48 protein-coding genes and 2 pseudogenes are annotated in these 57,671 nt (G+C 53.2%); 25 read left to right on the top strand and 25 right to left on the bottom strand.

All coding sequences use genetic code 11. From position 1 onward, the window contains the following. Positions 1 to 744: 744 nt before the first annotated feature. From ACR0L3_RS16795 to ACR0L3_RS16780, 4 genes and pseudogenes are all read left to right on the top strand, one after another. Positions 745 to 1,002 (top strand): annotated as a pseudogene (locus ACR0L3_RS16795) (helix-turn-helix domain-containing protein); the annotation flags it as partial. A 35-nt stretch (positions 1,003 to 1,037) separates the two neighbouring features. Further along, the gene (locus tag ACR0L3_RS16790) at positions 1,038 to 2,114 is read left to right on the top strand and encodes a tyrosine-type recombinase/integrase (protein ID WP_480746919.1); all 1,077 of its coding nucleotides are present in this window, start codon (positions 1,038 to 1,040) and stop codon (positions 2,112 to 2,114) included. A 575-nt stretch (positions 2,115 to 2,689) separates the two neighbouring features. After that, positions 2,690 to 3,553, top strand: coding sequence for a FecR family protein (locus tag ACR0L3_RS16785; protein ID WP_480746918.1), 864 nt, complete (start codon positions 2,690 to 2,692; stop codon positions 3,551 to 3,553). A 111-nt stretch (positions 3,554 to 3,664) separates the two neighbouring features. After that, positions 3,665 to 5,899: a CHASE2 domain-containing protein gene (locus ACR0L3_RS16780; protein ID WP_480746917.1), complete on the top strand. Its 2,235-nt coding sequence runs from the start codon at positions 3,665 to 3,667 to the stop codon at positions 5,897 to 5,899. Positions 5,900 to 6,084: 185 nt separating this feature from the next. Here ACR0L3_RS16780 and ACR0L3_RS16775 read toward each other — a convergent pair whose 3' ends face one another. Beyond that, the gene (locus tag ACR0L3_RS16775) at positions 6,085 to 6,843 is read right to left on the bottom strand and encodes a pyridoxine 5'-phosphate synthase (protein WP_480746916.1); all 759 of its coding nucleotides are present in this window, start codon (positions 6,841 to 6,843) and stop codon (positions 6,085 to 6,087) included. A gap of 9 nt (positions 6,844 to 6,852) precedes the next feature. Further along, positions 6,853 to 7,503: a pyridoxamine 5'-phosphate oxidase family protein gene (locus ACR0L3_RS16770; RefSeq protein ID WP_480746915.1), complete on the bottom strand. Its 651-nt coding sequence runs from the start codon at positions 7,501 to 7,503 to the stop codon at positions 6,853 to 6,855. Between the two features lie 61 nt (positions 7,504 to 7,564). Here ACR0L3_RS16770 and pdxR point away from each other — a divergent pair, with 61 nt between their 5' ends. The 4 genes from pdxR to ACR0L3_RS16750 all read left to right on the top strand — a co-directional run bounded on the left by pdxR (position 7,565) and on the right by ACR0L3_RS16750 (position 13,021). After that, positions 7,565 to 8,998, top strand: coding sequence for a MocR-like pyridoxine biosynthesis transcription factor PdxR (gene pdxR / locus ACR0L3_RS16765; RefSeq protein WP_480746914.1), 1,434 nt, complete (start codon positions 7,565 to 7,567; stop codon positions 8,996 to 8,998). A 135-nt stretch (positions 8,999 to 9,133) separates the two neighbouring features. Continuing rightward, positions 9,134 to 11,059, top strand: coding sequence for a DUF3604 domain-containing protein (locus tag ACR0L3_RS16760; protein WP_480746913.1), 1,926 nt, complete (start codon positions 9,134 to 9,136; stop codon positions 11,057 to 11,059). Between the two features lie 142 nt (positions 11,060 to 11,201). Continuing rightward, complete coding sequence (locus ACR0L3_RS16755) at positions 11,202 to 12,023, top strand: hypothetical protein (RefSeq protein ID WP_480746912.1); 822 nt, start codon at positions 11,202 to 11,204, stop codon at positions 12,021 to 12,023. Beyond that, positions 12,020 to 13,021, top strand: a complete 1,002-nt coding sequence (locus ACR0L3_RS16750; protein WP_480746910.1) for a HupE/UreJ family protein — start codon at positions 12,020 to 12,022, stop codon at positions 13,019 to 13,021. The genes ACR0L3_RS16755 and ACR0L3_RS16750 overlap by 4 nt, the downstream gene beginning before the upstream one ends. A 57-nt stretch (positions 13,022 to 13,078) precedes the next feature. On the opposite strand, the gene ACR0L3_RS16745 is transcribed toward ACR0L3_RS16750, so the two are convergent. After that, a complete protein-coding gene (locus ACR0L3_RS16745; RefSeq protein WP_480746909.1) occupies positions 13,079 to 14,089 on the bottom strand; it encodes a pyridoxal-phosphate dependent enzyme in 1,011 nt (336 codons plus the stop codon). A gap of 89 nt (positions 14,090 to 14,178) precedes the next feature. Here ACR0L3_RS16745 and ACR0L3_RS16740 point away from each other — a divergent pair, with 89 nt between their 5' ends. Together ACR0L3_RS16740 and ACR0L3_RS16735 are read left to right on the top strand one after the other, a co-directional pair. Next, the gene (locus ACR0L3_RS16740) at positions 14,179 to 14,637 is read left to right on the top strand and encodes an Lrp/AsnC family transcriptional regulator (protein ID WP_480746908.1); all 459 of its coding nucleotides are present in this window, start codon (positions 14,179 to 14,181) and stop codon (positions 14,635 to 14,637) included. A 288-nt stretch (positions 14,638 to 14,925) separates the two neighbouring features. Continuing rightward, on the top strand, positions 14,926 to 16,752 hold the full coding sequence (locus ACR0L3_RS16735) for a BCCT family transporter (protein WP_480746907.1): 1,827 nt from the start codon (positions 14,926 to 14,928) through the stop codon (positions 16,750 to 16,752). Positions 16,753 to 16,790: 38 nt separating this feature from the next. On the opposite strand, the gene ACR0L3_RS16730 is transcribed toward ACR0L3_RS16735, so the two are convergent. From ACR0L3_RS16730 to ACR0L3_RS16700, 7 genes are all read right to left on the bottom strand, one after another. Beyond that, on the bottom strand, positions 16,791 to 18,359 hold the full coding sequence (locus ACR0L3_RS16730; protein WP_480746906.1) for a trimethylamine methyltransferase family protein: 1,569 nt from the start codon (positions 18,357 to 18,359) through the stop codon (positions 16,791 to 16,793). Positions 18,360 to 18,384: 25 nt separating this feature from the next. Next, complete coding sequence (locus tag ACR0L3_RS16725) at positions 18,385 to 19,584, bottom strand: aromatic ring-hydroxylating oxygenase subunit alpha (protein WP_480746905.1); 1,200 nt, start codon at positions 19,582 to 19,584, stop codon at positions 18,385 to 18,387. An 8-nt stretch (positions 19,585 to 19,592) separates the two neighbouring features. Continuing rightward, positions 19,593 to 21,659, bottom strand: a complete 2,067-nt coding sequence (locus ACR0L3_RS16720; protein WP_480746904.1) for an oxidoreductase — start codon at positions 21,657 to 21,659, stop codon at positions 19,593 to 19,595. A gap of 90 nt (positions 21,660 to 21,749) precedes the next feature. Then, entirely contained in the window at positions 21,750 to 22,805 is a 1,056-nt protein-coding gene (locus ACR0L3_RS16715) for an extracellular solute-binding protein (RefSeq protein WP_480746903.1), read from the bottom strand. Beyond that, on the bottom strand, positions 22,802 to 23,917 hold the full coding sequence (locus tag ACR0L3_RS16710) for an ABC transporter ATP-binding protein (RefSeq protein ID WP_480746902.1): 1,116 nt from the start codon (positions 23,915 to 23,917) through the stop codon (positions 22,802 to 22,804). The genes ACR0L3_RS16715 and ACR0L3_RS16710 overlap by 4 nt, the downstream gene beginning before the upstream one ends. A gap of 20 nt (positions 23,918 to 23,937) precedes the next feature. After that, positions 23,938 to 24,732: an ABC transporter permease gene (locus ACR0L3_RS16705; protein ID WP_480746901.1), complete on the bottom strand. Its 795-nt coding sequence runs from the start codon at positions 24,730 to 24,732 to the stop codon at positions 23,938 to 23,940. Further along, positions 24,729 to 25,592 carry an ABC transporter permease gene (locus tag ACR0L3_RS16700; RefSeq protein WP_480746899.1) on the bottom strand — a complete coding sequence of 288 codons (864 nt, stop codon included), beginning with the start codon at positions 25,590 to 25,592 and terminating at the stop codon, positions 24,729 to 24,731. The genes ACR0L3_RS16705 and ACR0L3_RS16700 overlap by 4 nt, the downstream gene beginning before the upstream one ends. Positions 25,593 to 25,782: 190 nt before the next feature. Between ACR0L3_RS16700 and ACR0L3_RS16695 the strand changes: the two genes are divergently transcribed. Next, positions 25,783 to 26,424 (top strand): TetR family transcriptional regulator C-terminal domain-containing protein, encoded by a 642-nt coding sequence (locus tag ACR0L3_RS16695; RefSeq protein WP_480746898.1) that lies wholly within the window; start codon positions 25,783 to 25,785, stop codon positions 26,422 to 26,424. 50 nt (positions 26,425 to 26,474) lie between these two features. On the opposite strand, the gene ACR0L3_RS16690 is transcribed toward ACR0L3_RS16695, so the two are convergent. Then, entirely contained in the window at positions 26,475 to 27,344 is an 870-nt protein-coding gene (locus ACR0L3_RS16690; protein WP_480746897.1) for a LysR family transcriptional regulator, read from the bottom strand. Between the two features lie 92 nt (positions 27,345 to 27,436). Here ACR0L3_RS16690 and ACR0L3_RS16685 point away from each other — a divergent pair, with 92 nt between their 5' ends. Beyond that, positions 27,437 to 28,357 carry a DMT family transporter gene (locus ACR0L3_RS16685; protein WP_480746896.1) on the top strand — a complete coding sequence of 307 codons (921 nt, stop codon included), beginning with the start codon at positions 27,437 to 27,439 and terminating at the stop codon, positions 28,355 to 28,357. 188 nt (positions 28,358 to 28,545) lie between these two features. On the opposite strand, the gene ACR0L3_RS16680 is transcribed toward ACR0L3_RS16685, so the two are convergent. Next, on the bottom strand, positions 28,546 to 29,496 hold the full coding sequence (locus ACR0L3_RS16680) for an SDR family oxidoreductase (RefSeq protein WP_480746895.1): 951 nt from the start codon (positions 29,494 to 29,496) through the stop codon (positions 28,546 to 28,548). A gap of 162 nt (positions 29,497 to 29,658) precedes the next feature. Here ACR0L3_RS16680 and ACR0L3_RS16675 point away from each other — a divergent pair, with 162 nt between their 5' ends. The 3 genes from ACR0L3_RS16675 (at position 29,659) to ACR0L3_RS16665 (ending at position 34,335) form a co-directional block, all read left to right on the top strand. Further along, positions 29,659 to 30,561: an AraC family transcriptional regulator gene (locus tag ACR0L3_RS16675; protein ID WP_480746894.1), complete on the top strand. Its 903-nt coding sequence runs from the start codon at positions 29,659 to 29,661 to the stop codon at positions 30,559 to 30,561. A gap of 368 nt (positions 30,562 to 30,929) precedes the next feature. Then, the gene (locus tag ACR0L3_RS16670) at positions 30,930 to 33,470 is read left to right on the top strand and encodes a plasma-membrane proton-efflux P-type ATPase (RefSeq protein WP_480746893.1); all 2,541 of its coding nucleotides are present in this window, start codon (positions 30,930 to 30,932) and stop codon (positions 33,468 to 33,470) included. A gap of 34 nt (positions 33,471 to 33,504) precedes the next feature. Next, positions 33,505 to 34,335, top strand: a complete 831-nt coding sequence (locus ACR0L3_RS16665; protein WP_480746892.1) for a polyphosphate kinase 2 family protein — start codon at positions 33,505 to 33,507, stop codon at positions 34,333 to 34,335. 61 nt (positions 34,336 to 34,396) lie between these two features. Here the strand turns inward: ACR0L3_RS16665 and ACR0L3_RS16660 are convergent, their stop codons facing one another. The 7 genes from ACR0L3_RS16660 to ACR0L3_RS16630 form a co-directional block, all read right to left on the bottom strand. After that, positions 34,397 to 35,269 carry an NAD(P)-dependent oxidoreductase gene (locus ACR0L3_RS16660; RefSeq protein ID WP_480746891.1) on the bottom strand — a complete coding sequence of 291 codons (873 nt, stop codon included), beginning with the start codon at positions 35,267 to 35,269 and terminating at the stop codon, positions 34,397 to 34,399. A 14-nt stretch (positions 35,270 to 35,283) separates the two neighbouring features. Next, positions 35,284 to 36,246: a 2-hydroxyacid dehydrogenase gene (locus tag ACR0L3_RS16655; protein WP_480746890.1), complete on the bottom strand. Its 963-nt coding sequence runs from the start codon at positions 36,244 to 36,246 to the stop codon at positions 35,284 to 35,286. Between the two features lie 4 nt (positions 36,247 to 36,250). Further along, the gene (locus ACR0L3_RS16650; protein ID WP_480746889.1) at positions 36,251 to 36,445 is read right to left on the bottom strand and encodes a hypothetical protein; all 195 of its coding nucleotides are present in this window, start codon (positions 36,443 to 36,445) and stop codon (positions 36,251 to 36,253) included. Between the two features lie 12 nt (positions 36,446 to 36,457). Next, positions 36,458 to 37,804, bottom strand: a complete 1,347-nt coding sequence (locus ACR0L3_RS16645) for an amidase (RefSeq protein ID WP_480746888.1) — start codon at positions 37,802 to 37,804, stop codon at positions 36,458 to 36,460. Beyond that, positions 37,801 to 39,165 (bottom strand): TRAP transporter large permease, encoded by a 1,365-nt coding sequence (locus tag ACR0L3_RS16640; protein ID WP_480746887.1) that lies wholly within the window; start codon positions 39,163 to 39,165, stop codon positions 37,801 to 37,803. The genes ACR0L3_RS16645 and ACR0L3_RS16640 overlap by 4 nt, the downstream gene beginning before the upstream one ends. After that, a complete protein-coding gene (locus tag ACR0L3_RS16635) occupies positions 39,158 to 39,766 on the bottom strand; it encodes a TRAP transporter small permease subunit (RefSeq protein ID WP_480746886.1) in 609 nt (202 codons plus the stop codon). Before ACR0L3_RS16635 ends, ACR0L3_RS16640 begins: the two co-directional genes overlap by 8 nt. Positions 39,767 to 39,846: 80 nt before the next feature. Beyond that, a complete protein-coding gene (locus ACR0L3_RS16630) occupies positions 39,847 to 40,941 on the bottom strand; it encodes a TRAP transporter substrate-binding protein (RefSeq protein ID WP_480746885.1) in 1,095 nt (364 codons plus the stop codon). 245 nt (positions 40,942 to 41,186) lie between these two features. Here ACR0L3_RS16630 and ACR0L3_RS16625 point away from each other — a divergent pair, with 245 nt between their 5' ends. The 4 genes from ACR0L3_RS16625 (at position 41,187) to ACR0L3_RS16610 (ending at position 46,077) form a co-directional block, all read left to right on the top strand. Next, entirely contained in the window at positions 41,187 to 42,020 is an 834-nt protein-coding gene (locus ACR0L3_RS16625; RefSeq protein ID WP_480746884.1) for an IclR family transcriptional regulator, read from the top strand. 148 nt (positions 42,021 to 42,168) lie between these two features. Continuing rightward, complete coding sequence (gene yghX / locus ACR0L3_RS16620; RefSeq protein ID WP_480746883.1) at positions 42,169 to 43,083, top strand: YghX family hydrolase; 915 nt, start codon at positions 42,169 to 42,171, stop codon at positions 43,081 to 43,083. A 735-nt stretch (positions 43,084 to 43,818) separates the two neighbouring features. Continuing rightward, on the top strand, positions 43,819 to 44,742 hold the full coding sequence (locus tag ACR0L3_RS16615; RefSeq protein WP_480746882.1) for an alpha/beta hydrolase: 924 nt from the start codon (positions 43,819 to 43,821) through the stop codon (positions 44,740 to 44,742). Between the two features lie 543 nt (positions 44,743 to 45,285). Then, positions 45,286 to 46,077 (top strand): inositol monophosphatase family protein, encoded by a 792-nt coding sequence (locus ACR0L3_RS16610; protein WP_480746881.1) that lies wholly within the window; start codon positions 45,286 to 45,288, stop codon positions 46,075 to 46,077. Positions 46,078 to 46,080: 3 nt separating this feature from the next. Here the strand turns inward: ACR0L3_RS16610 and ACR0L3_RS16605 are convergent, their stop codons facing one another. Genes ACR0L3_RS16605 through ACR0L3_RS16585 form a run of 5 tightly spaced genes read right to left on the bottom strand, consistent with a single transcriptional unit; the run spans position 46,081 to position 51,480 of the window. Beyond that, positions 46,081 to 46,647, bottom strand: a complete 567-nt coding sequence (locus ACR0L3_RS16605) for a histidine phosphatase family protein (RefSeq protein ID WP_480746880.1) — start codon at positions 46,645 to 46,647, stop codon at positions 46,081 to 46,083. Beyond that, positions 46,648 to 47,718 carry an ABC transporter ATP-binding protein gene (locus ACR0L3_RS16600; RefSeq protein WP_480746879.1) on the bottom strand — a complete coding sequence of 357 codons (1,071 nt, stop codon included), beginning with the start codon at positions 47,716 to 47,718 and terminating at the stop codon, positions 46,648 to 46,650. Next, the gene (locus ACR0L3_RS16595) at positions 47,715 to 49,931 is read right to left on the bottom strand and encodes an ABC transporter permease (protein ID WP_480746878.1); all 2,217 of its coding nucleotides are present in this window, start codon (positions 49,929 to 49,931) and stop codon (positions 47,715 to 47,717) included. The genes ACR0L3_RS16600 and ACR0L3_RS16595 overlap by 4 nt, the downstream gene beginning before the upstream one ends. Then, entirely contained in the window at positions 49,932 to 50,957 is a 1,026-nt protein-coding gene (locus ACR0L3_RS16590) for an ABC transporter substrate-binding protein (RefSeq protein ID WP_480746877.1), read from the bottom strand. It lies immediately after the preceding gene. Positions 50,958 to 51,015: 58 nt separating this feature from the next. Beyond that, entirely contained in the window at positions 51,016 to 51,480 is a 465-nt protein-coding gene (locus ACR0L3_RS16585) for an NUDIX hydrolase (protein ID WP_480746876.1), read from the bottom strand. A 245-nt stretch (positions 51,481 to 51,725) separates the two neighbouring features. Between ACR0L3_RS16585 and ACR0L3_RS16580 the strand changes: the two genes are divergently transcribed. The 6 genes from ACR0L3_RS16580 to ACR0L3_RS16555 are packed head-to-tail and all read left to right on the top strand — an operon-like array spanning position 51,726 to position 56,952. Continuing rightward, the gene (locus ACR0L3_RS16580) at positions 51,726 to 52,535 is read left to right on the top strand and encodes a DeoR/GlpR family DNA-binding transcription regulator (RefSeq protein ID WP_480746875.1); all 810 of its coding nucleotides are present in this window, start codon (positions 51,726 to 51,728) and stop codon (positions 52,533 to 52,535) included. 58 nt (positions 52,536 to 52,593) lie between these two features. Next, positions 52,594 to 53,568, top strand: a complete 975-nt coding sequence (phnD, locus tag ACR0L3_RS16575; RefSeq protein ID WP_480746874.1) for a phosphate/phosphite/phosphonate ABC transporter substrate-binding protein — start codon at positions 52,594 to 52,596, stop codon at positions 53,566 to 53,568. Positions 53,569 to 53,628: 60 nt separating this feature from the next. Continuing rightward, positions 53,629 to 54,423, top strand: coding sequence for a phosphonate ABC transporter ATP-binding protein (gene phnC / locus ACR0L3_RS16570; protein WP_480746873.1), 795 nt, complete (start codon positions 53,629 to 53,631; stop codon positions 54,421 to 54,423). Continuing rightward, positions 54,420 to 55,235, top strand: coding sequence for a phosphonate ABC transporter, permease protein PhnE (gene phnE, locus ACR0L3_RS16565; protein ID WP_170375209.1), 816 nt, complete (start codon positions 54,420 to 54,422; stop codon positions 55,233 to 55,235). The genes phnC and phnE (ACR0L3_RS16565) overlap by 4 nt, the downstream gene beginning before the upstream one ends. Next, entirely contained in the window at positions 55,235 to 56,050 is an 816-nt protein-coding gene (phnE, locus tag ACR0L3_RS16560) for a phosphonate ABC transporter, permease protein PhnE (RefSeq protein WP_170327399.1), read from the top strand. The genes phnE (ACR0L3_RS16565) and phnE (ACR0L3_RS16560) overlap by 1 nt, the downstream gene beginning before the upstream one ends. Next, positions 56,047 to 56,952 (top strand): HAD-IIA family hydrolase, encoded by a 906-nt coding sequence (locus ACR0L3_RS16555; protein ID WP_480746872.1) that lies wholly within the window; start codon positions 56,047 to 56,049, stop codon positions 56,950 to 56,952. The genes phnE (ACR0L3_RS16560) and ACR0L3_RS16555 overlap by 4 nt, the downstream gene beginning before the upstream one ends. Before the next feature lie 423 nt (positions 56,953 to 57,375). On the opposite strand, the pseudogene ACR0L3_RS16550 reads toward ACR0L3_RS16555, so the two are convergent. Continuing rightward, a pseudogene (locus ACR0L3_RS16550) lies at positions 57,376 to 57,671 on the bottom strand (thioredoxin peroxidase); the annotation flags it as partial.

Below are 57,671 nucleotides of genomic sequence, written 5' to 3'. Positions count from 1 at the left end.
GAAATCACTTTTCATAATGAAATCCCAATTCCCTAAGCCTGCGGCTTCCAAGTTTACCGAAGTGATGCAACGAACGGTGAGAGGGTCCAACAAGCGATTGGGAATCCTACACAATCTATCACGCGTGAGCCGGTTGCAATGCGGTTCAGAAACCAAAACGATACAGTATTTTTGAAACCATGTGCGCGTCGCAACAAGGCACCAAGACTGGTTAAAATAACCAAATCTATTGAAGCGCGCGCGATATCAGGCTTGTCACGCAATCTCTTTTGAAGGCCGATTAAGCTCCAATCAATTTTCAAAGTTCAGAACATCGCGTCAAGGAAAAATCTTCTTGGCATCGAGGTTAGGTTCGCACTCAACGGACACAGATTTTCTGTGAACGTGACGGCGACCACTTTGACGATTGTTAGGAAAAAAGCGTTCACCGCCATCCGAAATTCTCCGTTACCCAACCTCAAAAATTTCGCAGGCATTTTTTCTGCAGTCGGGATTTGTCTTGGAAAAATCTCCTAAGAAAAAACGAACAAAGAAGTTCGCGAAAAAAATAACAAAATATGATGGCAGTTTTTTCTTATACTTTTCAGCCACTTGACTCGATGGGCCGGGTGTGCGCTGATATCTACCGCCCCAATTGACCGAACTGAAACACCAATGCGTTTTGGGAGCAGTGGTCCACGATTATCGAGGTTTCGCACCAGATCGTGATCTTCGGTAGCACGATACCTGCGGGAGGCTGAAAGCATGATACCCCGACTTGAAAGAGATGCTCATATGCAAAGCACAAACCTTGGCACTCCCAGTTTACAAAGAGGAGCTACAAGTAAATCTACGTTGCGAGTTTCAGACCACCAACGCTGTTATCCAATGGATACGTCTGAGGCGGCCAGACGCCTCGGGATTTCCAGAAGCACTTTATATGAATGGCTACGTGAGTTTGAGCTCAAAGAGGAGCTTCGTGGTAAAACTCACAGCCGTCGCGGGCGAAAGATTGTCATCTACGAAGACCAACTTGCCTATATTGGGAGGATAATGGGATGCGCAGACCGACATGGGAGCCGAGGTGGTGTGAAAAAACGGGAGATTGGAAAGCCGATTTTTATGTCGCCGGAAGACGCATACGAAAAGGTCTTGGCGTTCGTGACCCCAACAAGAAACGGATCGCGCTAAAATTTGCAGAGGAATTGTTTCATTGCGCTTACCAAGAGCAAGAAGAACTAAAGCGCCACGCAGGTTCGCCAACCTTTTGTCAGGCAGCCCTACAATATGTGGAATACGGCGGAGAGAAACGTTTCCTCGAAAAGGTCGTCAAGACGATAGGCCCGAACTTGCACCTCAGCGAATTGGACATGCCGACTATCAAGGCGCTCGCCTTGAAATGTTACCCCGACTGCATGCCGGAAACTCGGCGAAGGCAATTCGAAACCCCTGCAAAGGCTGTCATCAACCATGCCTTGGGGAAGCGCCCCCAGAAACGCGGAGTGCAAATAGTGCGGCGTTTCCTAACCCCTGAAGAAGCCAACGAGCTGTTGGCTGCTGCGACCAGCGAAGCCGTTGTTGGACGCTGGGACCCTGCAAGGCATACTCTCAAAAAGATCGCCTTTTTGCTTGGCACCGGCGCAGCGCCTGGGGAAATGTTTGCAGTCGATGTCGAGGACATTTTCAAGCAAACTGGACGAGTTTGGATTGCCTGCAAGGAAGCCGGAGCTTCAAAGACCAAATTTCGAGAGCGATGGGTTGTACCCCCTGACCATGCCTGGCTTCTTATGGGTGAATTTCCCAAAGACGGAAGGGCGTTTCGGACACCAAGCGGCTCACCTTACGTCCTACGCAAAAATGGGGGTGGGCAAATGTCAGCGGCCTTTCAGACTGTCCGCGAAGCTGCCGGCCTTGGCTCGGACGTTACCCCGTATGTTTTGCGCCACACTTGGGCAACCTGGTTTTACGCACAAACAAAGGACGACCTACTTTTGAGGAAACTGGGGGGATGGTCCAAGAAGGACATGGCTTACCACTACGCAAAAATTGCGCCACCGGATCTCAGCGAAAGACTGTTAAGTTTTGGCTGGGACTTTAGGCAAAATTTGGACAAGCTGCCTTATGGAAACTGTTAATATGATGAAAAGTATACGAAAAAATATAAAAAGCGCTCCCTTAGCAGGGGAGCGCCTTCGACCACTCGGCCACGTCTCCGCTGGCCGGTATATCCTTGCCTGCAACCCAGATACAAGGCGAATTTCTAAGTCCAACTCATTTTTCTAAAAAGTATCTAACCCACAACGTTGTTGGGGCTAAATCGCGGCCGTAAACAAAGGGTTTTGCCTTTCTTTCCTGTGCGCTTTCATCCATCCTTCCCTGATAGCACATGTCGCTATTTGCCTTGTTACTAGGACCCTCCACTCTGGCAACTTGCCAAGCAGTCGAGCTTTAAGGCATATTTGTGTGAGTTTATTCTATTTAAATTCAATATATCGAATTCATTGGGGCACAAACCGAGCAGTGGGCGCAAAGCGCTCAGCACTTACCTTTGGGAAGGAAGTTTGGTTTGGCCTGGTTGAAATCGTTTTTTGTTGTTTGTTGCCTATTGCAGCTGCCATCGCAGGTGTTGGCCAACATAGGGGAAGTCATCAGCGTAAAACAGGGCGCTGAGGTAACGCGCTCGGGAAAATCCCAACCATTGAAGACCGGAATGCGGGTGGAATCCGGCGATCTAATAGCCACCAACAGGACCGGTTTGGTTCAATTGATTTTTGCAGACGAAACAAAAATTGCAATTGGCCCCAACGCCCGAATGACCCTGGACGTGACAATGCTGCGAAGCAATCGAAAAGCCAAAAGTTTTGCAGTGCAGGCACTGGGCGGCAGCTTTCGATTCATTTCCGGTAAGAGCAAAAAACGAGCCTATTCCATCAAAACGCCTACAGCGACGATGGCTGTGCGCGGCACGACCTTTGATTTTTGGGTCGTTCCCGGCACTCAAAGCGCAATGTTGGTTTTGCGTGGGCGAGTTGAGATGTGCGGCCTCAATGGCAGTTGCCGGGAAACCGGACGCCGGTGCAGCCTTTATGCGACCACAAAAAACAACAGCATTGGGCAACCAGTCGATCAAGACAGCTATGAATCTGCGCTGAAGGACGGCTTTCCCTTCGTTCAGTCGCAAGAACAGCTACTGACGCCTTTACGCGTGGAGTTCTCAGGATGCGGTAAGGACGTCGTTCCGCCACCGCAAAGATCGGAGACCCGTGCTTCCGAACCTAATCGCGCTGATCGGCCTGATCGCCCCGAGCGAAGCGCAGCGGCGGAGTCGCGGAGTGAGTCTCCTGCAAGCGGCAGAGGAAATGGCGGCAATATTGGCGGAAGCGGCGGGAGCGGGAACGGCAATGGAGGCAATATCGGTGCCAGCAGCGGCAGCGGAGACGGTCGAGGTGGTTCGATCGGAGGCGGCACGGGCAAAGGTGGCCCAGGCAGCGGTGGCACCATCGGCAGCGGCTCAGATGGTTTCGGGAGCGGGCCGAGCAGTGGCGGCAAGGGGGGCAACGGCGGCAATAGCTGAGGCTGAAGAAAAAAGCCGCGCAACATGATTTAAGTTCAAGCGATGTCTTGGTGGCATCCGAATAACCTGCGCCGTGTCCGGCAAGGGTGACCACGGCGATCGGAGGCAAACGTGTTCGGAAAGCCCAAAGAGCGAACAGGGCGACGACGGGCCTTTCAGCTTGTGGGGCTGGGGCTGATTTTGTTCGGGTGCTTTATCAGGGCACTCGATCCGTATCCGGTGCGCATGACACGGCTGATCTACTTCGACATTCTGCAACGTCTGTCGCCGAGGGAATACAACCCGGACCTACCGGTGCGTGTTGTAGATATCGACGAACAGTCACTGGCCAACTGGGGACAATGGCCATGGCCCCGAACCCTGCTGGCACAGATGCTAAACAGCTTGGGTGAATACGGGGCCGCGGCCATCGCCTTTGATATGTTGTTCATCGAACCGGATAGGTTATCCCCCTCTCGATTGTTAAATGATCCAGCGTTCGCAGATATCCTGACGGTCGAGCGCCACGCCGAGAAACTGGACAACGACGTTTTATTCGCGTTGGAGATTGCCAATTGGCCTGTCGTTATGGGCGCTGCCGCGCGACCGTCGCTTGAAGGCAGGCCCGTCACGCCAATGGCGGGCATAATTGAGATCGGAGAGTCCCCGACCGCCGGATTGATCAGCGTTCCCAACTGGACACCGCCTGCCCCTCCGCTGGACCGATCCGCAGCCGGCATCGGCGGCGTCAATGTCTCACCTTTGGGCGGCATGGGCATCATCCGGCGCGTCCCCATTCTGTGGGGGGGACCTGATGGGACGCTTCCGGGGCTGGGACTCGAAGCACTGAGGGTCGCATTGGGCGAACCCGTCATCGTGGCCGAAGGGTCACAAGACGAAACCGGCATCATGCTCGCGGTTGAGGTCGGTGATTTTCGGCTGCCAACAACCGAAAACGGAGAAATCTGGGTCAGGTACAGGCGCGATAATCCAAACCTGTTTTTGTCTGCAAATGACGTGATGCAGACGCCAAACGACCCTGCCCTGCGCGCGGAAATTGAAGGGCGGATCATCTTGGTCGGCACATCAGCCGCGGGTTTGTTCGACATGCATCAAACAGCTTTGGGAGAATCCGTTCCAGGCGTGTCCATCCACGCACAGCTATTGGAGCAAATCTTGACCGGCGAAATGCTGAGCCGCTCAGACGTGACCGCTGCGCTGGAATTGCTGTCGTTCGTAAGCTTGGGTTTAGTGGTCACGGTCGTCATGTCCCGACTTGGTGCAGTCGCGTCGTTCGTCGCAGGCGGTGTTTCGGCAGCGATGGTTCTCGGCATCAGCTGGATGGCTTTCCAGAACCAACTGGTGTTGTTCGATGTCACATTTCCACTGTTGGGAGGTATGGCTAATTTTGGACTGTTGGCGGGATATTTGTTCATTTCGACCGAACGCGAAAAACGCGCAATTCGACAAGTTTTTTCGCATTATGTTGCGCCAGAAATTTTGGATGAATTGGAGATGTCGGGGCAACAGCTGCAACTGGGTGGTGAAACACAGGAAATCACTGTGATGTTTTCGGATATCCGAGGTTTCACCCCGCTGTCCGAGTCTGTTTCTGCGACCGATTTGGTAACCTTGCTGAACCAACTATTCTCAAAAATGGGGGATCAGATACTTCAAGAAAGGGGAACAATCGACAAATTCATTGGCGACGCTGTCATGGCCTTTTGGAACGCTCCGGTTCCGGTCGAAGACCACCCCTGCCGCGCTGCGCAGGCGGCGCTGTTGATGCGAAAAGCACTGGTGGATTTCAACGCTTCGGACGTGATGCAGGGCAGACCGCCGATTGCTCTGGCAACGGGATGTGCTACCGGGCAGGCCTGCGTTGGCAATATCGGCTCCAAAAGCCGGTTCAACTACACCGTTATCGGTGACGTGGTTAATGTCGCCGCTCGGATTGAGCAAAGCTGCCGCCATGTCGACTATGATATCCTTGTGTCTTCGGCAGTTTATGAGAAAACTCGACAGGACATGGCCATGCTCGAGGCCGGCTATGTCGATCTCAAGGGCAGAGCCGATCTGGAACCTGTCTATGTGCTTGTCGGCAACAATGAGACGTTAGACGCACCTGCATTCCAAAAACTTGAGCAAACGCATCAAAAACTGATTGCCGCCATTCGGAACCGCCAATCCTACAACCAGATCGAACGAATATGTGACGACTGTATCGCCCAATCGCAGCACATAGAATCAGGGTTACAGAGGTTCTACAGCACCCTAGCAGGCCGGGTGGCGGACTTCCGATCCGACACCCAATCGAACCAGCTGATATTCAGCCATCATGATCAAGAAAGCAAAACGTTAGCTTGAGCGTATGGTAGGCTTGCGAATGGGTATGTGCCAACTCACCTAGGGCTGTAGCTAAGCGCGTAAGCGTCGGCGCCCGGCCCCTGCTCTATCTGCTCTCGGCAAACTCAGCAAACTCAGCAAACCTAGCATTGCGGCCATTCCGAGAAATCTAGTGGTGTGGTTCCACCGATCTTTGCGCGCCTCAGTCAGCCAGATTTGCGCGCGCGACCAGTGCCACAAGAAACCAGATAGCGGCGAACTGTTTCGGCCATTCCGAAGGTCAACGCATCACAAAACAGCGCGTGACCGATGGACACTTCGGCTATCGAAGGGATACAGGAGATCAGCTTACCTGTGCCACGAACCGTAAGATCATGTCCCGCGTTAACTTTCAGGCCATGCAATTCGGCTGCTGCCGCAGCGGCAAGTAGACGGTCCAGTTCGCTCTTTTCAGTGTTTGAGTCGTTGTATGCCCCGCCGAACGGGCCTGTATATAGCTCAACTCGGTCTGTTCCGGTTTGAGCCGCATCGGCCATCTGGTCCGCGTCGGGATCGGCGAACAAGGACACCCGGTGACCGTTCGCCCTGAGCGTGCCAACAACATGAGCAAGTATCTCGCTTTGCGCTTCAAAATCCCAGCCGTGGTCGCTGGTCGCTTGCGCCGGATCATCCGGCACCAACGTGACTTGATCCGCGCGCACCTCTTGGACAAGCGACATAAACCGCGCGTCTGGATAACCTTCGACGTTCAGTTCCCGATCTTGAAATTCTGCATCAAGCAGGACCCGCAAAGCCCGCACATCGTCCGGCCGAGTGTGTCGTTCATCTGGTCGGGGATGCACCGTCACACCCGCCGCCCCAGCATTCAAAGCGATCCGTGCAAGGTCTAGGATATTAGGCCAAGGGTGATCTCGTCGATTGCGCAGTAGCGCGGCAACGTTCAGGTTCACTGAAAGGTCCGTCATGTTCCCACCCTACAGCCGAAAAGTTTGCACGTGCTCGGGAATGGGTACACCATCGATGTTCCGAGGATCGGGGATCGGATCACCCACCGAAGTGTGTATAGGTATAACTCCAGCCCAGATTGGCAGGTCATAGTCCTCTTCGTCGTCGACTGGGCCGCCAGTGCGGATCTTGGCGCTTCCCTCTGAGATTTGCATGCCTAATACCATCGTCGCCTTCAGGTCTTGTGCGTGGTCGGGTCGCAATTCCTCATAGCGACCAGGAAACAGGCCGTTTACAAAACGACCGAGCTTTTCAAGCTTTTCCGTCGGGTCTTCGATCTTGATTGCGGAGCCAAACAGCGTGACCGATCTGGAATTGACCGAATGATGCATTCCAGAACGTGCCAAGACGAACCCATCCAATATCGCGACCGACAAGCAAACTTGCGCATCGCGCGAATTGCGCAGAGCACGACTGGCCGAGGAACCGTGCCAATAGATATAGTTCCCTTCGCGCCATTGCAGAGTCGGCGTGACAAACGGCCTGCCATCAATGATATACCCCACGCTGCACATTGGCTGCGCGTCTAAAACAGTGTTGATCGTATCACGATCAAAATGGCCGCGTTCGTGCAATCGGCGCAGGCGGCTTCTGTCGGTAACAGTCAGTGTATCGGTCATTTCAATAGCTCAGGTTTTGTTCTTGCTGCAGTCCTGATGCATCGATATTGGTTGTATTGAAATGTCCAATTTTGAAAAGTTTTCTAAATCCAATTTACACCGAGGTTTGTTTGGAATCTCGCTGGACGCGGCGCTTAAGCCATCGCTACAGGCACAACTGCTTGAGGCGCTGCGCAACCTTATAACCAACACTCCTGGTTCGGTTGGCGCGAGGCTGCCTGCCAGCCGCACCCTCGCCTCCGAGCTGTCGATATCGAGAACCACAGTTCAAGCCGTCTATGATCAGATGATCAGCGAAGGGTATCTGGTGACCCGGCAAGGCAGCGGCACCTATGTAGCCAATGAGATTACTCATCTGTCGCAGCCTCAGCCCACGCCCCGTCCGGCAGGTCCGGTGACCGAAGACTGGCAGCCCTTTCAAACCGGCCTACCGGACCAATCTTTGATGCCAAACAAGCAATGGTCCCGCCATCTAGAGCGCGCTTGGCGCGTTCCGTCAGCTGAGCTTTTGGCGCGCCCAGACCCGCTCGGTTGGTACCCCCTGCGCGAAGCGATATCGGATCACCTAGCCGCATGGCGCCACCTGAACTGTGATCCAGGGCAAATTGTCATCACCTCGGGTGCACGAGAAGCCTTCGAGATAATTTTCAATGGCCTGCTTGGCTCCGGCAAACGGGTCGCTATCGAAGACCCCTGCTGGCCTAAGCTGCGACAGATCCTTGCCGATACTGGAAATACCGGCAATCCAATCCGCATTGATGGGGACGGGCTGGATGCAACGCGGATACCAAAGGGTATTGATGCCACGATCGTCACCCCCTCTCGGCATTATCCGACCGGCGTCAGCCTTCCGTTGTCTCGCCGGGTGTCGCTGATGGATTGGGCCAAACAAACCGGAGCAATGATTATCGAAGACGACTACGACAGCGAATTCCGCTATCGCGGTCAACCGTTACCTTCCCTTTCCGGGTTGGACGGTCTGAACAACACAATCTACTTAGGCAGTTTTTCCAAACTCGTCAGCCCCGCGCTTCGGATCGGCTATATGGTTGTCCCCAAGCGGCAATTGCCTGAAGTGCGAGCGTATCTGGATCGAGTTGGGCCTCGGGCTTCGCTGATCCCGCAGCCAGCCTTGGCCACGTTCATGGACAGCGGCGAATTCGCCATGCACTTGCGCCGAATGCGGCGCATCTATGCGCGACGCCAGAGCCACCTGCTTGAGGCACTGGCCCCCGTTTCCGACCTGCTTAACCTTCAGCCAGACTCATCGGGCATGCATCTATGCGCGTCGCTGCAAGCGATCCTGGCAAGTCGGCTTTCCGACATCGAAATAAGCAATCGCGCAAAGGGTGTTGGTCTTTGGATCAGTGCTTTGTCGACCCACTGTGCTTTATCGGAAAAGATGCAAGGCCTGTTGTTGGGGTATGCAGCGTTTGAAGAAGCCACGCTGTCAGATGCGGCTCAGAAATTGATAGCAATCCTTCGCTCGGGCTGATGACAGCATCGCCATTGGTAATCTGAGAAAGTTTTTCCCCGGCGAGCGACACAAAGTGATATCATAACAACCGAATATTTAATTATGTTTGTTTCAAAAAGTAAGTGCACGGTGTCTGTGAAAGGGGAGATTCACATGCCTAGATTGTCTGCCTATTTGTTTACTTTGGCTTCCTTACCGCTCAGCGCCTTTGCCGACGCGGTGCCCAGCCAAGAAGCCGCCGAAGGCACTTTTGCCGAGCGTCCGTTTTCACCTTATGCCAATCGATCATTTCCCGAGCGCCCCTTATGGGGGGATACGCATCTGCATACGGGTTTGTCTCTGGATGCGGGGGCGTTTGGCAACACTTTGCTGCCGGATGAAGCCTGGCGGTTCGCAAAGGGAGAGCAAGTCATTTCGTCCACCGGCCAACCGGTCAGACTGGCCCGACCGTTGGATTGGATGGTGCTGACTGATCATACTGACCTCATGGGTTTTGCGCCCGATCTGCAAGCCGGCAAACCCGGTGTGATCTCAGACCCTAAAGGGCTGGAATGGTACGAAGGATATAAGGCGGGGGGCGAAGAGGCTGGGAAAACGGCCTTCGACATTATCACCAATTTCTCTCAGATGACGCTGCCCGAGATTTTGTTGGAGTCCTACAGCCCCGGTGCTGATGCGTTTGCCTTCACTTGGGAACATATCGTTTTGGCCGCAGAACGGCACAATGATCCCGGCAATTTCAGCGCGTTTATCGGGTTCGAATGGACTTCGGTCCCCAAGGGATTCAACTTGCACCGCAATGTGATGCTGCGCGATGGCCCTATCCGCGCCTTACAGGTCGTCCCGCCTGTAACGCAACCACCCTACGGCGACACCGACCCCAAGGCGCTGTATGCTTGGCTGGAAGAGTATGAGGCCAAAACCGGTGGCCGGGCTGTGGCCTTTGCCCATAACGGCAACCTGTCGAACGGGTGGATGTTCCCGACCGAAGACACCTATCATGGCGGTAAGGTCGACGAGGAATACGTCCAAAACCGCGCCAAATGGGAACCACACTATGAGGTTACGCAAATCAAGGGCGACGGCGAGGCTCACCCGTATCTAAGCCCGGATGACCCGTTTGCGGATTATGAGAACTGGGATGTCGGCAACCTCGATATCACTGAATTGAAAACCGAAGACATGCTGGCTGGCGAATATGCACGCGAGGCGCTGAAACGCGGTTTGATGCTGGAAGAGAAATTCGGCGTGAACCCCTATAAATTCGGGATGGGCGGGGCGACCGACAGTCATACTTCGCTCGCAACAGCCGAAGAAGACAACTTCTTTGGCAAATCCGTCAGCGTTGAGCCGTCAGCCACACGCATCCAGCATCCCTTTATCGCCAACGATCTGGGTGAGATCCCCGGTGATCTGCTTGTCGCCTCTGGTTATACTGCCGTCTGGGCCACCGAGAACACGCGTTCGGCCATATTCGACGCGTTTAAGCGCCGTGAAACCTATGCCACTACTGGCCCTCGGATCGGTCTGCGTTTCTTTGGCGGTTGGGAATTTGACGATACGGACCTTGAAACCCGCTTTCTCGCTGATGTGGGATATACCAAGGGCGTTCCCATGGGCAGCGACCTACGCCCACGCGAAGGGGACAATGCGCCAAAATTCCTGATCGGTGCCCTGCGTGATCCGGTCGGTGCGAACTTGGATCGAGTTCAGGTGGTCAAAGGTTGGCTGGATGCCGACGGTGAACTTCAAGAGCAAGTCTTTAATGTTGCTTGGTCAGATGACCGTGCTTTGGATGCGGATGGTAACCTGCCCGAGGTTGGAAATACCGTCGACATTGAAAGCGCAAGCTGGAGCAACACCATTGGTACATCCGAGCTGATAACCGTTTGGACCGATTCTGATTTCGACCCGAATGAACGGGCCTTCTATTATGCTCGAGTGCTTGAGATTCCCACGCCGCGCTGGGTTCTGTACGACAAGCTGCGCTATGGCATCGACCTGCCGGAAACCACGCAACTGACCCATCAGGAACGCGCCTATTCGTCTCCGATCTGGTACACTCCAGAAAGTGATTGAACATTGGCCGGGGGCGCTACTCTGCCCCTGGAATTCCTCATCAAAATTGGATTGTACGGCGATTATGTTGGCTGACCATTTGACCTGCTCAAAGGCTCAGTTCTAGGATGAAACCCGGTTTGCTGTGTCTTCAGGAATTTTCATGCGCATTTTGAAAGAACCCCTTTTCCACTTCATACTGATCGGAGCCGCGATTTTTGGTTGGTTTGCGCTTGTTTCATCGGATCAAGAAAGCGACGTTCCGACCGAGGTAATCAGCTTCGATAATAATGACGTCGACCTGTTGATCACACGCTTTGAAACAGCCTGGAAACGTCCACCCAACGACGAAGAGCTGCTTGCCTTGGTCGACGCTGCCGTGCGCGAAGAGGTGCTTGTACGCGAGGCGCGCAAACTTGGATTGGACCGCGGGGATCAGATTATTCGAACCCGGTTGGCCCAAAAGATGAACTTCTTGTCTGATGCAATCGCTACAGCCGTAAACCCAGAGGATTCCGTTCTCGAAGCTTACATTGCCGAGAACCAAGCGAGCTTTACAAAACCACCACAGATGGCCTTCGAACAGGTTTATCTCGGGATTGCGCCAGCGCCGGAAGAGATCGAAACCGCTATGTCCCAACTTAGGGCTGGAGAAGACTGGTCGACTGTTGGAACGCAGTCCCTGGTGCCTAAGGAAATGCCACTTTCGGCCCCTTTAGCCATAGATGCGGCGTTTGGTTCGGGATTTTATGCGGGGCTTGAACCCTTTGAGGTCGGCGTTTGGGCCGGACCTGTGCAGTCAGGGTACGGGCAACATCTGATCAGGGTTACCGAAGCCCACGCTGGTTCGATGCCGCCGCTTTCGGATATCCGAGAGGCGGCCGTCATAGCCTGGCGCCGCGACATGGCTGAGGATTTGTCGCAAGCCCAATATGAACACCTTGCCGCGCAGTATTATATCGAAAAGCCGGAGCTCGCTGAATGAAGGCACTCATTCGCTTGGCAATGCTCGTTTTGCTGCTTTGCTTCCCGCGAATGGGCGCGGCGCACGCACTTGATCCGGGGTATCTGGACCTGCGACAGCTGGCACCAAACACATGGCAAGTCATCTGGCGCATACCTGACGTAAACGGCCAACCAATGCGTATCGACGCAATCCTTCCCGAGGCTTGCGATCCAGCACGAGGGACACAGCCAAGCTTTGACAATGTTGCCTGGGTTTCGACCTGGATAGCAGTATGCGACGCCGAAATTGCTGGCCTTGATGTATCAATCAAAGGATTGGAACGGCAAAATAACGACGTACTTCTGCGTATCCAACCCTTGGATGCTGCTGTGACGACTCTGCGGTTCACGCCGGAAACACCGACGCTCACCCTGCCACAAAATCCGACGACATGGACCGTTTTCACCAGTTATTTTTTACTTGGTTTCGAACATATCCTAGAAGGCTGGGATCACCTTCTGTTTGTCTTTGCGCTTTTCATACTGGTGCGCGACCCGTGGCGATTGGTCGGGGCGATCACGGCCTTCACCGTCGCGCATTCGATCACGTTGGCGTTGGCCACGTTTGGGGTTCTGAGAGTCCCCGCCGCGCCAGTCGAAGCCGTGATCGCCCTTTCGATCGTATTTTTGGCGCTGGAGATCATAAAACGCGAAGAAGGCCAGATCAGGTTGTCCGAGCAGTTCCCTTGGATCGTCTGCTTTAGTTTTGGTTTGCTTCATGGCCTCGGATTCGCCGGCGCCTTGTCTGAGATCGGCCTACCGTCTCAGGACATTCCAGTTGCACTTCTTGCCTTTAACCTTGGCGTAGAAGCTGGCCAGCTTGCATTCGTCTTAGCCCTATCACTTGTTATCTTCTTGTGGCGTAAAGTTGTGCGAATTGGACAATCCGGATCAGACACATTCCTGCGGCTCGCTACTGGTTATGCCGTTGGCTGCATTTCGGTTTACTGGCTCGTTGAACGCGTCAGTGGCTTTTAACTTGCACCCCCGTCGGTTGTGCTACGTTTAGCCCCGCACGCTCTGCCGCTGCCATATTCAAGTATCGGGAACGCTTCCTTCGGATAGGATTATCAACGGCAACTTGGCCTCGTCCATCAAACAAGCTGCCAAGCCGGCTGCGCCAGAAGGCGTGGTAGAAAAGCCCAGATCATGGGCATTCTCGACAGCTTCCAAAGCCTGTTGATCACTGATCGTAACCCATTCGTCGGCACACTTTTTCAATATATCCAAAGCCAGCATGGACGGAGTTTTGCAGTCCAATCGCCCCATGTTTGACACCGGGCCTTCTACGGTAACAAGTTCGCCTGCGCGGGCGCTTTCGCCCAGACACGGCGCGGCGTCCGGTTCGACAACGATGATCTTTGGTTGAACCGGCCAACTAGACCGGATCATGTAAGCAATCCCAGCTGCCAGTCCGCCAACACCAGCCTGCAGATATACATGGCTTGGCCACTTCCCCGAGCCCTCCAACTCTCGACGTATTTCTTCAGCAATGACGGTATAGCCTTCCATCACCAACCGAGGAGGCTCGGTATATCCGGGCCAAGATCCATCGGCGAGGTGGATTGCGCCAGTTGCCTCAGCGTCGGCAATGGCAGCTGCAACACTCGCCTCGTAATCGTTGCCCGATCGGACGACATCAGCGCCCTTGTTTCGAAGACGAACAGCAAAATCCTCGGGCACCGTCTCGGCAAGTTGAATGCGGGCCTTTGCGCCAAAGAGCCGCGCGCCAGCGGCAACAGCCATGCCATGGTTGCCCGCACTGGCACAGACAAATGTCATTGAACGGGCCGTGTCTTTGACCAGATCATCCAGAAAACTGCTGGCCTTTACCGGGCGCCCAATGCGTGCTTCGATCAATTTGGCTACAGCGTAAACGCCGCCAAGAGCTTTGAATGCACCCAAGCCCATTCTGTTGGTTTCGTCCTTGACCAAAATCTGTCGCCCTCGGAAGCTGCAAGTCTCCAATGGGCTTGGCTTATAGGCAGGGCAGGCAGAAAGCAGATTCAGCGGCTTTGCGACGTCGAGATATGTAATATTTTCCATATGCAGAGTTGTACGGGGACAAGGTGATATGTTGTGATCAAAACCGCTACGATTATGATAAAATTTCTCATCTTTAAGGGCTATAGCGCATGAAAATAGACCAGTTCGACCGAAACCTGCTTCAACTGATACAAGTGGATGCTAAGATGGGCCTCGAAGCTCTTGCGTCAGAGACAGGCTTGTCTGTCGCCTCGGTTCAACGGCGATTGAAGGCTCTCAGAGCATCAGGTGCCATTCTTTCGGAAGTGGCAATTGTTGACCCCAAAAAGCTGGGCGTCGCGATGACATTCATAGTCATGGTTGAACTGGAACGCGAACGTCAGGATCAAATCGATGCATTCTCACGCCAAGTGAAATCCGAACCCATGGTGCAGCAGTGCTACTACATCACAGGAGATGCCGACTTTTGTTTGGTGTGCACAGCGCGGGACATGGATGACTTTCAAGAGCTTACGAAGCGTTTGTTTTTCGACAATTCAAACGTCCGTCGGTTTCGAACATCTGTTGTGATGGGAAGAAAGAAAGTCGGGTTAGGAGTTCCCACTTAAGACAGCAGATCGGATTGGCGAAGTCATTCCTGCAGCGGGTCACTCACGCCCATCTGTCATTGAGTGTCGAACCGATTTAAGCGCAAATAAGGCTTTAGCCGTCTGCGAAAGCAAGTTAGCGCCAACTTTTTCAATTTGCCCGACTGGCTCAATAATTCGCAACTGTGAAAATAAGTTGCAGTTAAGGTCTATTCTTTGGATGTTAAATGTGTCGCACGCGCTTTCGCTCAGGACACAGTTCGGCAACACTGCGCGCAAATCAGTTAACCTATGTGAGACCGGGAGAATATGGCGCTTGAGGACCCTTTCACAGACCTCAAAATAGAAACGCAGCGGACTGGGTTTTACAAAGGATATTGCCTGCCGATCGCACTGGTGAGCAAGATTTCGGTTTCGCTGCTGGTCCTTTGGGCATTGGTATGGCCGTTAACTGCAAACGACACATTGCGATCATGGAAGTCGGGATTGTTGGCCGAATTCAACACATTTTATAACCTTTCGGTCGCTCTGTTTGTTTTCTTTCTTTTTCTGATTGCGCTTATTCCTGCGACCGGGCGAATGCGACTGGGTGCAGAAAGCGACATGCCCGAATTCTCGAACTTTTCATGGTTTTCAATGATGTTCGGCGCAGGACTAGGCGTTGGGCTTATGGTCTATGCGACCGCTGAACCACTTGGCCTGTGGGAAACAAACCCACTAACTGTGTCTGGGGAAGTCACACCAAAAAGCGAGAACGCGATTGAAGGCGCGTATCGCTATACGTTTTTGCACACTGGTTTTCACGCTTGGGCAATATATGTGGTCACTGGCCTGAGTCTTGCCTACTACGCCTATACCCGCGGTATGCCGCTTACAATCCGGACCGCGCTGACCCCGCTGCTCGGGGAATACTCCAATGGTGTTGCAGGTCATGTGATAGATATACTTGGCGTCGTAGCAACAATACTCGGCGTGGCTGTAACGATCGGTTATGGCGTTTCTCAACTCGTCGATGGCGCGTTTCTTATTACCCATGCAGGTTGGCTTGTAGAAAGTGCGGCGACAGCTATAAAGCCATCGACCGCCGGCCTTATTACAGCGCTAGCAGTTGTTATGTTTATGTCGACACTTTCTGCTGTCTCCGGTGTAGGGCGCGGTGTCAAATACCTGTCGAACATCAATCTTGTGTTTTCTATGGTCTTGCTAGCGGTGTTCATTGTTTATGGCTCGTTTGCATTTGCAACGACCACCTATGCTTCAGCCTTGGTCGACTATTTCAAGAACTTCATCTCGCTGAGTTTTCAGGCCCATCGTTCGATTTCGGAGGCCGAGTTCGCATCCTTATTACCAACTGAGGCTGCCCCCTTCGCCGGAGAGTTATTCGCTGGTGCGACAGATGCCTGGGGAACGAAGGCTAGCTTTCTTGAAGGGTTGAGCAGCGATGCCGCCAATCTCTCAGATGCAACTAAATCCGCTGCTTATGATGCTGGAACACGAGGCAGGTTATTCGGGTGGCAAGCCGGATGGACAACTTTCTATTGGGCTTGGTGGATATCGTTTTCACCTTTCGTCGGCCTTTTCCTGGCGCGTATCTCCAAGGGGCGGACCGTGCGCGAGTTTATACTCGGCGCGGTCATAGCCCCATCTTTGGTCTGTTTCGCCTGGATGGCCATTCTGGGTGGCGCCGCCATCGACATGGAGCTGAATGGGGACGCCAATGGGTCAATCCTTGCGGCATCCACAACGGCGACGCTGTTTGTCACCTTGGGGGAAATGATTTCAGGCGACTTTCTAGCAGTGGTTAGTGTTATGTGTGTTTTGTTGACCATGACATTTCTTGTTACGTCCGCCGACTCTGGCATCCTTGTTATGAACACGATCATGTCCGGCGGGTCCGAAGAGACCGGTCTAGTTCACCGCATCCTCTGGGGCGTTCTGCTAACGCTTGTCATCGGAACCTTGCTGATTGCGGGCGGCGGCGGACTAGAGGCTTTGACAAACGCGATGATTATCGGAGCACTCCCATTCAGCGTTGTGTTGCTGCTGATGTGCTTATCTTTGACCAAAGCCATGATAAACGACTTACGCCGATCAAAACACGAGACGCATTCTGAGGGTTCAGCGGGATCGCGATGAACTTTGGTTGTTCCTAGTCTCTATTCTGCCTACCGCTCTCAACCTCCCCGCATCGCTTCAGGCGGCAGCTTGATCGGAAACTTGGACCTGACCTCTTCATCCACCTTGCTGCCAAAGTAGTTCGGGTAATGGTTGGACAAAATGTCGTCCACTACCGACCTGCTCCGCTCAAACATGTCCTGACGCCCAGCTTTCTCCCAGGTATCCGTCAATTCTCGGTCCATCAGAGTCGGGTATACATACTCCGTCTCCATGTATTGCAAGGTTTGCGGGTTGCCTAGAAAATGGCCGGGATCAATCGCACATTCGTGGATGACGTCGACTGAAAGTGTATCGTCGCTTACTTCGATTCCACGGAGTGTTCTTGAGATCATACCCGCAGCCTCGTTATCGATGACCATAGACTCAAAGCTACAACCCATCAGACTGCCAAGCATACCGCCAAATTCGCAGAGCCTGTTGGCACCGGCATGAGCGGCCAACGCAAAGGTCAGCGCCTTTTCCAAGCCATATTGCGCATCAGGGATTTTGGAATCCGTCATGCCACATCCGACACTGGTCGGCAGGTTGTAGAAATTGCCCATCTGGATCGCTGCGGCTGATATCAACGCTTGTTCACCGCTACCGCCAGTAAAGGACCCGGTGCGTAGATCGGTGATGAAGGGCCAAGCTGCGAAGACGACCGGAGTGCCCGGATTGATGAGGTTAGCAATAGCGACGCAAGACAAGGTCTCGGCGACAGCTTGCGCCAAAGTTCCTGCCAATGGCGCAGGCGACGTAGCTCCGGCTTGCGGAGGAACGGCAAGATCGCACACCAGCCCCATCTTCGCAGTATCAATCAGGATTTCCAGATTTTCGCGCCCGAACCTGAGCGGGGATACGATGGGACAGCCTCCAAATATGACCGAGGGCTTTTCAAGGAACTTGCCCTCTCCACCCGATGCCAGATCGAACAGATGGATCGCATCCTGAATGTGATCGCGGGTTCTGAAGGTCAGGCAGGAAGGTTTTTCACTGCCTGCCAGGATGGCGTAGAGCATGCTCATGTCATGCTCATAATCCTGCGGCACATCCGTCGCCAGAACCGTGTCGCCAGTCATGTGGATGTTGTCGAGCCGGTCAACCAAACGGGTGAAGTCGTAAATGTCTTTGAGCGTTGACGGTCGGTAGCTGCGCGTCTCGGCGTCAAAAGTCGTCACCGCCGTGCCGGAGTTTGCGTAATACACCTTGTCCTTGGTGCAGTGCATATCGTCCTTTCCAGCCCGCGACCCGCGTGCATGGACATAGAATTCGCTGGCTGCTTTGGCCAATAGGTCTTCCATCAAAGCGCGAGGAAAGCACAGCCTACCATGTTCGTTCACCGTCGCCCCTTTGGGCAGAACGAGATCGAGAACTTCTTGGGTGGGGTCCCCTACCCCAGTACGTTCGAGAATACCAAGAGCGGCCTCGTGAATACGCGCCATATCTGCGTCTGACAACGGCTTGTACCGGCCACCCGAGATGCCGGGCCAGATCGCCTGCGAAGCGGCGTTGCTGGTGCGTACTGCCGCGCGTGCTTCACGCCCGCCCCCACGCCGTCTTGATCTGCGCTGCGTTAATTCTGTCATGTTTCTTCTCCGAATTTTGAGCGTGTCAGATCATGCTGAAGTAATTGCGATAGAAGCCTGGAATGCTCCATTCCATCTCGGACAGTGGCCCTGGGACGAAATGGTGCGAATTCACGCCTTCCTGATTGTGTCGGATGATCCGTTCGTCATCCAGCGACGTGACATGCCAGAGCCATGTCAAAGCATCCTTGTCATAGTCGCGCCCCTCTTCCGCGTCACCGCGCACGTACCAGACGATCTGAATATCTGTTTCTTGCAGGCCCCGCGGGACAAACCGATACCCAACCACGTGATCCGCATAGACGAGGAAATAATTCAGCGTACCGATCCCCAGGTCAGTCGCTCCACCATCGTGAGCTTTTAACTTGCCCAAAGGCGGTGCTAACGGAGCGCCATCCTTGCTGCCGGTCAGATAGCCGGGAAACAGCGGATAACGTCGCCAATAGACATCTGCACCCGGCGCGACTGCGTTCGCTCCGGTCAAGTCCAGCTCCTCAGCAGGCACTCCGGCTTCGGCCATTCGTTCTTGTAATGCCCCTCTGAATTCCAGAACCTGAGTAGGGTCTTTCAAGGAGTGGCTGCGAGAATAGTCCAGATGGGATGGTGCGCAGTGGTAACATTCCAGGTAATTCTCAAGGGCTAGTTTCCAGTTTGCCGGAACCGGGTACGAGGCCTCATGCGCGACCTTCAGGTTTTCAAATTCAAACGGCTCTGAAAGTGGGGCGAGCTTGTCTAAAGCTGCCTCCAGTGGCGGCGCGTTTTCAGCGGAGCAGACAAATATCAGACCCTGAAAGATCTTTACCTGCACCGGGAACAGCCCGTACTGGCTTGGATCAAAATCCGCCCCCATTGACCGGCCGTTTCGCAGTTTTCCGCTCAAGTCAAAGGTCCACGCATGATAGGGGCAGATGAAATTGCGTGCCTTGCCTTTCTTTTCAATGCAAACACGCGATCCCCGGTGGCGACACACGTTTAGATGCGCGCGCACCTCGCCCTCGCGATCCCGAACGATGATGATGGACTCGGGCCCATAATCGAAAAGAAAATAGTCCCCTGGTTCAGCGACCTGACTGACATGGCCGACCCAGATCCAGTTGTTGTTCCAGAACGTACTGATGTCGTTCTCGTATACTGCCTGAGACGTATAAAAATGACGCGGCAAGGCGAACCCTTCCGGCTGCGCATCCATCAAGTCGCGCATTACTTGCAAATCATCTTTTGGCATAGCGCACCTCACACAGGTTCAAGGGAAACGATTTCCCGACGGAAAAATTCGCGGTCGATATCGCCCGCATCGCGTTCGAAGTTTCGGGCTGCCATGTGACCCGAGTATACAGCATCAGCTATCAAACCGGGGTTTGCCGCATCACCGATCAGTTTCAACGTTGTCAGCGGACCTTTGTCCAAACTGCGAAGCTCATCGTAAAGGGCGGTTTCGCGCATTCGCTGCGTAACCGACACGACCGAGCGGCAATCTAAGTATTGTTCTTTTCCCGTGTAGGCGCATTGCAAATTCGCCTGACCCGGTGCGATGCTGGTAACGGTGTTTGACAGGACCAGCTTAACGCCTTTTTCCAACAAACTGCGTTGCACTTTCACTTGCTCCAACGTCAACTCGGTGAAAGGCGAAACCATCGAGGCCGGCGTTACAAAGACAACCTCATGCCCGGCCTGAACCAAATGTTCCGCCAGCACTCCACCTAGATAGGCCTGATCATCATCATAAAGCAAAATCGGACCATCCTCAGGCATTACCCCGGACATGATGTCATCCGGAGTGAAAACCTGAGCGTCTGAATCGATGGATATGCCCTGAAATGCCGACTTACCGCGACCATCTCGTCGCCATGACGCGCCAGTTGCCACAAAGACGTTCGGAATTCCCAGTTCAACGACCTCACTTGCTGACAGTCGACTGTCGGTGAACAGGTTTACGTTTCCGCGTTGTTGCAGGTCGTAGATTCTGTGATCTATGACGCGCTTCCAAGCGGATAACCCAGTTAGGCCGGATTCCAGAAATACACGGCCGCCAAGCTCTTGCTTTGCTTCGGCCAACGTGACTTCATAACCCCTGCGCGCCAGTTGCATCGCACACTCAAGTCCTGCCGGGCCGCTGCCAACAACAAGCGCTGCCTCCTCTTCCCCTCTGCCCTCAATGATTTCAGGATGCCATTTTCGGCGCCATTCCTCACCCATCGTCGGGTTTTGAGTGCAACGGATAGGAACGCCCAGCGCATCAGATGACACACAGATGTTGCAACCGATACATTCGCGAATTTCTTCGATGCGGCCTTCCTTGATTTTGTTCGGCAGAAACGGATCGGCAATAGAGGGTCGCGCCGCGCCAATAAAATCAAGGACACCCTTCTTGACCAGCGACGCCATCAGATCAGGCGATGTCAAACGACCAACGCCCACAACAGGTTTCGAAGTGACCTGTTTGACGAATTCTATATATGAGGTTTGAAAGCCATCGCGGGGTTCAAAGCGTGTTGTCGCAGAGTCATTGCTCCAATTCGCGACGTTTACGTCCCAAAGATCGGGCAGCTCGGACAGCAATTCGACAACGGCACGACCTTCTTCCTGCGCCTGCATCCCATCAGATCCCAGCATTTCATCAACTGCGAACCGAAGGGCGATGGCGCAGTCATCCCCAACCTCTTCTTTGGTTTCTTCCAAAAGCTCTCGCATCAGGCGCACCCGGTTTTCTAGCGAACCACCGTATTCGTCGGACCGGTCATTGAATTGCGGCAGCAGAAAGTGGTGCGGCAGGGTCATGTGATGCCCGGCATAGACATACACGATGTCAAAGCCTGCCTCGCGCGAGCGCCGTGCCGCCGCGCGGTGCCACCTACGGAACTCACGAATGTCAGTCTTGTCCATTGCGCGGGCCTGCTTGGGATAGGCCGTTTGCAGGGCAATTTCAGACGGAGCCAATAGCGGCGCCCGACTGAGATGGTTCTGCGCATGATGACCGTTATGAGCCAGTTCAATCGCGGCCAGAGACCCCTTCTCGTGCACCGCGTCGGTCATTAGCCGTAAGGCCGGAATATCCCGCTCATCCCAAAGACGGTTTTCAGCGAAGGGGGACAGGTCAGACGTGGGGTGAATTTCAGTCTCTTGATTGGACACGACGGCCCAACCACCCTCGGCCTTCATCGCCCGCATGGCAGCTTCAGCCTGCGGTCGCAGATGCCCCATGCCATTGCAGTGTGGCACTTGGTAGAACCGGTTTCGGGCCGTGACTGGCCCGATCTGAACCGGCTCGAAGAGAACAGAGTATCCGTCAGCGCCTGACATTGCCGCGCTTCCTCCAGAAATTTGGAAATCGTTTCTAGGGAATGGAATGACTACGGTCCTGCCATTCCCAGTTGTACCGTTTTGGTGCCCTTAGAAGCCCGCTTTGATGCGCTCGAATTCTTTCAACATCTTCGCTTCAAGCTCTGGGTTGACCGCGTCAAAAAACAGGCTGCCGTCAAAGAAGCTGTCCACGTCCGAAAACCCATAGGTTTCAACCAATGCCGGGTCGGCCTGCGCAAATGCGTCAGCGTTGGCATGGGCGTACCCCCAGCTTTCGATGATGTACTTGCCGCTTGCGGCAGAGCTGAGCGCGTTGAGCATGTCATAGACCTGTTCATCTGATTGCTTTGCAGATTTCAGGTGCACGTAGCCGCAGACCCAGGTGGCAATGCCCTTGTCCACATCGCGCATCATGACCGCCGGAGTTTCGTTCCAAATCAGGTTCAGTTCCGATTGATTCCAACCCCAACCCAGCGTCACCTCTCCGCTGGCAATGGCCTGATCCAGTTGACCCGCATCAGACCAGTAAAAGCGTACATTCGGATGAATTGCGCGCAGGTAATCCGCCGCTTTCTGGAATTCTTCGTCGCTCATATCGGTATAACTGGAGGCACCGGTCGCCAATGCCGCCATGGCAAAGGCACTGGAGGCTGCGTCAGGGATAGCAACCTTGCCCTGATAAGCCGGATCCATCAGCAACTGCAGCGAAACATCGTCCGCTGAAATCATATCGGTGCGATAGATCAGGCCGGTATTGCCCCATTCGAAAGGCACCATGTAGGTCTGCCCGTCGATCGTGATGCCGTCGACCTCTTTGATCTTGGGCATCAACTTGTCCCAGTTCTCCAGCTTGCTGGTGTCGATCGGCTTGATCATGTCTGCCGCAACCCATTTTCTCAGGGCGTCTGTGCAGGGATGGGCCAAATCGGCCTCAAAGCCAGATTGAAGCTTGGTAAACGCCTCTTCCACGCTGCCAAAATAGGTGTAGCTGGGTGCGCCGCCATACTTTTCGACATAGTCGCCATAAAACCCCTGATCCTCATAACCGGACCAGTCGAAAACGGTTAGATCAGCCGCGTTGGCCAGAGCTTGTCCGGCGGCAAAGGTGACAACCACTGCTGCCATAAATGATGCTGTTTTATTCATTTCTCTCCTCCCAAAGATTCACGTTTGCCCAAATCGATCACCGAGGCGCTTTGAACGCCAAGCCAAACGGTATCGCCGCGGCTGTGATCAACAGTGTGAAAGTAGTTTGGCACTGCGACGGCGATGCTGTCGGGCAGCCCGTCGACGCGCACATAATAGTGGACGCTTTCGCCATAGAAGGCGACGTCCGACACCTCGCCCTGAACAATAGCGTCGTACCCATCCGGTTTTTCCGCGCTGATTTCCAACTGCTCAGGTCGAACGCCGACCAGCAGATCTTTGTCATGCACCTGAACATTCGGGTTCACCCCAATTGTCATCGAGCCAAACCCTTGAACATTCACGTCCAGCGTGTCGGCGTTCTCAGCAGCAACTTCGGCATTCAGAAAGTTCATCCCGCCGATGAAAGAGGCCACTTCCCGATTACACGGTTGAGAATACAGGACCTCGGGCTTATCGACCTGCTTAAGCCGCCCAGCGAACATGACGCCGATACGGTCGGACATAGTCATAGCCTCATATTGATCATGCGTGACCATCACGAAAGTAATGCCAAGCTTTTGTTGCAGGCGGCGCATTTCCAATTGCATCGCTTCGCGCAGGTTTTTGTCCAGCGCGGACAAGGGTTCATCCAACAACAGCACTTTGGGACGCATAACCAATGCCCGGGCAAGTGCCACACGCTGCCGCTGGCCGCCCGACAACTCATTGGCCTTGCGATCCTGCAAGCCGCCAAGTTCCACCATCTCAAGCGCCTCGGCAACGCGCTCTTTGATTTCATTCCGCGAAAGCTTTGTCTTGCGCAAACCGAACCCGACGTTGTCGCCCACATTCAGGTGCGGAAAGATCGCATAGCTTTGGAACACCATATTCGTCGGGCGCTTGTTGGCGGGCACGTCGCCCATCGTGTGCCCATCGATCCGGATCTCGCCCTCTTCGTGATCCTGAAACCCGGCGATGATGCGAAGGGCTGTTGTCTTTCCGCAGCCCGAAGGTCCAAGCAACGAAAAGAACTCGCCCTCCTTCAAGGTCAGGTTCAGATCAGACACAGCTACAAAGGAACCAAAGCGTTTCTCAACGCCCTGAATTTCGATGATGTTCTGTTCACTCATCTTATTTGTTTCCTTTGGCTTCAATCCGAGGATTGGGTGGAACGGCGGCGGAAATATTCGGCAATCAACAGCAACAGGACCGACGACAGCAAAAGCAACGACCCCAACGCCAGTGTGTTGGGCAGTTTCGCCGGGAAACGAATTTGGCTCCAGATATAGACCGGCAGCGTCGGGCTGTTGCCAGACAGGAAGAAGGCCAGAACGAACTCGTCAAATGACACTGTGAACGTGACCAAAAGGCTGGCGATGATGCCAGGTGCGACGATGGGCAAAGTGACACGCCGAAAGGTTCCCACAACGCTTTCGCCGAGGTCAAAGGCGGCCTCTTCCAGCGACTGGTCGAAATCGTCAAAGGCGGATTTCATGATCGATACCGCAAAGGGCAAAGCCACGAAGACATGACCAAGGATCACGGTTGTCAGCGACGGTTTAAGACCGACGCTGATGAACAGAACCAGCATCGAACTGGCAACGATGATACCGGGAACGACCAGCGGGAGCATGACCAGCCCTTCGGAAAACTCGCGCCCTTTGAAACGGTAGCGGACATAAGCGCGAGCTGCGAACAGACCCAAGGACGTTGCCATCAGAGCCGTTATACTACCAACGATCAACGAGTTCACCATCGCCTGAAGCAACGTGTCTTGCTGACCCAACTGCGCGTACCACTTCAACGTGAATCCTTTTAACGGGAAGGCCACAATGGTGCCGTCGTTAAAGGAAAAGAGCGGCAACAGCAGAACCGGCAGGTACAGAAACACCAGGTAGGCGACCGCATAAACAAGCAACCATGGGATACGAAAGGCTTTGGTCATCTGATCCTCCGCCCCAATGCGGTGACGACCACCACAAACAGGATTGCGACACAGCCGACCGAAAGCATGGCAAGCAGAGACAGGGTTGCACCCAACGGCCAGTTATTGGCGGCGCCAAACTGCACCTGAATCAAATTGGCCACCATCTTACCCTGCGATCCGCCGACCAGGGCAGGAGTGACGTAATCTCCGACGGTGGGAATAAAAATGATCAAGCAGGCTGCAATGATCCCCGGAACCGTCAGGGGCAAAGTCACACGCACAAACCGTTCCAACTTGCTGCACCCAAGGTCGGTTGCGGCCTCCAGTAGACTACGGTCGATCTTTTGCAAAGACACATAAATCGGCAGGATTGCAAACGGCGCCCAGGCATGCGCAAGCGTGAGGACAACGGCAAACTCGTTATAGAGCAGGAATGTCAGCGGCTCCTGTATAAGCCCCAAGGAAATCAAAGCCGAATTCATGACCCCATTGAAGCCAAGGATCAGCTTCCAGCTAAACACCCGCAGCAGGTAACTGCTCCAAAATGGGATGGTGATCAGCAATAACCAGAGGGTCTTTTTCTGCGTCCGAAATGCGATGAAGTAGGCGATCGGGTATGCCAGACAGACTGTTGCCAGTGTCACCGCCCCTGCAATTGCAATCGACCTGATCATTAAGTGCCGAACTAAGGGGTCGGTGAACGCCTCTTGGTAATTCGCCCAGGTCAGCGTTCGATCAATTTCGACATAGGTCTGGGTCCAAAAGCTGTAAGCAACAAGAATACAAAGAGGCACGGCAACAAGCAGGCCGACATAGAGCGTCGCAGGCGCGCTCAGTGCCAGGCCCTTGCCCGTTTCACTTCGTATGACTCCAGCCATGCTTCCCTGCTGAACTTTGCTTTCGGTGGCGCGACAATTTCGATCACAAAATGGACAATCGTCCATTTAAATCTGGAATTTTCGGACTAGCTGTGTCAACTGATATTTTCACAGCTGGAACTGGCCAAACTCACATGAGCCGCTAGAAGGCACCGCAAGAGACTGAAAACAAACAGAACTGTCTAAACGAATGACTGGAAGACGCCAACAGATACGAGAACGAAACCGCCTCTCTCTGATCGAGGCCGTGCTCGACTCGGTTGCAGAAAAGGGAATTTCTGAGACGTCAGTTAGTGAAATCATTCATCGCGCCGCGCTATCCCGCGGCATGATTCACCTTCACTTCGGCGGCAAAGACAACCTCGTACACGAAGCCGCCCGCTACTCGTCCGAACAATACTACAACGGTATCTATGCCTTGCTGGAAACCACCGGGCAAACTGGCCAAGAACATATTGAGATGATTGTTCGCGGGGATTTAAGCGAAGCTATCCTCAATAAGAAAAATGTTTCAATTTGGTACGCATTTCGCGGTGAAGCCAGAAACAGGGCGGCAATCGCGGCTTTTTCGGATACGCGGGACGCAAAGCTTCGGAATCTGGTCTTCAACGCGTTTGCCAAAATTGCAAAAGAGGCTGAAATCGAGCACCCCAATCAAGTCGCACGCGATGCCACACATGGCACACTTGCCTTGTTGGAAGGTATGTGGACCGATTACCTGCTCCACACAGATTCATTTGATCGCAATGAGGCAGTGAGAATTATTTTTCGGTTTTTAAGCGCAATGTTCCCGAAACACTTTGATCTTAGCGGCGCCCTGACCTTTGAGTGACAGTTTCGATCGCACTGATAGGGTTGTTTTCTAGACAAAAGCTTGGTGTGCTAAAGGGTTTCTTGCCACTCTGCGAAATCATCTGCTTGCTCTTTCACCCACCTGACAAAAGCTTGAGCCGGTGCAGGCGCGTTGGAACGAGACATTAGGAAATAGTCCTGACTGTCTAAACGTGGCCCATTCAATGAAACCAGTTCACCTGTTTTCAGTTCACGTTCCGCGATTACGTCATCCGCTACCGCGACTCCCAAACCCAAACGAGCAGCTTCAATGGGAAGGTCGCATCGATTTAGGGTAATTGTCGGTGCAGCATCTGGATATGGCAAACTTGCCTCTTCAAACACCAGCTTCCACCAGTGATCATCAGTTTCGTGAATCAGTGTTTCTTCTGAGGCTTCCGCCAGTGAAGAAATGCCCAGATTTGGCGATGATACAACAATAGTTTTGGGGGACACGAGACGGTTTCGCTTGTAACCACGATAGTTTGCAAACCCCCAAACAATTGCAAGGTCGGCAGTAGATTGAATGAATCTTGGTGGGTCATGATGGGTTCGTATATTTAGAGAAAACCCGAGTTCACTAAACGCACCATTGCTCAGGCGCGGTAGTAACCATTGACGTAAAAAAGTTGCTTCGACATCCAACGTTACTGTTGGCCTGCCTGATACCGGGCCAGCCTTGTCGGTAGTTAGGTGCCGAAAGCCTTCCGTCACTCGCTGCGCGTAGCGAGCACCCGCTTCGGTCAGAGTGACCGCGCGGTGGGATCTATCGAACAATTCAAACCCGAGGTCATCCTCAAGTCGCCGAACGGCCCGACTAATCGCAGCAGGCGTCACGTTTAATACAGTGGCAGCTTTAGCAAAGCTTTCGTATCTCGCGGCGGCTTCAAAAGCACGCAGAGATGTGAGGTTGGGCAGCATGAAAAAACATTACCAAAAGTAACTCAAAATACAAACAAGATCATTTGAACTACTCATTGTTAATGATGAAGTTGGGGAAAACTGGAGCTATCATGAAATCGCCACATCTGTTCCTTGTCGCCTCCGCCTTCCTGCTCGCTCTTGGATCAGTACTGGCAAAATACCTTCTTTCGCTTGACAGCAACTCAATTATCACAATCGATCCACTGCCGTTTTTGACGCTTCAACTGATCGGAGGGGTCGCTTTCCTAATCACCGTCAGGGTCGTAAAGGGGTGGGTAAATGAACCTGTCGCGCTTTTGATGCGACCAGCGCTTACAGGTATCATACTGGGCACAGGTTCTGTCGGAACTATCATGGCACTCGACCTAATATCGGCGAGCGAAGCGTCTGTAGTCTTTGCTACGCAGCCGGTTCTGATGCTTGGCCTGGCTTGGGCCCTATTGGGTGAACGCCTACGACCAACTATCACCTTATTGTGCCTTGCCGCGGTCAGCGGAGTTGTAATCATCATCATTGGCGGCTCGATCAATGCTTCTCCATCTCGCGTGGAAGGTCTTGCCTGCGCTTTGATGTCAACCACCTGTGCAGCGCTCTACGCAGTCTGGATGCGCGGACTAAGCGGAAAAGTTGACTTCCTCACCGCTCTAATCGTGGTTCAAATATCGGCCTGCGTTATATCCATCGCAATCTGGGGATACGCAGCATGGATCGATCTTACTCCAACTCGCGTGGGGACGCCTTTCCTAGCTGCGGCAGCCTTTGGAACAGGGGCAATTTACTACGGCGCAGCGTTCTACGTTTATCTCATCGGGTTGCAGAGCACAGAAGCATCAAAAGCAGGTGTCTATCTCAGTCTTGTTCCAGTTTTTGCTATTGTGCTCGCTTGGGCCATACTCTCAGAGCGGTTGGGCACCTCGCAGTGGATAGGTACCGTGATCGTAGTCGCTGCTGTGACAGGAATTGCAACCATCTCTGCACGAGAAGATGATAGGCAGAAAGAACTTATTTGAAGTGAAAACCTAGGCAAAAAGTTTCCGCAGAACTGCCTATCCCCACATTGAGCCTGATCGTCGTATTGCGAATGAATTTTCATTCGAGCAGGTGGTGGCGGTAGATTGTTATGTGGCAACAAAATTGGAGCTCCGCGCCACACCCACAGTGGATCAGAGCATTGCCGCAAACCACGCTTCTGGTTTACTCAAAACACCCAATTGAATCCTGTCGCTTGTTCGGATACGTCCCACAGCTTTGTCATGACTGCCTTGTCATAAGCATGGGAATGCAGCGTGCCTTTCCCGACCGGTCCAACGAACTCCATTGGCCCAGTAGGACCGTAGAGCGCCCGTTCTTCCAGGCCAACTTCTGTCGCGCACTTAACTTCGGGCCACGAGCCCTTCTCGGCCGATTGCACGATCGGCAGAAGCGACATGAAGCCGAACATGACCCGCGTTTTCAGATCAGCGCTAGTCTGCACGAGTGATGTGCGTGAGGCACCCGGATGGCAGACATAGACCTCTACATCGGTTCTGCCGGTCGCGGCCAGCCGATCCTGTAATTCGTAGGCGAACATCATCTGTGCCAGCTTGCTCTGACAATAGGTGCGGTTCTGGTGGTAGTTCTTGTCCCAGTTCATGTCATCGAACTGTATGGTTTTGATCCCCATGTTGTAACCAAGGCTGCTGACCACCACGATCCGCCCTTTCGACGCTGCGATCCGCTCAAACAGCAGCCCGCATAACAAAAAGTGACCGTAATGGTTCGTCCCCAGCATGCTTTCGTGACCGTCCTCGGTGAATTTTTGCGTCGGGACCTGTGCGATGGCAGCGTTACAGATGAGGGCATCGATCTGCGGAACGGTTTTCAATACTTCCGACGAGGCCTGGCGCACGCTGGTGAACGAAGCAAGATCCATGCGGACGAAACACACGTCCGTTTCGTTGCCGAATTCATTCTTAAGTTCTGAGATTGCCTTCTGCGACTTCTCCGCCGAGCGGTTCAACATCACGACCTTGGCCCCCTTGCTGAGCAGCGTTCGCGCTGCTTGAAATCCAGCACCCGCGTTGGCTCCGGTTATGAGGTAGGTTTTGCCCGTAAGATCGCCAAGGCGCTCTGGCGTCCAGCCTTTGGGTCCAAATGTCGTGTCCGTCATTGTCGTGTTCCTTGTGGCGTAACTGCCTTTGCAAACATGGAGTCCGTTTCTGCCTTGGAATTGCATATAGCTCTCGTCCACTGCTCAAAAACAGACGAGATTGTCGCAATTAATTGCCTGATTGTATCAGAATGGTTGCCGTGACCGATGTGAGGCTCTTAGATGACTCACATGAACAAAGACCAGATCAAGCAACTTGTCGCGGACCGCACGAACAAAGACGGCCTAACGGATACTGGCATCGAGGGCGTTCGTCTGTTTCGAGCTACGCAGGCAATTCCGTGCGTTCCGGCAGTCTACGAACCTTGTGTCGTGGCCATCGTAAGTGGGACAAAAGAAGCCGTACTGGATGGGCAAAGTTACGTCTACGACGACAGCCAATACCTGTGTTGCCCGATGTCATTGCCGGTCGAAGCGGGCACACCGACCGCATCGCCAGAAAACTCTCTGTATGGAGTCCTTATCTCATTGAACCCTCGCATGATGTCGCAACTGGCGATGGAGATGGAAAACGCCGAGGGCGTCCGGCCTACGGTCAAGGAAGACTTGCGGGCGCAAGGGATAAAGCTGGCGAGGTGGGATGACGGCTTCACCGATGCGCTGCTGCGGCTATTGCGCCTCAGCGCCAATCAGGCGGATACGGCGATCCTTGGTGATGCACGGTTGCGTGAGTTGTATTATGCGATCCTGAAGGGCGATGCAGGCAATTTTGCGCGGCAGGCCTATGGTATGGGCAATGCCATCGCGCGGTCTATCGCTTATATTTCCTCCCATTTGAACTCAACGATTTCAATTGACGATTTGGCGAGCCGCGCAGGCATGAGCCGCGCCGTGTTCCATCGAAAGTTCAAGCAAGCTACAACCATGGCTCCGATCCAATTTGTGAAGTCTATGCGCCTGAATAGCGCGGCAATGAAAATCGCCGGAGGCGCATCTATCAGCGAAGCGGCGATGGACGTAGGCTATGTCAGCCCGTCTCAGTTCAGCCGTGAATTCAAACACATGTACGGGCAGTCGCCCAGACAGTGGCGAGATTCCCAACAAATATCGCCAGCTGTTGTTTGAGGACAAGTGTTTGGCTGAAGCTTTGGGGAAGGTGAAGCGAGATCAGACAAGTTCGAAACGGTGGGGCACCCCGCTATTTCATGGACGAGCGGGATTTTTTGAACCAAGCACCCATCACAGATAGGCGCAAATTTTTACCTCCCCGCCTAATCCAACCTTCGGCCCGCATCACTTTGGTCGATTAGCATCGTGCTAAAACCAAAGGCACAACACGCAAAGCAAAGTGACAAAAGCTTTGCGTACTCAACAATTTCTGGTGTCTAATCATTCACTAAGGGCATGAAGGCTCGTCCGCAGCTTTGCTGAATTTCAAACAATTGCGGTAATTTTAAATATAGACATCAAACGAATTTGCATCGGATAGCGACATGACGGTCAAAAGCGTCGAAGAGAAACCCGAAGGCAAAGTGCCAAATCTTGAGATAGCTGATCTTTCCTCGGTGCTTCAAAATTTGAACACCTCGAAGAACGGCTTGGCTACGGCCGAAGCAAAGACACGCCTGCAAAAGTACGGTCGCAATGAGTTGGCCGACAAGCAGGTCAGCAACCTTCAGCGACTGTTCAAGTACCTCTGGGGGCCGATTCCGTGGATGATTGAAATCGCTGCAGTCTTGTCGGCGCTTATTGGGCACTGGTCTGATTTTTGCATTATACTTGTCCTGCTTATCTACAATGCCGTTTCAGGTTTCTGGCAAGAGCGTAAGGCCGCTGATGCGTTGGCTGCGTTAAAGGCGGGAATGGCGCCCAAAGCGATGGTCAAGCGCGACGGTAACTTCGCGCAGATTGATGCCGCGGAAATCGTTCCTGGTGACATCGTGCGCGTTAAGTTGGGCGATGTTGTCCCCGCCGATGTTCGGTTCACAGATGGCGAGTATGTCAGCATCGACCAAGCTGCGTTGACCGGTGAATCTCTGCCAGTCGCCAAAAAGGTCGGAGACGTCGGATACTCTGGCAGTATTTCCAAAAAGGGTGAGATGACCGCCGTCGTTATTGCCACGGGCAACAACACCTTCTTTGGCCGAACGGCCAGTCTTGTTGCCGGTGCGGGCACAGGGGCATCGCATTCGCAAAAAGCCGTTACGCATATCGGCGACTTTCTTATCATTCTGTCACTCATCCTCGCATTCATCTTGGTTGGCGCGGAGCTTTATCGCGACATCGTGGTTGAGCATTCCTGGCAATGGAGTGCTGCAGCGGACATTCTGCGCACTGTGCTTGCATTGCTGATTGCATCCATTCCGGTGGCTATGCCTACGGTGATGACCGTCACCAACGCGTTGGGCGCGATGAACCTGTCCAAGAAGAAGGCCATCGTTTCCCGCCTAGAGGCAATTGAAGAGCTGGCAGGCGTAGACGTCCTCTGCTCTGATAAAACCGGAACGCTGACAAAAAACCAATTGAGCCTTGGCGACCCTGTCCTGTTTGCTGCGAAAGACGCTAAAGAACTTGTTTTGGCTGGCTCTTTGGCTTCCCATTTCGACGGGGATGATCCGATTGATGCAGCGGTGATTGCCGGCCTTGCCAATCAAGACGAATTGGCAAATTACAAGCAATCGAACTTCGTGCCATTTGATCCGGTTTCCAAGCGGACTGAAGCCGTGGCTACTGACAGCCAAGGGCACGAGGCGTCTTATACCAAAGGTGCGCCGCAGGTCATTTTGGACTTGAGCGATATAGATGAAGCATCGAAGGCCAAGGCGCAAAAAGACGTTGATGACCTAGCATCCAAGGGAATGCGTGCACTTGGCGTTGCTCGGTCAGAAGACAAAGGGAAGACTTGGCAGTTTCTGGGGATCCTGTCCCTTTATGATCCTCCACGCGACGACTCCAAAGAAACCATTCAAAGGGCTATGGCCCATGGCTTGCAGGTGAAAATGGTGACGGGGGATGACGTCGCCATCGGCGATGAGATTTCCGCACAACTTGGCATGGGCTCGCATCTTCAGGCTGCATCAGATCTGTTCAAAGATGGCATGGACCTTAGCCACCTGCCAGAGCCGGTGACCGCCTGCGTTGAAAAGGCCGATGGGTTTGCTCGGGTGTTTCCAGAGCACAAATACGCCATTGTCAAAGCGCTGCAGGATCGCGGGCACGTCGTTGCAATGACTGGCGACGGAGTGAATGACGCCCCTGCCCTGAAACAGGCTGATTGTGGCGTCGCGGTGAGTGGCGCAACAGATGCCGCCAGAGCAGCGGCTGCGTTGATCCTTACGGCTCCGGGTCTGTCTACCATCATCGATGCTATTGAGCAGGCCCGACAAATATTCGAGCGGATCGTCAACTACATCGTTTACCGGGTCGCCATGACACTGGACATTATGTTCGTGGTGGTTCTTGCGACCGTGTTATTCGGGTTCTCACCTTTGACCCCGATCATGATCATCATGCTTGCTTTGCTTGACGACGTTCCGATCATGACAATTGCCTATGACAACACAAACTTGCCCAAAGCGCCTGTACGTTGGGATATGCGGCGCATTCTGTTCGGGGCGAGTCTGATGGGTATATTGTCAGTGGTGCAGACATTTGGGCTGCTGTTAATCGGCATGGAGTGGATAAACGATCCAAGCTTGCAAGCCTGGATTCCACTGACGCAGGCGCAACTTCAAACCGTGCTATTCCTGCAGCTTGCCGCGGGTGGTCATCTGCTGCTGTTGGTCATTCGGTCGCGCGGCGCATTTTATACACGCCCGTGGCCCGCGCGTCCGCTTCTTATTGCGGTGATTGGCACGCAAATATTGGCCGTCTTTCTGTGCGGATTTGGAATCTTCGTCGAGCAAATCCCATGGGCTATCATCTTGATGGTTTGGGCCTACATGCTCGTTTGGATGGTCATTTTGGATCAGGTCAAACTGGCCATGTACCGCAGACTACAGCGATCCCATCATCTCCAGTCTCACTCGACCTGAGGCTGAGCGCAATTCGCAACGGAAAGGAATTGAAATGCACTATTTCAATAAGTTCCGCGTCAAACCCGGAAGCTCTGTAGATTTAGACAGCATAGACCCGAACTTTAAAGACAAGCACGAAAGCCACGAACATGCTTTGCCTGAAATCCAGACCTACTCGCAAAAGCTGAGCGACCTTCAATACTTGATGTATGCGGAAAAGAAACGCTCATTGCTGATCTGCCTTCAAGGGCGGGACGCTGCAGGCAAAGACGGTACGATCAATCACGTTCTGGCCGCAATGAACCCCCAGGGCTGCAAGGTGAGCGGTTTTAAAGTACCTACAGCCGAGGAAGCCGCGCACGACTTTCTGTGGCGCTATCACAAGGAAACGCCGCAAAAGGGCCAAGTCTCGATCTTTAATCGTTCACACTACGAAGACGTATTGGTCGTGCGCGTTCACGACCTTGTTCCCAAGGAGGTTTGGAAAAAGCGATACGATCATATCAACGCGTTCGAAGCCCTGCTGCGCGACAGCGATACTCATGTATTGAAATTTTACCTGCATATCAGTCCGGAAGAGGAGTTAAGCCGTTTCAAGGAACGCATCGACGACCCGGCTCGCCACTGGAAAATCAGCAATGGCGACTACGCCGAACGACCTTACTGGGATGATTACACCAAAGCTTTCGAGGCGGCGCTGAGTAAGTGCAGCACGGAACACGCGCCATGGTTCGTGATTCCAGCCAATCACAAGTGGTTTCGCAATCTGGCCGTTTCACGAATTGTGGCAGAGTATCTTGAGTCACTCGACATGCAGTTTCCTGCGCCAACTGTCGACATCAATGAAATTCGCAAGAAGTTTCATCAGGCCGAAAAGGCGTAATCGGCTAGCAGCTAACCAAAGTCCACAAAGTGCCCAATAAGGACGATAGCTTTGCTGCGCGTCAGTCGATTGCGCGAAGCCGCTTGAGCAGCGATGAGGTATCCCAACGACCACCACCAAGTTTTTGAACGTCCTTATAAAACTGATCAACCAGTGCCGTTACGGGTAGACTGGCACCCGTTTCATCAGCTGTATCAAGGCAGATCCCAAGATCCTTGCGCATCCAATCAACAGCAAATCCATGATCAAAATGGTCTTCGAGCATGGTTTCATATCTGTTTACCATCTGCCAACTGCCAGCGGCCCCTTGGCTGATGACTTCAATCACTGAACGCCCATCAAGACCGGCTTTCTCTGCGAAGTGCAACGCCTCGCTTAACCCTTGAACCAAACCAGCAATTGCAATCTGGTTGCTCATTTTCGTTAACTGCCCAGCGCCACTCTCTCCTATCCGTCGGCAGATCTTTGAGTATACCTGCATGACCGGTTCGGCGGCTTCGAATGTGGCTTGATCTCCACCACACATAATCGAAAGAACGCCGTTTTCAGCACCCGCCTGCCCGCCCGAAATCGGCGCATCCAGAAATGCCAGACCTAGCTCTTTGGCGGCAGCGTAAAGTTCACGTGTAACTTTTGCCGATACGGTTGTGTGGTCAACCAAAGTCGCACCCTCTGACATACCCGCGAAGGCTCCGTCTTCGCCGGTGCAAACACTGCGTAGGTCATCGTCATTACCAACACAAGTCATTACGAATTCCGCGCCTTCGGCAGCCTCGCGTGGTGTCGCACGCATGGTTCCACTATGCTCGGCAACCCATGCGTCGGCTTTGGCTGATGTCCGGTTGAAAACCGTCACATCATGACCTGCTACCTGCAAGTGACCGGCCATCGGATAGCCCATCACACCCAGACCGAGAAAAGCAATTTTAGCCATTACAGTTTCCTATTCTACAAAAGGTCTTGCGGAGTTTTTCCGGCAAAGAAAGCATCCAAGTTATCCAAAGCGCGGAAGCCCATAGCGTCCCGCGTTTTAGTCGTGGCGCTACCTATATGGGGCAACATGAAGATGTTTTCGTGTGCTGCAAAATTTGGGTTGCCGCCCGGTTCTGTCTTGAAACAATCCAGCCCTGCAGCAGCCAACTTGCCACTTTCTATCGCTTGCAGCAGCGCATCTTCGTCTACAAGCGCGCCACGAGCAGAGTTGACGAGAATTGCACCATCAGGCAGCGCGGCTAGCCGTTCGGCGTTCATAAGGTCCATAGTTTCGGGTGTCGCAGGGCAATGAAGCGACAAAAAATCCGCCACTGGCAGAAGGGTATCAACGCTTAGGTGGTAAATCGCGCCGTGTTCCTGATCAGGTGACAATCGGGTGCGGTTGAAATAGTGGATTTCCATGTCAAACCCACGCGCCTTGGCAGCAAATGCCCGACCCACGCGCCCCATTCCAATGATACCCAGTCGAGCGCCGGTGACTTGCTTACCGACCATGAACGATGGGCTCCAACTGTCCCAAGTGCCTGTACGCATTAGACGGTCGCCTTGGACTGCATGCCGCGCCGCACCGAGCATGAGAAGCATTGCCAATTCAGCCGTAGCGTCGGAAAGGACGTCGGGTGTGTTTGTCACCACGATCCCTCTTGCTGCCAAAGCCGGAAGATCACAGTGATCCACACCAACAGAATGGTTCGCGACAATCTTTAGTCGTGGATCAAGCTTCGACACGACCTCAGCCGAGAAGTGTTCCGAATGGCAGGGCATCATTGCATCCACATTGGCGCTCATCTCGATGATTTCTTGTGCCGTGCCCGGAGTGTCGGCTTCGTTTAGGATCACGCTATAATCCTGACGCGCACGCGCAATGGTCGCGTCAGACACACGGCGCGGAAGCCAGAGGACTGGTTTATCACTCATAAATTCAGTCCTTTTTGACGGCATCTTCCCAGAAATTATAGAGCGCAAGGGCAATCACGAAGACCGCAATACACACGAAAGGCAATCCGCCCAAAAATCCAGCGAAGCCCGTTGAAATACTGTGCGCAAGGCCGAGAACAAAAACCATCATCAGACCGGTGCCGATGATACCCATAATAATATTTGTCATTCGCGACATAGTGTAATCTCCTTACTGTTCCTGCTCAGCGAGGCTACGTTGGACCCATGAAGCAGTGCGCAGAAGCCGGTCGTCTTCTTCTACTGCGCCGATCAATTGCACGCCGATTGGCAGATCGTTCTGTCCAACCAGTAGTGGCAGCGTGAGGCACGGTAGACCCGCCAGTGTCCAAGTCAGGCAAAAAACTGAATCACCAGTATGCCCTGCTGTCAGAGGTGCGGCCTCTCCTGTAGCCGCCGGGGCCAGGATTGCGTCGAAGTCGGTGAAATATCCTTCGAAAAAGCTTTGAGCAGAGACCATAACCGCCAACGCATCTTCATACTGCGCCACACTGATTTCTGATCCGCGGTTGATCGCTGACTGCATCTCGATACTAAGCTCAGGCCAATGGGCCTCGGATATATCAACCATGTTCTGGCGAATTTCGTAATCGTAGATCGTTTTGTGAACGTTGATGAGGTCCGCCAGTTGAGGGGATGCCGAAAATCGCTCGACCCGCCCCCCTAATCTGTCGATGACTGCGTTAAGGCCTTCAACCGTGTCTGCGTCCAAACGGTCGTCGAATGGAAAATCCAGCCAAGCAATGTTCGGCTCAATCGGAGCTTCTGCGCGTGCACCTGCCAGCATGTTCGCCCGCGGTCTGGCAAAGCTTGCAGGATCGGTTTGATCATAGCTTGACAGGACGTCCGTCAGCAAAGCGACATCTTCCAAGGAATTCGCAAATCCGCCGATTTGATCCAGAGACGCAGATGTGCGGAAGACACCGCTGCGCGAGATCGTTCCTCGGGAAGGTTTGAACCCGTAAACGCCACAAAAAGATGCTGGGCGGATAACCGAACCACCGGTTTGGGTTCCAATCGCTACGGGCACGTGCCTGGCTGCCACTGCGGCGGCAGACCCGCTGGATGAGCCCCCGGGTGTCCGGGCCGGGTCAAACGGGTTGGTGGTGTCAGTCGGGTGCATGAAGGCGAATTCAGTGGTCTTGGTCTTGCCCATGATCACTGCGCCGGCTTCGCGAAGATGCTCGACCAGCCTAGCGTCTAACTTGGGTTGGCGACCCGAAAAAATCTGCGATCCGCGCTGCGTGGGCATGTCTTTCGTATCGACTATGTCCTTTAGTCCGACGGGCACACCGTGCAGCGCCCCCATTGCCCGTCCGGCCTTGCGAATACGGTCAAGCTCGCGCGACTGATCAAGGGCTACGCCCGCGTCCAGATAAGCCCAAGCCCGAAGCTTGCCCTCAGTTTCTTCGATCCGCGCCAAGCAGGCCTCAACCAGCGCTTCGGAAGAAATGCGCCAAGCGCGGATGGCCTCGGCGGATTGGACCGCCGAGAACAGTGACAGATCATGTTTGGTCATGGCACCCAAACCCCGAACAGGTAATCCGGCAGCCACAAGGCGATTCCGGGGAACTGATACATCAGCACCATGCAAAGGATCACGATGGCCAAATAAGGCATCAGACCTTTGAAGATCTCCATCAACTGAATCTGGTTCTTGAGAACCCCTTTAAGATAGTAGGCTGACATTGCCATGGGCGGCGTCAGGAATGAGGTCTGCAGATTCAAAGCGACAAGCATCGCGAAGAAGTATGGATTGACCCCGAACGTATCCAGCATCGGCAGGAAGATCGGCACGAAGATGATGAGAATCTCGGACCATTCAAGCGGCCATCCCAACAGGAAGATAATCAGCTGAGCGAGCACCAGGAATTGCCACGGCTGTAGGTTCATACCAACAACCCAATGCTCGATCACATCATGTCCGCCGAGATAGGAAAAGATCGAGGCAAAGGTCCATGAGCCGACGAACAACCAGCACACCATCGCAGTGGCTTTAGCCGTCAGAAAGACGCTTTGTTTGACTTTGTCCCAAGTAAGCGACCGATACAGCACCGCCAAGACTAACCCACCTAGTGCACCCATTGCCGCCGCCTCAGCCGGGGTTGCCAAGCCGCCAAGGATGGAGCCGAGCACCAGCATGATCAGAACGGTCAGGGGCACAAATGAAACCAGCAAATCCATATAGATTTGCCGTTTTGGCGGAATGTCATCCTCCTGCGGCTTTGGCGCTAGCGATGGGTTCAACCAGACGCGTACCATCACGTAGACGATATACAGCCCTGCCAGCATAAGACCCGGGAAAACGGCCGCTGCGTACAATCGCAACGGTGAAAGCTCAGCAATGGCAGCATAGACGATCAGCATAATCGAAGGAGGGATGAGAATCCCCAGGGTTCCCCCTGCACAGATAACGCCAGAGGCGAAACTGCGCTGATACCCGGCATTTGCCATGGCAGGATAGGCAAGTAGCCCCATCAGAGTGACAACCGCACCAACAATTCCAGACGCGGTAGAGAACACAGCACAGGTCAGCAATGCTGCGATCGCCAGTGAACCCGGCAAGTTGCGGGCCGCCATGTACAGAGAAAAAAACAGGCGATCGACGATATTCGCCCTCTCGACCACATACCCCATAAATAAGAACAGCGGGATGGCGACAAGCGTGTCGTTCTCCATCACCGAATAGGTGTTTTGGTTGAGTAGGTAGAAGATATTGTTGTTGAAGATGTCCGAAATGCTCTCGGGCGCGGACTGGTAGTAGGCGTAGTACCCAAAACCAACACCCATAGCGAGCAGCGTGAACGCAATTGGAAAGCCCAGCAGCACCAAAAGAATGAAGAGGCTGAGCATCAGGATGGCGACTTGAGGATCAGTCATCGCTGCGGCCTCCTACTTTGGAGCTGGTTGTTCTAATTTTGTCTATGGTTTCTTCCATCAACATGTCTTCGGTTTCACGCACGTCATCCAGCCGCTCAAGCCAGACGCCATTTCGCATTGCCAACCAACACCGGGCCATTTCGGCAAGGCCTTGAAGCATCAGTAAGAATCCAGCGACTGGGATCAGGGTTTTGAAGAAATAAATCTGAATACGAGCCGGGCTATTCCAGCTGACCTCTTCGTATCGCCAACTGTCTTTCGCGATCTCCCACCCATACCAGAACAAAGCGAACATCCCCGGAAAGAAAAAGAGAATGTACAGAACAAAATCAACGCGCGCTTGCCAGCGGACTGAGAACAGTCGGTACAGAACATCGCCGCGGACATGTGCGTCTTGTGCAAGCGCATAGGCCCCGGCCATGAGGAACAGCGCGCCATACATCTGGACCATCATGTCGAACGCCCAGACGGTTGGTTTGTTTAGAACGTACCGGACGAACACTTCGTAAGACACGGAAAGTGTCAGAATTAGAATGCACCATCCGAAGGCTTTGCCGACCCATTGGCTTAGCCCTTCGATGGCGTGGATTGTCTTGATCAAGGTCAGTTCCTCGCCTGTTCTGCCCAGAGTTCAGGAAGCCGCGCGCAGGCGCGACCTCCCATTTCAGAGATTTTCAGGCCTCAACCGAAGTAGTGCTGATAAGCCAGCTTGTAGTCCGGTTGGTTCAGGTTGAGATAGTTCATCACGGTCTTCGCATAGGCCATCTGGCTTTCGATAACCTTGGCAAAGAACGGATCTTCGTTGGCAATTCGCTCTACGACCACATCCCAAGCATTCAGCTGCGCCTGCATCACACTGTCGGGCGTGCGATAGACGTTAACGCCTTGCTCTTCAGCCAGCGTGACCAGATCTTCGGAATAACGCTTGGTGTTATTCCAGTAGAAGTTCGAGTTTTCAGCCTCAGACGCATACTTCAGTATGGCTTGCAGCTCGGGTGCAAGCGCATTGTACTTGTCCTTGTTGAACGTGACTTCGAAGAACTCCTGACTCTGGTGGAACGATGCAAGGTGATAGTGCTTCGACACATCTTGCATACCAAAGTCACGGTCTGACGTCGGGTTGTTGAATTCTGCCGCGTCGATCAGACCAGACTTCATCGCAGGCTGGATTTCACCCCCCGGCAGCTGAACAACGGACATTCCCATCTCAAGCAGAACATCTGCCGCAAGACCAACAGTACGGTACTTCAGACCGTTCATTTGATCTGCACTTGTTATTTCTTCTTTGAACCATCCAAGCGGTTGCGCCGGCATGGGTGAGTTGAAGAACGAAACGACGTTGAGGCCCAGGATACCCATCAACTCATCGAACAGTTCCTGCCCGCCTCCGTAGTTCACCCAACCCAGAACTTCTTGGCTGGACCAGCCAAAGCACGGACCGGTTCCGAATAGCGAAGCAGTTTTGGACTTGGAGTACCAATACGCTGGAACGTAATGCGCAGCATCCAGAACGCCGCGGTGCACCGCGTCCTGCATCTGGCTTGTTTTAACGACGGAATTCACGGGCAACAGTTCGATCGTGAGTTTCCCGCCAGACATTTCGTTTACGCGGTTCACGTAGGACTGCGCGTTCTCCAAGAATATGCCGCCTCCCCAGGCAGCCTGCATCTTGAGGTTGGTTCCTTCCTGAGCATGGACAGCCGGGGCTGCAAGCGCGCCAGCGCCCACAACAGCAGATCCACGCAGAAAATTTCTGCGGTTCAAAGATTTTGTCATGTTTCCTCCCTTGACTGGGCCTTCACCGATTTTGCTTCGGCATTGGCACCAATCCGCCCTGCAGCGGATGAAGGTAACGATAAGACAGATTCTCAATTTTTCAAAATATTTTGGAAACTCCGTGAATTAATAACGAAAAAAGAAATTAAAGTGCTGAAATTAATAAATTTTTATTTTTCATTTTTTTACCGCAACTAACGAGCTAGAGTCTTGCAATTAGAAACTAAACATTGGCTGCCCCGATTATGAGCGAACAAAAATCCCCCATTCGCCGAGGACGCCCACGTCTGAAGACGAATGAGGAGAAAGCCGAAACATCCCCCGTTGTTGCGCTGGATCGCGGAATTCGCGTTCTGATCTCTCTTGCGGACAGGCCCGGTGCCACGCTTGCGGAACTTGCCAGAGATACAGCTATTCCAGCTGCGACAGCACACAGGCTTCTGACCACGCTTCAGCAGCGCGGCATGGTTGTTCACGATGCTGAACAAGGTAAATGGCGAATTGGACCACAGGCTTATCGGATCGGCAGTACCTTTGAAGAAGGATCTAATTTGCTCGAATGCGCCCCGTCCGTGATGCGAATGCTATCAAAAGAGACTGGTGAAACTGCAAACTTAGCAATCAAGGAAGGAGGTCAATTACTGTATCTGATACAAATTGAATCTGAAAACCCAATACGGGCTTCTATCAAGAATGGAACCGGAGCCTATTTTCACACGTCTGGTGTAGGAAAAGCCATAATGGCTTTTATGGATGAGGCCGCGTTAGATAAATTTTTAGGGCCGTTACCATTGGTGAATCAGACGCCCAATTCAATTACAGACAAGCAACACTTGAAAGCAGAGCTGCGCAAATCCCGGCAACGAGGATGGGCTTTGGATGATGAAGAACGTTTCCAGGGAATGCGCTGTATCGCCGCGCCTGTTTTCGATTCATTGGATAACGTCGTTGCCGGCGTTTCAATCTCTGGCCCGTTAACGAGATTTCCCGACAATAAGCTGGATATTTTGGCAGCATCTGTTGTGAAAGCTGCGACTAAAATAACGGAAAGGCTCGGGAACTCGCCCAAAAAAAGCTGAATACGCAAAAAAGGTTGAGTTACCAAAATATACTGCAACTCTTTATAACAGGAGCAAAAGGACACCTTTTCCAGCAGACGTTATGCTGCTCTGAGTACCCAGATTTCGCCGTAGCAATATTCATCATCGCAGATAAGGAGAAACCGTTATGGAAGATATTTCCCCGACACGTCGTTTGACGGCGGCAGACTTCGACCAAGAGCTTCTTGATCTATATGACTATTATGCACACGGGAAAATTACCAAACGCGAGTTCCTTGATCGTGCTGGAAAATGGGCAGTTGGCGGATTAACCGCTGCGGCCATACTCAGCACACTTTCTCCGAACTACGCCTTTGCACAACAGGTCGCTGAAGACGACCAGGATATTCAAGCAGAAGAGATCACTTACAGCAGCCCGAACGGAACTGGTGACATCTCGGCTTACCTCGTGCGCCCAACAGAGGTCGACCCGGATCGTCCACCAGCGGCTATTTTGGTTATTCACGAAAATCGGGGCCTTAATCCTTATATTCGTGACGTTGTACGACGTCTGGCAAAAGCGGGTTTCGTTGCGATGGGACCAGATGGCCTGTCCTCGCTTGGGGGATACCCCGGAAGCGATGATGAAGGGCGCGAGATGCAGAGAAGTTTGGATCCTGCACTTCTTTTAAACGATTTTTTCGCAGGCTTTGAATTTCTTCAAAATCTTGACGGCACAAACGGTAAAGTTGGGGCAACCGGATTTTGCTATGGCGGAGGCGTCGTCAACAAGCTTGCTGTGGCTTACCCTGAGATGGCAGCAGGTGTTCCATTTTATGGAGCAGCACCCGACAGTTCCCAAGTCAGTCTGATCCAAGCTCCTCTGATGATCCAACTTGCCGCACTCGATCAGAGAATAAACGCTATGTGGCCGGATTATCAAAAAGCACTCGTTGAAAACGACAAACGATACCAAGCCTACATCTACCCTGGCGTTAATCACGGTTTTCATAATGACACGACACCGCGATATGACGAGGCGGCCGCGAAGCTTGCCGAGGAGCGTACGATTGCTTGGTTCCGCACGTATCTCGCTGGCTGAGGCTACTTTCAGCAGGATGGGTTAGACCCAGTTTGCGCTGATCTTTTGGGGCTTCGCTTACATTTGTGAGACCTATCTGGAAGGCGACCTAGTCCGCATTGCTGCCGTCCTAATTGCTTACTGCTGTCAGAACGGCGATTTACCGATGCTTGAATTGTTCTGTCCCACGATTTGCAGGCTCAACGAAAGTCTTCCGATACAGGCCGCGCCGCCGCGACAACTTGGTGTTGTGGCGAGTGAAGTCTAGCTTTGCACCTGACAAGATGCCGTATTTTTGAGTGCCAGCACCTGACCTTTAGCTCCGCGCCTTACTTTGCCGAAAAATGGTGTTTGACTTGCATTGTTTTCCGACGTCGAACATTCACAGCTTTTCTGGTCCAACTATGACGATTGGGTCAGGTTCGTGAAACAGTCATTAGAAAACCAGTGGCGGACCGAGGAGCAACTGTATATTTATTGTAACTATCTGTTAAATATTATTAAAAATATAAACTTCCATAATCATACCACCAAATATACCACACTGAGCATAAGATCTGGCGTTTCAAAGCCTCAGGTTCGAGTATGACCGAACGAACGGTAAGGCGTAGTATAACAGACGCTCGCGCAAAATGCAGCAAACGACTGATTCGAACCCATTTCGATGCATTTGCAGATCTAGCGATTGGCTTCTGCTGGAATGAGCGCCAGCAGCGAGATTGTTGACAGCGGTAGATTTTGGCGCAACCAAATCTTATGCTTTCACGTCAACAGAAATTCTGGAACGGCTACGCACGGTTTGTTCAAAAACCAGTAATCGCATTGATCGCGCATCAGCCAACGGTGCGCCACATTGCTGATTTAAGCGCGGCAATCACTTTGAAGACACCCGACGGCTTAAGACTGACGGAGAGTCATTTGGGTCTTGGTCCTGACTCGGTTCGCACAACAGTTTGTCAGGTTGGCCCGACACCGACTGGCGGTAGTATGCTCTATCTACACGGCGGTGCTTTCATGATTGGCAACTTGCGCGGTTATCGCCATCTGGTTTCCGAGCTTGGCAAAGCAGCAAACCAAAGAGCGCATTTTCTTCACTATGGGCTCGCCCCTGAACATAGCTTTCCAACGGCCCTTGACCAAGCCACATTCGCGTATGAAGCGCTGTGCGCTGCTCCCGATGCAGGCCCAATCAGTCTTGTCGGTGACAGCGCAGGTGGCAACTTGGTGTTCGCCTTGTTGCATCGCATTTGTAGCCGCGGATTGCGGAAACCCGTTGCAGTCGCCGCAATTGCACCAATCTCTGACCTGCGGCTGACCAATGCATCGCTCGAGACGAATGTGGGCTCCGACCATTTGGTCCCGATGCGCTGGATCGTTCGAGGCAAAGATGCCTATCTTGCCGGACACGATCCGAGCGACCCCGAGGTTTCGCCTGTGCTTGGCACCTTCGTTAGTGCACCACCCTGCCTGCTTCATGTGGACGAAACCGAAATACTGTTTGACGACTCGATGGCCCTTGCCAATCGTCTACGAGAGCAAGGTGTCACAACTGAAGTCCCGAAGTTCAAAGGGCGAACCCACGTTTGGCACTTGAACGTTGGACGATGCCCCGAGGCAGACGACTCTGTGGAGGAGATTGGCACATTCATTAAGAAGCAGGTTGTCAGCCAAAAGGTTTAAAACGTTCGGGTTCCTTGAATTGATGCTCTTCGTTTCAAGCCGAAGCTCGAGATCAATGCTAGGGAGGCACAACAGCAGTCATTAGGTTGTAGGCCGCGAACGTCGGCTTGTCCTGCAAAGTAGACATTCAATCAAGTTGCAGCGAACGTCCGCTACGCGGACAATACTGTCACTCGCCTGTTGAGGGTGGATGACCGCAGGCAGCCCAAAGCGGAAACTTCAGATCTGCGGTTCGAATGGGGAGCCGACCTTTGTTGCGCGCAGAGACCAACTTGAGCGCCGGAAAGTAAGCCGACATTCAAAGTGTGGGTGTTTCAGGATTTTGGCTGCGCTTCCGCAAGTCGGCTCTATATCGAATGCAAACAGAAATTAGAGAACTATTGATCGGGAGATTGATCGCGGAGCAGATCGTAGACACTCGGAACTCAAGGTTTGTGGAGCCAATATTGGCACCTGAAGCAAACGAAAAGACTATCTGGTTGTCTAGTCTTCGCTTGGCCTACAATGCTGCTGAGCAACTCTCCAACCGAAAAAGGAGCACCTATGTCTCGACTTTCAGAACGCAGAGACTTTGCCACCGAAGTCTGCGAGGAGGCTGGGCTACTTGCCAAAAAGTTCTTTGCAGATCGGGTCAATCTTATTGTTGATCAAAAAGGCGCTCAGGACTGGGTGAGCGAGGCGGACAAGAACGTCGAGACTTTCATTCGTCAAAGGATCGCGGAGGCGTGGCCCAAAGATGGCGTATACGGTGAAGAGCATGGCGCGGTAGCGGGAGAGAGTGGCTTTGACTGGGTTATTGATCCAATTGATGGGACCACGAATTTCGTGAACGGTATTCCTGCATGGACCATTGTTCTGGCTGGTGTCACTGAGGGCCAAACGGAGATTGGTGTGATCCACGATCCAAACGTGGATGAAACTTTTGTCGCAACTCGCGGAGAAACTGCGACACTTAACGGATCACGGATAAGCGTCGCGATAGGAGTGCCGTTGCAAGATGGAACAGTAGCTGTGGGATATTCGAACCGGATTGAGAGCCGTCACGTCTTACCTGTTATCGAGGATCTGATCGAGCACGGGGCGATGTTTCACAGAAACGCCAGCGGAGCGCTTTCATTGGCTTACGTCGCTGCCGGGCGCCTTTTGGGTTACGTGGAGGAGCACATGAATGCATGGGATTGTCTTGCTGGGCAATTGCTGGTCTCGGAAGCGGGTGGCGTTGTCGAGGATCAGGACGCCGATGCGATGATCCGAGACGGCGGGCGCGTGATCGTGGGGACACCAGATGTGTTCGAGACGTTGCGTGAGATCGCAGAGAACGCTTGGAACGCTTAGCTCCTACGTCAAAGAGACCCAACATGAATCAGGCTTGAGCGTAGCTAAATCTGCCTGCCAAAAATGGCCTTGTGAGGGTTGGTCGTGCCTGCGGTTTATCGAACAATTCGAGAGTGCGCACCAAAGCAATGTGCCAACTGCTCCATGCGTCACAATTGCAAGATCCCCGGCATCATGCGACCGGATAATCTTAGTGACTGTCCGATGAATGCGTATCTGTGCTTCGATCGCTGGTTCCCAACCGCGATAGCTACCTTCCGGCTGAGCAATGAAAGCATCGGCCGCGGCTTCGAAATTTTTCAGCGGCAAGTAACCGGTTGCGCTGCGGTCATTCTCACCAAGACCCAAGTTGCATTTCACGGATAGCATTCGTGTTGCAGCAAGAATCTCGCCTGTTTCGCGGGCCTTCCGCTCGTCGCTGGTCCATATCTGAGTGACGTTGGACAAGATTCCACTGGATGCAAATTCAGAAGCGCGCTTACGGCCCACAGCATTCAAGCCCCACTCAGTTATCGGGACGGCCGGATCGATTGAGACCTCGGGGTGTGTGATGATAATGAGTTTCGGCATTTAATCCGGCAAAAGAACGGGCCCTTTGTCAGCAAAACCCATTCTGATTTCGGCGCCGGGATCAAGCGGCGCATCGACGTCATCGTGTACGGCAAAAACCTGACCGAATGCACCGATCAGCGTATATTCCATTCGAACGCCAACATAGGTCGCCTTCGCCACCTTGGCTGCTATGCCTTGGTCTGAGCCGATAACCAGACGTGAGGGTCGCACTGCAATGGTTGCGTTTCCTTCGGACAAACCGCGACGTGGCAGCGTGTGGCGGTAGCCTTCTATTTCTATCGTTGCCACGTCGCCATTGATATCGACGATTTGGCAATCCAATAGGTTTGCCTCACCTATGAAATCGGCGACAAAACGATCGTTCGGGGCATCGTAAAGCTGGCGTGGTGTGCCCATTTGGGCGATCGCTGCGTTGCGCATGACGACAATCTCATCCGAGACTGCCAGTGCCTCCTCCTGATCGTGGGTCACGTAAACAACTGTCAAACCAAGATCTTGCTGGATTGCCCGAATATCCTCTCGCACCTGACGGCGAAGCTTGGCATCGAGATTGGACAGCGGCTCGTCGAACAGCAGAACCTGCGGCTCAAGAACCAGCGCGCGGGCGACGGCAACACGTTGTTGTTGGCCCCCTGACAGTTCCGAGGGAAGACGGTTGTCGAACCCCTGAAGACCGACCAGTTCCAATCCATACATAGCGCGGCCGCGGGCTTCATCCTTTGCAAAGCCTGAGAATGTGAGGCCATACATCACGTTTTCCAGCACGCTCATGTGAGGGAAAAGCGCGTATGACTGGAAAACCATGGATACGTCGCGGTCGGTGGCAGGCAATTTGGTCACGTCCCGATCACCAATTAGGATCTTGCCCGAGCTTGCCATTTCCAACCCGGCTATCATGCGCAAAGTCGTTGTTTTCCCACAGCCTGACGGACCAAGCAGTGTGACGAGTTTTCCTGCATTGACATGCAGGTTGATGTTGTCGACGGCGACGATGTCTTTACCGAATACTTTTGACACGTTCTCAAAGCGCACCGGGGCGGCCTTGGAACCGATTTTGGCGTCGGTCATCGCGATGCCTCCGTTCCGTGTTGCGTGCGTCGACCAATCTGGACCCGGCCAACGAGTAGTTGCAGTAAACCGACCGCCGCGAGCATCACAAAGATCAGCGTCGTCGAATAGGCGATCGCAAGGCCATAGTCGTTATTCTCGACCCGACCGATAATGTAGCTGGTCGCCATGTCATATTCTGCGCTGACCAGAAAGATGACAGCCGAGATCGCCGTCATGGCACGGACAAAACTGTAAACAAGCGCAGCAAGTATGGCAGGGCGCAATAGCGGCAGGATGACGTTTCGAAACGTCTGCCACGAGTTTGCACCAAGGGTCAGCGAGGATTCATCAAGGCTTCGGTCAAGCTGCGACATGCTCGCGATCCCCGCACGAACGCCAACCGGCATATTACGGAAGATAAAGCTGACAACGAGAATGACACCAGTACCCGTGATTTCAATTGGCGGAACGTTGAAGGCTAGGATGTAGCTGACGCCTATCACTGTTCCGGGGATAGCGAAGGACAACATTGTTCCAAATTCGAAAGCGTTCTTGCCTGCAAAACTTTGCCTGGTCAGCAGATAAGCGGTCACCAGACCTACGGCGGCAGTCAATGGGGCAGCAATGGCCGCGATCGTTATGGTGGTCCAGAAACTGTCCCAAGCGGCTCCGGTCCAGCGAAAGCTATCTTCTTCGAAACGTACGGAGAATGCGGTGACATAGTGTTTGACAGTTAGCGAGTTATCGACACCCCACAACTCGACGACACTGCCGTAAATGATCATCGCATAAACAACAATTGTGAACAGCGCCCAGCCCAGAGCGATGAGTAGTACCGGAACTGAAAGGCCAGTCGGCATCAGCGGATGAACACCGGCATCCCCTTTGCCGGTGACGGTTGTGTAGCTTTTCTTCCCCAGCCAGACACGCTGCGCGTAAAAGGCGGAAAGAGTAAAGAACAGCAGAACCATGGCCAGAACCGCGGCCCTGCCCTGATCGTATTGAGCGCCGACGATGGCGAAGAATATCTCGGTCGAAAGCACGTCGAAATTCCCGCCCAATACAAGCGGATTGCCGAAATCGGCCATGCTTTCGATGAAGCCAAGAAGAAATGCGTTCGCAAGACCGGGCCGCATCAGAGGCAAGGAAACCGTCTTGAATGTCTGCCATCTGCTGGCGCGGAGCGTTTGGGCCGCTTCTTCCATCGACGGAGAGACGCCTTCAACCACACCTATCAGAACAAGAAAGGCAATTGGCGTGAACGCGAGTGTCTGTGCGATCAGGATGCCTGGCATTCCGTAAAGCCAGCGTGTCGGCTGGGTGCCGAGAAGTTCGGCAAAGAACCGGGTGACCGATCCAGAAAGGCCAAAAAGCAAGATCAGCGCCAGGCCGATCACGAATGGCGGGGTGATTATTGGCAGAACGGTCAGAGCCCGCAACGCGCGTTTATGGCGAAAACCTGAGCGCGTCACAACCAGTGCAAAGCAAAGCCCCAGGACCGTGGTGATGACGCCAACGAGGATGGCAAGAAAAAGTGAATTCCAGGCGGCACCACAACGCGCGCCCTGAAAACACCCCAAACCCCACAGTCGATCATCGAAAAACTTCGAGAAGAATACCGCGATGGAGTACGCGCCGTCTTCGGTGATGAAGGCAGCGAAGAGCATCTTCGCGATGGGAAAAAAGACAAAAGCGGTGACAATTGTAATAACGCCACCGATAGCGCTTACGACAAAGACGTCACCGTTAATGGCACCCCTTGCCGCGATCCCCTGAGTAAGCAGGAACAGAAAGCTTGAGGCACATATCATCGCGCCGTAGCCCATTCCGTACTGACGGTCGCCGAGTTCGCCAAACATCGCCTCCAACCAATTGAAGTTGAAGCCTCTAATGCCAATGCTGAACCCCTGAGCGATCAGCCAGCCGAAGCCAAGCGCCCCTGACAGGATCAGTATTCTGGCGTAAAGTGGATCAGATTTGGGGCGCTTCAACACAAGAAGCGGCAGGACGAGTGCGATCAGGAGCGGAGCGAGCCAAAGTTTTTCACCCTGTCCAATCAGAAACGCAGCGGGGGCATAATCCTCATCGAATGGGTAGCCGTCCAAAAGCCACTCGAACGACCAAAGGCCACCGTCGACCATATACCAAGGCAACAGGCAGAATCCGACCCACCCGGCCGTGATCCAGAAGATCAGGACCGGATGGGTCGTTTTTGAAGTCCGGTCAGTCATTTACTGCGGCAGAGTCGAAACCTCTTCGTCCCATTTCTGCAACAGACGCTTCCGTTCGTCTGAGGAACCATACTTTTTGAAGTCATAGTCAATCAGCTTGATCTGACTCATGTCTGGCGCGCTATCCGAAGTTTCTGCGCCCTTATTCGATGGCACTTGAAACGCGTTGACCTGAAGAGCAAGGTTCTGGGCTTCGGGTGACAGTGCCCAGTCATAGAACTTTTTCGCTTCTTCTTCGTTGCGGGCTCCTTCAATAATCGACATCGAGCCAATTTCGTATCCTGTGCCCTCGCACGGTGCGACGACCTTAACCGGGAATCCTGAAACGGCCTGCTTCACAGCGTCATGCATAAAGACGATACCGATGGTGTTCTCACCGCGACCAGCGGCTTTGATCGGCGCAGAGCCAGACTTGGTATATTGGTTGATGTTCGAATGCAGACCTTTCATGAACTCAAAGCCTTCATCTTCGCCGAAGATCTGCACCATCGACGCTAGCGTGGTATAGGCCGTGCCTGATGAGTTTGGGTTCGCCATCTGAACGTGGCCCTTGTATTCGGGCTTCAGCAGGTCTTTCCAGCAGGCAGGTTCGGGCAGATTATTGGCAGCGACAAGATCGGCATTGTAGCCATAGCCTAGTGCGCCTGAATAGATGCCAATCGTCTTGTTACCCGCGCTTTCTGCCTGGGATATCGCCCAATCATGAAGTTGGTCACGTATTGGCGAAATGTACTCCATAGTCAGGCCCTCTTCGGCGGCTTGCAAATGCGGATCACCGGTACCGCCCCACCAAACGTCCCCTTTCGGGTTCGAGCTTTCGGCGCGGATTTGTGCAAAGGTTTCACCTGACGACTTCCGGGTCATGTTGACGTCGATGCCCGTCGCATCTTCAAAGCTTCGCGCCATGAGTTGGCACCAGTCTTCCTGTGCCGAACAATAGAAAGTCAATTTATCGGCCTGTGCCGCCGACAGTGACGCAGCCAGGGCAATCACCGATCCAACCGCAGTGGATGTCAATTTCCTCATATTTTTTCTCCCTATGAGCGTAATGCGTCCGGGTTTCCCGGTTCTTTCATGCCCTTCCTCATGCAGCCTTTCGAAGTTTCTTTATGACAGTTTTGAGTTCTGGATCGTCTGATAGATTATCCAGCAATTCTGACAGGTCTCTTTCTTGAACCAACTTTGCGGCCTTTGCCGGTGAGAACCAATGACGCGTTCGTTCACCTTCTTCCTTCCAGCGTCGCTTCAACTTTTCGACGACCAGAGGATAAAGGGTAACGCGGCAGCGAACGCTGCTTCGCCCCTCGTATCGTTTATCATAGAAAAAATGACCGATTGGCCGTTTAGATATGGTGCCGACTGCGCCTGCTTCTTCTTGAGCTTCTATTTCTGCGGCATGCCATGGTTTTTTGCCGTCCATTAGCCATCCTTTTGGGATAACCCACCGGCCGGTATCCCGCGAAGTGACCATAAGAACGCGCAACTTGCCAGTCTTGTCCCAGCGCATCGGAAGCGCCGCAATCTGATCTGCCGTTTCGCTGTCGCCCATGCCGCCCCTCAATGCCACACGATCAAAAACCAAAAGGAAGCTGTCTTTTTGGCAAGTCGGCCGTTTAACGCTTTGCCTTGGCTCGTATTTTGAATTTGATCAACTTGTGCATCTTCGCTTTGCGCTTCGCAATTACTTGTGTTCGCTCGAATTCTCACAACCTTCCGAGGGTTATGCAACAAAAAATATTGCATTATGACCGAAAGCCCACAAAAGTAGGTTTCGAAGCCTAATCGGGTCGTCGGATGTCCAAAACAAAAACGCGCGGCAAAATGTCTGAAAAGAACCAGAGCCGGGTAAAGAAATCCGACCGGCGCCAACAGATATTGTTGGAGCTGAAGCTGCGCCCGCACGTTCGCATCAACGAACTGGCACAGCGGTTCAACGTCTCCAACGAAACGGTACGTAGAGATTTCGATGCTCTGTCGAATGACGGCTTGATAGCGCGGGCACACGGGGGGGCATCAGCCGCTGCGCAAGGGCACTATCCGGGTTTGGATGAACGAACAAACGCTCAGGTTGAGGAACGCGAACGGATAGGTGCTATTTCGGCAGAACTGATCCAGAGCGGTGAAACGGTCATGATCGATTCCGGCTCGACCACAATCGAAATGGCACGTGTACTGGCTTATATTGGTACCCATTGCACGGTAATTACCAATTCCATTCCTGTAGCTATGACCCTTGGCCATGGGGCTGCTCAAGTCCTGTTATGCCCAGGGGAATATTTGGCAACTGAGTCTGCAACTATCGGAACCGAGACGCTGGAATTTCTGTCCCGCTTCAACGTCGACAGGTGCATGATCGGTGCCTCTGGGTTGTCGACAGAAGGTCCTTCAGAAACAGTGCGGGGCTTTGCGGCAGTAAAGAGGGTGATGCTGACGCGTGCCGAGAAACGACACCTACTTGTTGATTCCGGGAAATTCGGCCGGAAAGGCTTGTCTCAAGTAGGAGACCTTAACGACTTGGATTCCATAGTCACCGACAAAAAACCAACAGGAGAATTGCGTAACGCTATTGAGAGCGCCGAGGTCGACGTTCTCGTCGCCGGGTAGACATAAAATGATTGATTAACAGCGGACAAAAAGCACCGCACATAACTGGGAGGAAAACATGAAGATCGATATCAAACTATTGCTTGGGGCATCTGCAATCGCACTCATGTCGATGAGTGGAATAGCGTCGGCGCAGGATTGCCCACGCGGTGACTTGGACGAGCGTTTTTGTGATGCCGACGGGGATTTGATCGCGGATATCCCTAAAGATCCTTCCGAGCAAATAGATCCAGACACCTTGATCTTTGCTTACACGCCGGTAGAAGACCCCGCCGTATACAAAACTGCGTGGTCAGACTTTCTCGACCATTTGAAAGCAGAAACGGGCAAGGACGTTGTCTTTTTTCCAGTCCAGAACAACGCAGCCCAGATCGAGGCGATGCGCTCAGGGCGCCTGCATATTGCGGGATTCAACACCGGTTCTAACCCACTTGCGGTAAACTGCGCAGGGTTCCGTCCGTTCACAATCATGGCTTCGAAGGACGGTAATTTTGGTTACGAGATGGAAATCATCACCTATCCAGGTTCGGGCATCGAAAAGGTTGAAGACATCAAGGGAAAGCAACTGGCTTTTACATCCCCCACATCGAACTCGGGATTCAAGGCTCCTTCTGCGATCCTGAAAAGCGACTTTGATCTTCTGCCCGAACGCGATTTTGAGCCTGTATATTCGGGCAAGCACGACAACTCAATCCTAGGTGTTGCCAACAAAGACTACTTAGCGGCCTCAATTGCGAACTCGGTTAAATCGCGGATGATCTCTCGTGACGTGATCAATGAGGATGACGTCATTACGATTTATAAGTCGCAGACTTTCCCGACCACTGGGTTTGGCACCGTCTACAACCTGACACCCGAGCTGCAGGAAAAGATCCGCAATGCCTTCTTCAATTTCGATTGGGAGGGGACGACACTTGAAGCTGAGTTCTCAAAATCAAACGAAGGCCAATTCCTGGAGATGACTTATCAGGAATTCTGGGACGTCATTCGTAAAATCGACGCAGCAAATGGCGTTTCCTACGCCTGCCAATAACCTTTCACTAATCCGGCGGGCCTGAATGGGCCCGCCGTTCACCCTAATCTGGGGCATTTCATGCTGCGTCTTCAAAAGCTGACGAAAACATACAAGACCGGGGATCAGGCGCTGAAGGCAATCGATCTTGAGGTTCCAAAAGGACAGGTTCTTGCGTTGATTGGGCCCTCGGGCGCGGGCAAATCGACGATGATCCGCTGTGTCAACCGGTTGGTTGAACCTACAAGCGGCGGTGTCCTTTTGGATGATGTGGACCTGACCAAACTCGGATCGGGGGCATTACGGAAGGCACGCCGCGAAATGGGCATGATCTTTCAGGAATATGCCTTGGTCGAACGCCTGACAGTGATGGAAAATGTATTGTCCGGCAGGTTGGGCTATGTGGGGTTCTGGCGCAGCTTTCTACGGCGGTATCCGCAGTCGGATGTGGACGAAGCCTTCCGGCTACTCGATCGGGTGGGGCTGTTGCACATGGCGGATAAACGGGCGGACGAACTCTCCGGCGGTCAGCGCCAAAGGGTCGGCATCTGCCGGGCACTGATACAGAATCCAAAACTGCTGTTGGTCGATGAACCAACTGCATCGCTGGACCCAAAGACCAGCCGTCAGATTATGCGTCTCATCACCGAGTTATGTCAGGAACGCGGATTGGCAGCCATTATCAATATCCATGATGTGGCGCTCGCTCAGATGTTTGTTCCCCGCGTCGTAGGACTCCGATTTGGCGAAATTGTGTATGATGGGCTTCCCACAGGCCTTACCCCTGAGAAGCTGACCGAGATCTATGGGGAAGAAGATTGGGAAGCAACCATCGAAAACGTGGACGAAGACGACGATGTCGAGGCTGCAGAATGAGCCATCGAGAGTTAGACGACATGCTGGGAAAAGGCTGGCGTAAGCCTGCCTTTGTCAAAAACCCATTACTCCGCTGGGCATTGCTCCTTGGCTTTTTCGCCTACCTGATCGCGGCGTTCATGACCATCGAAGTTGATTGGGGCCGTGTCTATGAAGGGTTGGATCGAGGTTGGGCGTTTGTGCTTGCGTTCACCAGCCCAGACTTCATTTCACGGTGGACAGATATTTGGAGCGGCCTTCTGGAAAGTATCGTGATGACCGTGGCCGCGTCAGTTGTGGGCATCCTGATTTCGATCCCGATTGGGTTGGGGGCTGCCCGCAATATCGCGCCATTGCCAATCTACATGATTTGCCGAGGCATTGTAGCGATTAGTCGGGCATTGCAAGAGATTATCGTTGCCATTTTGCTTGTGGCTATCTTTGGCTTTGGCCCGCTGGCCGGATTTCTGACGCTTTCTTTCGCAACCATCGGGTTTCTCTCAAAACTTCTGGCCGAAGATATCGAAGCCATGGACAAGGTTCAGGCTGAGGCGATTAAGGCCTCTGGAGCGCGTTGGCCACAATGGATCAACTATGGAGTTCAACCCCAGGTTATGCCGCGACTTGTGGGCCTTTCAATGTATCGGATCGACATCAATTTCAGAGAAAGCGCGATCCTTGGGCTCGTGGGGGCTGGTGGAATTGGTGCAACTTTGAACACCGCATTCGACCGCTATGAATACGACACGGCGGCAGCCATTCTCATTCTTATCATCGGCATCGTGATGGCACTTGAATACCTTTCGGGAATTATTCGAGCGAGGGTTCAGTAGTGCCGATACTTGAACGCGACGATGCGCAAATCTGGCGTCGCCGGACAACGGGTCAGAGCTTGGTCCGTTGGTTCGGCTGGTTGCTGGGCGTGGCGATCTTTGTTTACTGCTGGCAGCTAATCTCAGAGTCGACGACTTGGTTTTTCGTCTGGGATGCGCCCCGCATCGCCAATGATATTTGGACTCGTGCAACGCCTCCTAAATGGGATTACATCACCCAGTTAGGTCGCCCGATTTGGGACACGCTAAACATTGCCACCCTGGGAACCATAATTGCCCTGTGCATGGCAGTGCCAGTTGCCTTTTTGGCGGCCCGCAACACCACACCATCGGCCTTGTTCATCCGACCGATTGCCTTGTTGGTCATTGTCTCGACCCGCTCTATAAACTCGTTGATCTGGGCGCTTCTTTTGATCGCGATTATTGGTCCCGGAGTGTTCGCCGGTGTCATAGCAATCGCCATTCGTTCAATCGGGTTTTGCGCAAAGCTTCTTTACGAAGCGATTGAGGAAATTGATCACACGCAGGTCGAAGCAATCACAGCAACCGGTGCTTCACGCTGGCAGGTCATGGCCTATGGGATCGTACCGCAAATCCTGCCCGCGTTTGCAGGCATTGCCGTTTTCCGTTGGGATATCAACATTCGCGAATCCACGGTGCTCGGGCTGGTTGGAGCCGGAGGTATCGGTTTGCAATTGTCGGCTTCGCTCAACGTACTGGCTTGGCCGCAAGTTAGTCTGATCCTTATTGTAATTCTGGTCGCGGTCATGATCAGTGAATGGGTTTCGGCGAAAGTGCGAGGGGCCATCATTTGACCGATTTCTCTGCGCAAGAGGCTTTTGAGGCCTACGAGGGTGTACGGCACCGCCTTCCGGAAACCGGAACCACTGAAGTTAGCTATCGTCAGGTCGAGACGCTAGAGGACCTAGCTCATGAGTTCGACGTGTTTCTCCTGGACGCCTTCGGAGTTCTAAATATTGGTGATACGGCGATCCCGGAAACACCAGATCGGGTCAGGTCACTTAAAGCCGCCGGCAAGCGCGTTCTGGTCGTGTCGAATGCCGCGGGATTTCCCCACGCAACTCTTATCGAGAAATACAATAGGCTTGGTTACAACTTCGCGCCACAAGACGTGATCACCAGTCGGGCCACGTTGTTGTCTGAGCTAAACGGCCAAAGTGAGTTGCATTGGGGATTGATGGCGACTCCCAGTGCCGGTCTTCGCGATCTGGAAGGGTTAAAATTATCCTATCTGGAGGATGATCCGAAGCCCTACGAAACCGTCGACGGTTTTTTGATGATCGGGTCAGCGGTTTGGAATGAAACGCGACAAGCTATGTTGGAGGCCGCTTTGCTGGAGCGTCCCCGCCCGGTATTAGTCGGCAACCCTGACATTGTCGCTCCGCGCGAGTACGGTTTTTCCAAAGAACCGGGTCTTTACGCGCACCGTCTTGCAGACCGGACAGGTGTCGTCCCTCAGTTCTTTGGGAAACCTTTCACCAACATCTATGACCTTGCTTTCCAACGCCTCGGGCACGTCGACAAGCCCCGCGTTCTGATGGTTGGCGACAGCCTGCACACCGACATTCTAGGTGCACGAAATGCAGGCATAGCTTCCGCGCTCATCTCTGGATTCGGTTTCTTCGCAGGGCATGATGTTGAAGCAGCGATCTTGAAGGCAGGGATAGTGCCGAGCTTTGTTGTAAACCGGCCTTGATATTGGAGCGTTCCGCTTGGACACGTCTTTCTGTTAACTCGAACGTCGGGTGAATCAGCGTTGCGCACATCCCGACCATGTGAACGAAGCGCCACGTGTGAACGGCAGCTTTGGAGAACCCTCCGCAACAACTTAACTCTAAACTCACGTCCGGATTGGGCCGAACTCCGAACTTTGCAAAGCCCGCTTTCTGCGCATTGCTGTCATTGGGGCATCGAGCAGCATCGGTCAAAGTGGGCTCGATCAAGACCTTCTCTGCGCAGTGCACCAATGGCCGCTTCGGCACGAGAGTGCTATTCCGCCGCAGCCGTAAGCGTATCCCAAATATATTCTATTTGTCTCACCCCGCGTATCGTTCCATGATTTCACTGGTTAATAAACTTGCCAGCTCTTAGCTACAAAACCCACAACGGCCGCATATCTTCAAGCCATCCCCCTCGTCGGCCGGTTGTTTGAGATATTGAATTTCATTCCGTCTAGCAACTCTTCCAGATCCGGACGTGCCGCAGGCCCGTTGGACAAAATAACAATCTGCGTCGTGCCATCCGGAAGAATGAAAAAGGATGCCGGTTCCGCAAAACGGCGATCCGTTTCGTTGGGCGAAATAGGATCGGTCACATAGACACCTAATTCCCTCATTTGATCTTCATTGAGATCATAAGCTAGATCAAACTCCCAGCCGAATTCATCCTGGTCCGCGAGAGATTTCTCGATCGGAT

Source organism: Ruegeria sp. CK1, assembly GCF_056536545.1.
Note: the sequence above shows the minus strand (reverse complement) of the source record. Positions and strands in the feature narration are given on the sequence as shown.

Excerpts from the sequence above, each read along its gene's own strand:
- ACR0L3_RS16775 (WP_480746916.1), bottom strand. The coding sequence starts at position 6,843 with ATGACGGACCTTTCAGTGAACCTGAACGTTGCCGCGCTACTGCGCAAT.
- ACR0L3_RS16580 (WP_480746875.1), top strand. The coding sequence starts at position 51,726 with ATGTCCAAAACAAAAACGCGCGGCAAAATGTCTGAAAAGAACCAGAGC.
- ACR0L3_RS16640 (WP_480746887.1), bottom strand. The coding sequence starts at position 39,165 with ATGACTGATCCTCAAGTCGCCATCCTGATGCTCAGCCTCTTCATTCTT.
- ACR0L3_RS16720 (WP_480746904.1), bottom strand. The coding sequence starts at position 21,659 with ATGTCAGGCGCTGACGGATACTCTGTTCTCTTCGAGCCGGTTCAGATC.
- ACR0L3_RS16675 (WP_480746894.1), top strand. The coding sequence starts at position 29,659 with ATGACTCACATGAACAAAGACCAGATCAAGCAACTTGTCGCGGACCGC.
- ACR0L3_RS16600 (WP_480746879.1), bottom strand. The coding sequence starts at position 47,718 with ATGACCGACGCCAAAATCGGTTCCAAGGCCGCCCCGGTGCGCTTTGAG.
- ACR0L3_RS16625 (WP_480746884.1), top strand. The coding sequence starts at position 41,187 with ATGAGCGAACAAAAATCCCCCATTCGCCGAGGACGCCCACGTCTGAAG.
- ACR0L3_RS16785 (WP_480746918.1), top strand. The coding sequence starts at position 2,690 with ATGCGGGTGGAATCCGGCGATCTAATAGCCACCAACAGGACCGGTTTG.
- ACR0L3_RS16650 (WP_480746889.1), bottom strand. The coding sequence starts at position 36,445 with ATGTCGCGAATGACAAATATTATTATGGGTATCATCGGCACCGGTCTG.
- ACR0L3_RS16750 (WP_480746910.1), top strand. The coding sequence starts at position 12,020 with ATGAAGGCACTCATTCGCTTGGCAATGCTCGTTTTGCTGCTTTGCTTC.
- ACR0L3_RS16690 (WP_480746897.1), bottom strand. The coding sequence starts at position 27,344 with ATGCTGCCCAACCTCACATCTCTGCGTGCTTTTGAAGCCGCCGCGAGA.
- ACR0L3_RS16645 (WP_480746888.1), bottom strand. The coding sequence starts at position 37,804 with ATGACCAAACATGATCTGTCACTGTTCTCGGCGGTCCAATCCGCCGAG.
- ACR0L3_RS16665 (WP_480746892.1), top strand. The coding sequence starts at position 33,505 with ATGCACTATTTCAATAAGTTCCGCGTCAAACCCGGAAGCTCTGTAGAT.
- ACR0L3_RS16740 (WP_480746908.1), top strand. The coding sequence starts at position 14,179 with ATGAAAATAGACCAGTTCGACCGAAACCTGCTTCAACTGATACAAGTG.
- ACR0L3_RS16695 (WP_480746898.1), top strand. The coding sequence starts at position 25,783 with ATGACTGGAAGACGCCAACAGATACGAGAACGAAACCGCCTCTCTCTG.
- ACR0L3_RS16630 (WP_480746885.1), bottom strand. The coding sequence starts at position 40,941 with ATGACAAAATCTTTGAACCGCAGAAATTTTCTGCGTGGATCTGCTGTT.
- ACR0L3_RS16730 (WP_480746906.1), bottom strand. The coding sequence starts at position 18,359 with ATGACAGAATTAACGCAGCGCAGATCAAGACGGCGTGGGGGCGGGCGT.
- ACR0L3_RS16760 (WP_480746913.1), top strand. The coding sequence starts at position 9,134 with ATGCCTAGATTGTCTGCCTATTTGTTTACTTTGGCTTCCTTACCGCTC.
- pdxR (WP_480746914.1), top strand. The coding sequence starts at position 7,565 with ATGTCCAATTTTGAAAAGTTTTCTAAATCCAATTTACACCGAGGTTTG.
- phnE (WP_170375209.1), top strand. The coding sequence starts at position 54,420 with ATGAGCCATCGAGAGTTAGACGACATGCTGGGAAAAGGCTGGCGTAAG.
- ACR0L3_RS16685 (WP_480746896.1), top strand. The coding sequence starts at position 27,437 with ATGAAATCGCCACATCTGTTCCTTGTCGCCTCCGCCTTCCTGCTCGCT.
- ACR0L3_RS16715 (WP_480746903.1), bottom strand. The coding sequence starts at position 22,805 with ATGAATAAAACAGCATCATTTATGGCAGCAGTGGTTGTCACCTTTGCC.
- ACR0L3_RS16660 (WP_480746891.1), bottom strand. The coding sequence starts at position 35,269 with ATGGCTAAAATTGCTTTTCTCGGTCTGGGTGTGATGGGCTATCCGATG.
- ACR0L3_RS16610 (WP_480746881.1), top strand. The coding sequence starts at position 45,286 with ATGTCTCGACTTTCAGAACGCAGAGACTTTGCCACCGAAGTCTGCGAG.
- ACR0L3_RS16790 (WP_480746919.1), top strand. The coding sequence starts at position 1,038 with ATGCGCAGACCGACATGGGAGCCGAGGTGGTGTGAAAAAACGGGAGAT.
- ACR0L3_RS16725 (WP_480746905.1), bottom strand. The coding sequence starts at position 19,584 with ATGCCAAAAGATGATTTGCAAGTAATGCGCGACTTGATGGATGCGCAG.
- ACR0L3_RS16670 (WP_480746893.1), top strand. The coding sequence starts at position 30,930 with ATGACGGTCAAAAGCGTCGAAGAGAAACCCGAAGGCAAAGTGCCAAAT.
- phnD (WP_480746874.1), top strand. The coding sequence starts at position 52,594 with ATGAAGATCGATATCAAACTATTGCTTGGGGCATCTGCAATCGCACTC.
- ACR0L3_RS16680 (WP_480746895.1), bottom strand. The coding sequence starts at position 29,496 with ATGACGGACACGACATTTGGACCCAAAGGCTGGACGCCAGAGCGCCTT.
- ACR0L3_RS16755 (WP_480746912.1), top strand. The coding sequence starts at position 11,202 with ATGCGCATTTTGAAAGAACCCCTTTTCCACTTCATACTGATCGGAGCC.
- ACR0L3_RS16710 (WP_480746902.1), bottom strand. The coding sequence starts at position 23,917 with ATGAGTGAACAGAACATCATCGAAATTCAGGGCGTTGAGAAACGCTTT.
- ACR0L3_RS16705 (WP_480746901.1), bottom strand. The coding sequence starts at position 24,732 with ATGACCAAAGCCTTTCGTATCCCATGGTTGCTTGTTTATGCGGTCGCC.
- ACR0L3_RS16615 (WP_480746882.1), top strand. The coding sequence starts at position 43,819 with ATGCTTTCACGTCAACAGAAATTCTGGAACGGCTACGCACGGTTTGTT.
- ACR0L3_RS16700 (WP_480746899.1), bottom strand. The coding sequence starts at position 25,592 with ATGGCTGGAGTCATACGAAGTGAAACGGGCAAGGGCCTGGCACTGAGC.
- ACR0L3_RS16590 (WP_480746877.1), bottom strand. The coding sequence starts at position 50,957 with ATGAGGAAATTGACATCCACTGCGGTTGGATCGGTGATTGCCCTGGCT.
- ACR0L3_RS16595 (WP_480746878.1), bottom strand. The coding sequence starts at position 49,931 with ATGACTGACCGGACTTCAAAAACGACCCATCCGGTCCTGATCTTCTGG.
- ACR0L3_RS16735 (WP_480746907.1), top strand. The coding sequence starts at position 14,926 with ATGGCGCTTGAGGACCCTTTCACAGACCTCAAAATAGAAACGCAGCGG.
- ACR0L3_RS16605 (WP_480746880.1), bottom strand. The coding sequence starts at position 46,647 with ATGCCGAAACTCATTATCATCACACACCCCGAGGTCTCAATCGATCCG.
- ACR0L3_RS16745 (WP_480746909.1), bottom strand. The coding sequence starts at position 14,089 with ATGGAAAATATTACATATCTCGACGTCGCAAAGCCGCTGAATCTGCTT.
- yghX (WP_480746883.1), top strand. The coding sequence starts at position 42,169 with ATGGAAGATATTTCCCCGACACGTCGTTTGACGGCGGCAGACTTCGAC.
- phnC (WP_480746873.1), top strand. The coding sequence starts at position 53,629 with ATGCTGCGTCTTCAAAAGCTGACGAAAACATACAAGACCGGGGATCAG.
- ACR0L3_RS16770 (WP_480746915.1), bottom strand. The coding sequence starts at position 7,503 with ATGACCGATACACTGACTGTTACCGACAGAAGCCGCCTGCGCCGATTG.
- ACR0L3_RS16655 (WP_480746890.1), bottom strand. The coding sequence starts at position 36,246 with ATGAGTGATAAACCAGTCCTCTGGCTTCCGCGCCGTGTGTCTGACGCG.
- ACR0L3_RS16585 (WP_480746876.1), bottom strand. The coding sequence starts at position 51,480 with ATGGGCGACAGCGAAACGGCAGATCAGATTGCGGCGCTTCCGATGCGC.